This window comes from Thermus scotoductus DSM 8553 (assembly GCF_000381045.1).
In the GTDB taxonomy this organism is placed as follows: Bacteria; Deinococcota; Deinococci; order Deinococcales; family Thermaceae; genus Thermus; species Thermus scotoductus.
The window spans coordinates 1-44555 of record NZ_KB905745.1 but is presented as its reverse complement, the minus strand read 5'-3'; the positions used below and the strand labels follow the sequence as shown (position 1 = coordinate 44555).

The 44555-nt window shown below is 65.6% G+C and carries 39 protein-coding genes and 4 pseudogenes; 15 read left to right on the top strand and 28 right to left on the bottom strand.

From position 1 onward, the window contains the following. Window positions 1-236 (top strand): annotated as a pseudogene (locus F604_RS12015) (IS1634 family transposase); the annotation flags it as partial. A 19-nt stretch (window positions 237-255) separates the two neighbouring features. Beyond that, window positions 256-513, top strand: a pseudogene (locus tag F604_RS13250) (hypothetical protein); the annotation flags it as partial. 10 nt (window positions 514-523) lie between these two features. Here the strand turns inward: F604_RS13250 and F604_RS0107195 are convergent. The 9 genes and pseudogenes from F604_RS0107195 to aroQ all read right to left on the bottom strand — a co-directional run bounded on the left by F604_RS0107195 (window position 524) and on the right by aroQ (window position 7984). Next, window positions 524-1810, bottom strand: coding sequence for a sensor histidine kinase (locus tag F604_RS0107195; protein ID WP_019551059.1), 1287 nt, complete (start codon window positions 1808-1810; stop codon window positions 524-526). A 9-nt stretch (window positions 1811-1819) separates the two neighbouring features. Further along, window positions 1820-2503 (bottom strand): response regulator transcription factor, encoded by a 684-nt coding sequence (locus F604_RS0107190; RefSeq protein ID WP_019551058.1) that lies wholly within the window; start codon window positions 2501-2503, stop codon window positions 1820-1822. Further along, window positions 2500-2862, bottom strand: coding sequence for a hypothetical protein (locus tag F604_RS0107185; RefSeq protein ID WP_019551057.1), 363 nt, complete (start codon window positions 2860-2862; stop codon window positions 2500-2502). Before F604_RS0107185 ends, F604_RS0107190 begins: the two co-directional genes overlap by 4 nt. 11 nt (window positions 2863-2873) lie before the next feature. Next, window positions 2874-3511, bottom strand: a pseudogene (locus tag F604_RS12010) (DUF502 domain-containing protein). A gap of 159 nt (window positions 3512-3670) precedes the next feature. Beyond that, window positions 3671-4279, bottom strand: coding sequence for a helix-turn-helix domain-containing protein (locus F604_RS0107175; protein ID WP_019551056.1), 609 nt, complete (start codon window positions 4277-4279; stop codon window positions 3671-3673). Between the two features lie 75 nt (window positions 4280-4354). Further along, on the bottom strand, window positions 4355-4585 hold the full coding sequence (locus F604_RS0107170; RefSeq protein ID WP_019551055.1) for a hypothetical protein: 231 nt from the start codon (window positions 4583-4585) through the stop codon (window positions 4355-4357). 144 nt (window positions 4586-4729) lie between these two features. After that, on the bottom strand, window positions 4730-5041 hold the full coding sequence (gene cutA / locus F604_RS0107160) for a divalent-cation tolerance protein CutA (RefSeq protein ID WP_015716405.1): 312 nt from the start codon (window positions 5039-5041) through the stop codon (window positions 4730-4732). Next, window positions 5041-7458 (bottom strand): DNA gyrase subunit A, encoded by a 2418-nt coding sequence (gene gyrA, locus F604_RS0107155; protein WP_019551053.1) that lies wholly within the window; start codon window positions 7456-7458, stop codon window positions 5041-5043. Before gyrA ends, cutA begins: the two co-directional genes overlap by 1 nt. An 82-nt stretch (window positions 7459-7540) precedes the next feature. Then, on the bottom strand, window positions 7541-7984 hold the full coding sequence (gene aroQ, locus F604_RS0107150) for a type II 3-dehydroquinate dehydratase (protein ID WP_026329047.1): 444 nt from the start codon (window positions 7982-7984) through the stop codon (window positions 7541-7543). Between the two features lie 29 nt (window positions 7985-8013). Here aroQ and F604_RS0107145 point away from each other — a divergent pair, with 29 nt between their 5' ends. Continuing rightward, window positions 8014-9030, top strand: a complete 1017-nt coding sequence (locus tag F604_RS0107145) for a LysM peptidoglycan-binding domain-containing M23 family metallopeptidase (RefSeq protein ID WP_019551051.1) — start codon at window positions 8014-8016, stop codon at window positions 9028-9030. On the opposite strand, the gene F604_RS0107140 is transcribed toward F604_RS0107145, so the two are convergent. Further along, entirely contained in the window at window positions 9022-10245 is a 1224-nt protein-coding gene (locus tag F604_RS0107140) for a class I SAM-dependent RNA methyltransferase (protein ID WP_019551050.1), read from the bottom strand. The genes F604_RS0107145 and F604_RS0107140 overlap by 9 nt on opposite strands. Before the next feature lie 42 nt (window positions 10246-10287). Here F604_RS0107140 and F604_RS0107135 point away from each other — a divergent pair, with 42 nt between their 5' ends. From F604_RS0107135 to F604_RS0107110, 6 genes are read left to right on the top strand one after another with little or no spacing between them, the layout of a single operon-like run. Further along, window positions 10288-10941 carry a response regulator transcription factor gene (locus tag F604_RS0107135; RefSeq protein ID WP_019551049.1) on the top strand — a complete coding sequence of 218 codons (654 nt, stop codon included), beginning with the start codon at window positions 10288-10290 and terminating at the stop codon, window positions 10939-10941. Continuing rightward, window positions 10941-11933, top strand: a complete 993-nt coding sequence (locus F604_RS0107130; protein ID WP_019551048.1) for a M20/M25/M40 family metallo-hydrolase — start codon at window positions 10941-10943, stop codon at window positions 11931-11933. The genes F604_RS0107135 and F604_RS0107130 overlap by 1 nt, the downstream gene beginning before the upstream one ends. Before the next feature lie 5 nt (window positions 11934-11938). Beyond that, entirely contained in the window at window positions 11939-12772 is an 834-nt protein-coding gene (locus tag F604_RS0107125) for a hypothetical protein (RefSeq protein ID WP_019551047.1), read from the top strand. A gap of 57 nt (window positions 12773-12829) precedes the next feature. Continuing rightward, window positions 12830-14578, top strand: a complete 1749-nt coding sequence (locus F604_RS0107120) for an ABC transporter ATP-binding protein (RefSeq protein WP_026329046.1) — start codon at window positions 12830-12832, stop codon at window positions 14576-14578. After that, window positions 14575-16401, top strand: a complete 1827-nt coding sequence (locus F604_RS0107115; RefSeq protein WP_019551045.1) for an ABC transporter ATP-binding protein — start codon at window positions 14575-14577, stop codon at window positions 16399-16401. Before F604_RS0107120 ends, F604_RS0107115 begins: the two co-directional genes overlap by 4 nt. Window positions 16402-16404: 3 nt before the next feature. Then, window positions 16405-17565: a bifunctional folylpolyglutamate synthase/dihydrofolate synthase gene (locus tag F604_RS0107110; RefSeq protein WP_019551044.1), complete on the top strand. Its 1161-nt coding sequence runs from the start codon at window positions 16405-16407 to the stop codon at window positions 17563-17565. On the opposite strand, the gene F604_RS0107105 is transcribed toward F604_RS0107110, so the two are convergent. The 10 genes from F604_RS0107105 to glnA form a co-directional block, all read right to left on the bottom strand. Beyond that, complete coding sequence (locus tag F604_RS0107105; protein ID WP_019551043.1) at window positions 17545-18597, bottom strand: protease complex subunit PrcB family protein; 1053 nt, start codon at window positions 18595-18597, stop codon at window positions 17545-17547. The genes F604_RS0107110 and F604_RS0107105 overlap by 21 nt on opposite strands. 54 nt (window positions 18598-18651) lie before the next feature. Next, window positions 18652-19500 (bottom strand): ABC transporter permease, encoded by an 849-nt coding sequence (locus tag F604_RS0107100; protein WP_019551042.1) that lies wholly within the window; start codon window positions 19498-19500, stop codon window positions 18652-18654. Window positions 19501-19504: 4 nt separating this feature from the next. Then, window positions 19505-20515 carry an ABC transporter permease gene (locus tag F604_RS0107095; RefSeq protein ID WP_019551041.1) on the bottom strand — a complete coding sequence of 337 codons (1011 nt, stop codon included), beginning with the start codon at window positions 20513-20515 and terminating at the stop codon, window positions 19505-19507. A gap of 53 nt (window positions 20516-20568) precedes the next feature. Beyond that, entirely contained in the window at window positions 20569-22152 is a 1584-nt protein-coding gene (locus F604_RS0107090; protein ID WP_019551040.1) for an ABC transporter substrate-binding protein, read from the bottom strand. Between the two features lie 96 nt (window positions 22153-22248). Further along, entirely contained in the window at window positions 22249-22962 is a 714-nt protein-coding gene (locus F604_RS0107085) for an ABC transporter ATP-binding protein (RefSeq protein WP_019551039.1), read from the bottom strand. After that, entirely contained in the window at window positions 22959-23738 is a 780-nt protein-coding gene (locus F604_RS0107080; RefSeq protein ID WP_019551038.1) for an ABC transporter ATP-binding protein, read from the bottom strand. The genes F604_RS0107085 and F604_RS0107080 overlap by 4 nt, the downstream gene beginning before the upstream one ends. Next, a complete protein-coding gene (locus tag F604_RS0107075) occupies window positions 23735-25090 on the bottom strand; it encodes a branched-chain amino acid ABC transporter permease (RefSeq protein ID WP_019551037.1) in 1356 nt (451 codons plus the stop codon). Before F604_RS0107075 ends, F604_RS0107080 begins: the two co-directional genes overlap by 4 nt. Then, entirely contained in the window at window positions 25087-26055 is a 969-nt protein-coding gene (locus F604_RS0107070) for a branched-chain amino acid ABC transporter permease (RefSeq protein WP_019551036.1), read from the bottom strand. Before F604_RS0107070 ends, F604_RS0107075 begins: the two co-directional genes overlap by 4 nt. Window positions 26056-26120: 65 nt before the next feature. Continuing rightward, a complete protein-coding gene (locus F604_RS0107065; protein ID WP_019551035.1) occupies window positions 26121-27293 on the bottom strand; it encodes a branched-chain amino acid ABC transporter substrate-binding protein in 1173 nt (390 codons plus the stop codon). Window positions 27294-27436: 143 nt separating this feature from the next. After that, on the bottom strand, window positions 27437-28777 hold the full coding sequence (glnA, locus tag F604_RS0107060) for a type I glutamate--ammonia ligase (RefSeq protein ID WP_019551034.1): 1341 nt from the start codon (window positions 28775-28777) through the stop codon (window positions 27437-27439). Window positions 28778-28963: 186 nt separating this feature from the next. Here glnA and F604_RS0107055 point away from each other — a divergent pair, with 186 nt between their 5' ends. Then, window positions 28964-30622 (top strand): bifunctional metallophosphatase/5'-nucleotidase, encoded by a 1659-nt coding sequence (locus tag F604_RS0107055; RefSeq protein WP_019551033.1) that lies wholly within the window; start codon window positions 28964-28966, stop codon window positions 30620-30622. 53 nt (window positions 30623-30675) lie between these two features. Here the strand turns inward: F604_RS0107055 and F604_RS0107050 are convergent, their stop codons facing one another. Continuing rightward, entirely contained in the window at window positions 30676-31068 is a 393-nt protein-coding gene (locus F604_RS0107050; protein WP_051080488.1) for an MOSC domain-containing protein, read from the bottom strand. A 12-nt stretch (window positions 31069-31080) separates the two neighbouring features. Here F604_RS0107050 and mutS point away from each other — a divergent pair, with 12 nt between their 5' ends. Then, a complete protein-coding gene (gene mutS, locus F604_RS0107045; protein ID WP_026329045.1) occupies window positions 31081-33516 on the top strand; it encodes a DNA mismatch repair protein MutS in 2436 nt (811 codons plus the stop codon). Then, window positions 33513-35270, top strand: a complete 1758-nt coding sequence (locus tag F604_RS0107040) for a DNA mismatch repair MutL family protein (protein ID WP_019551031.1) — start codon at window positions 33513-33515, stop codon at window positions 35268-35270. The genes mutS and F604_RS0107040 overlap by 4 nt, the downstream gene beginning before the upstream one ends. Here the strand turns inward: F604_RS0107040 and rraA are convergent. Beyond that, complete coding sequence (gene rraA / locus F604_RS0107035; RefSeq protein ID WP_019551030.1) at window positions 35164-35658, bottom strand: ribonuclease E activity regulator RraA; 495 nt, start codon at window positions 35656-35658, stop codon at window positions 35164-35166. The genes F604_RS0107040 and rraA overlap by 107 nt on opposite strands. Window positions 35659-35676: 18 nt before the next feature. On the opposite strand from rraA, the gene purU reads away from it, so the two are divergent. Together purU and F604_RS0107025 are read left to right on the top strand one after the other, a co-directional pair. Beyond that, window positions 35677-36534: a formyltetrahydrofolate deformylase gene (purU, locus tag F604_RS0107030; protein ID WP_019551029.1), complete on the top strand. Its 858-nt coding sequence runs from the start codon at window positions 35677-35679 to the stop codon at window positions 36532-36534. Between the two features lie 47 nt (window positions 36535-36581). Next, window positions 36582-37796 carry a S1C family serine protease gene (locus tag F604_RS0107025; RefSeq protein ID WP_019551028.1) on the top strand — a complete coding sequence of 405 codons (1215 nt, stop codon included), beginning with the start codon at window positions 36582-36584 and terminating at the stop codon, window positions 37794-37796. A 111-nt stretch (window positions 37797-37907) separates the two neighbouring features. Here F604_RS0107025 and F604_RS12620 read toward each other — a convergent pair. After that, a pseudogene (locus F604_RS12620) lies at window positions 37908-38125 on the bottom strand (integrase core domain-containing protein); the annotation flags it as partial. A 199-nt stretch (window positions 38126-38324) separates the two neighbouring features. Next, window positions 38325-39449 carry a site-2 protease family protein gene (locus F604_RS0107010; RefSeq protein ID WP_019551027.1) on the bottom strand — a complete coding sequence of 375 codons (1125 nt, stop codon included), beginning with the start codon at window positions 39447-39449 and terminating at the stop codon, window positions 38325-38327. Window positions 39450-39517: 68 nt separating this feature from the next. On the opposite strand from F604_RS0107010, the gene F604_RS0107005 reads away from it, so the two are divergent. Continuing rightward, window positions 39518-40714, top strand: coding sequence for an MFS transporter (locus F604_RS0107005; RefSeq protein WP_019551026.1), 1197 nt, complete (start codon window positions 39518-39520; stop codon window positions 40712-40714). Here the strand turns inward: F604_RS0107005 and wecB are convergent. The 4 genes from wecB to F604_RS0106985 are packed head-to-tail and all read right to left on the bottom strand — an operon-like array spanning window position 40689 to window position 44382. After that, a complete protein-coding gene (gene wecB / locus F604_RS0107000; RefSeq protein WP_019551025.1) occupies window positions 40689-41807 on the bottom strand; it encodes a non-hydrolyzing UDP-N-acetylglucosamine 2-epimerase in 1119 nt (372 codons plus the stop codon). The genes F604_RS0107005 and wecB overlap by 26 nt on opposite strands. Window position 41808: 1 nt before the next feature. Beyond that, window positions 41809-42897, bottom strand: coding sequence for an MraY family glycosyltransferase (locus tag F604_RS0106995; RefSeq protein WP_019551024.1), 1089 nt, complete (start codon window positions 42895-42897; stop codon window positions 41809-41811). Next, entirely contained in the window at window positions 42894-43520 is a 627-nt protein-coding gene (upp, locus tag F604_RS0106990; RefSeq protein ID WP_015716444.1) for a uracil phosphoribosyltransferase, read from the bottom strand. The genes F604_RS0106995 and upp overlap by 4 nt, the downstream gene beginning before the upstream one ends. Window positions 43521-43530: 10 nt before the next feature. After that, on the bottom strand, window positions 43531-44382 hold the full coding sequence (locus F604_RS0106985; protein WP_019551023.1) for a phosphotransferase: 852 nt from the start codon (window positions 44380-44382) through the stop codon (window positions 43531-43533). Window positions 44383-44555: the final 173 nt, after the last annotated feature.

Here is a 44555-nt window from a genome sequence, read left to right as displayed (position 1 = left end):
TGGTGTACGCCCTGGGGGAGTGGGAGCTGAGGCGGAGGCTGGAGGGGACGGGGTCCAGCCTGCCGGATCAAAAGGGGAGACCCACAGCCAAGCCCACCTTGCGCTGGGTGTTTCAACTCTTTATGTGGGTCCGCCTGGTGGAGCTGGGGGGCAAGTTGCTCGTCCTCAACCTGGCTCCCCATCACGAGACCGCGGTGCGCCTTCTGGGGGCCGGGCGATATTACCTGCTGGAGTGAAGGGGGTGCGGAATGTGGGCTCAAGGAGTTCCTCAAGCGCACCGCCCACGCCCCCTTTTGGGCCTCCCCCCTGGCCTTCGAGGCCCTGCTATTTCCCGAGGAGCAGGCCCGCCTTACCTACCCGGGGCAGGCAGGGGAGTACTACCTGGGCTGGCTCAGGCTACCCCATCTCCTCAGGGATCCCCTGGCCTTTGAGGAGGCCCTGAGGGAGCAGGAGGCCCGGGCCCAAGCCCTTCCCCTCTTCCTCAACGCCTTCCACCGGGTACCCGGCCCTTGATGCCTTGGCCCTAGGCCTCCTCCTCGAGAAGGGGCAGGCGCACCCGGAAGAGGGTCAGGCCGGGCTGGCTTTCCACGGTGATCTCTCCCCCGTGGGCCCTGGCGATGGCCTGGGCGATGGCCAGGCCAAGGCCTGTGCCTCCTCCGGGCCCCCGGGCGAAGCGCTCAAAGAGGCGGGGAAGGAGGTCTTCAGGGATTCCCGGGCCATGGTCCTCCACCTCCAAGAGGGCGTTTCCCCCTTCCCGCTTGAGGCGCACCCAGACCCCTTCCCTCCCCGCGGCCCGCACCCCGTTGGCGATCAGGTTCCTGAGCATCTGCAAGAGCCGGTCCGGGTCCCCAAGGACCTCCAGGGCCTCCCCCTGAAAGGCCACCCCATACTCCCGGGCGGCCTCCTCCGCTAAGGCCTTCAGGTCCACGATGTGGGGGTTTAAGGTGCGCTCCGCCTCCCCCCGGGCCAGGGAGAGGAGGTCCTCCACCAGGCGGCGCATCCGCTCCGCGGTGGCCCGGGCGCTCCCAAGAGCTTCGGGGTCTTGGGGGTTTCGCCCTAGCCGGTCCAGGTGGCCGAGAAGCACGGTGAGAGGGGTCCTGAGCTCGTGGCTGGCCTCGGCCAGAAAGGCCCGTTCCTTCTCCTTGGCCTCCTTGAGGGCGAAGAGGAGGCTGTTTACCGCCTCCACCATGCGGCCGAACTCGTCCTTGGGGAGGTTGAGGGGAACGGGGTCCAGGCGCTCGGGGTTACGCCGGGCGATCTCCTTGGCGGCTTCCTCCAGGGGCCTGGCGGTGAGGCGGGCGGTGAGGTAGACCAAGGCCGTGCCCAGGGGGAAAAGAAGGAAGAAGGCCTCGAGGAGGGCTTGTCTCAAGGCCTTTTGCGCCAGGTCTATGGGGGCGGTGTCCTGGGTGAGGGCGAGGATAAGGGCCCCGAAGGGGCTAGGTTGGCTAGGGTGGAGGCCCAAGGGGGTGCGCACCAAAGCGGCGGCGAAACCTCCCTGCCAGATGACCCGGGGAACCTTCCCCACTTCCTTCAGGGCCTCAGGGGGAAGGCGGTGGGCCTCCTGGGTCAGGATCAGGGCCTCCCCGTCCTCCGCGTAAAGGTGGAGGTAGACGCCCCCGGTGGTGAGGAGGGTCCCCGTCTGCCCCTTGCGGTAAGCCTCCGCCGCCCGCTTGGCATCCTCCAGGAGGGTGGCCTCGAGGTGGCCTCTAAGGGCTCGCTCCACTCCCTGTCCCGCCAGGTACAGGGCTCCCACCAAAAAGAGGAGCCAGAGGAGGCTGAAGGACAGGGAAAGCCGAAGCCGGAAGGACATGGGTCCGGGCTAGGTTTCCTCCTCGCCTCTTCCCGGGCGCACCGCATACCCTAGGCCCCGCACCGTGCGCAGGTAGCCGTAGGCCCCGGCCTCGCGGAGCTTGGCCCGGAGGTTGGCCACGTGGACGTCCAGGACGTTGGAATCCCGGCCCAAGGATTTGCCCCAGACCTTCTCCTCGATCTCCTGCCGGGGAAACACCCGTCCCGGGCGGCTCATGAGCAGGTGAAGGAGTTCAAACTCCTTGGGGGAAAGCCGCACCTCGGTTTCCCCAAAGAACACCTGCCGCCTCTTGGGGTACAGCTCCAGCTTCCCCACGGAGAGGACCTCGCTTCCCTCCTTGTGGCGGAGTTGCACCTGGATGCGGGCCAAAAGCTCGGCGGGGTGGAAGGGCTTCACCAGGTAGTCGTCGGCCCCGTCGGAAAGAAGGCCCACCTTGCGCTCCACGGCGTCCTGGGCGGTGAGGACTAGGATGGGGGTATCGTCGGTGGCCCGGATTCGCCGGGCCACCTCGGCCCCGTCCAGGTCCGGAAGGCCGAGGTCCAGGATCACCAGGTCCGGTTTCCGTTCGCGGTGCTTCACCAGGCCTTCCATGCCGCTTTTGGCCCATTCCACGGTGAAGCCCGCCTCCTTGAGCTCCAGCTCCACCAAGCGGGCCACCTCCGCGTCGTCCTCGATGAGCAGGATGCGCTTCATGGCCAGAGCCTTTCTGGAGGGGCGAGGCCATAAACCTCCTTGAGGAGCCTAAGGAGGCTCACCCGCTCCTTGTCCTGCAGGAGGACCACATCCCCGCGGTCGGCCACCCCGGGGAAGGTGCGGGGCTTCTCCCCCGGGAGCACCAGAAGAAGCTGTACCTCCTGGCCCAGCTTGGGGGGTATGGGGGCGGAGAGGGGGATCAGCCTTTTGCCCTCCACCCGCCAAGCCCCGTGCAAGATGCGCAGGTCCTGGGAGAAAAGCCTTAGCTCCGTGCCCGGGGGGAGGCCAGGCCCCAGGAGGGGAGGAAGGGCGGCCAAAACCGTCCCCAGGGAAAGGAGAAGTAGGGCCAGGGGACGCATCGCCTTCCATTCTACGCCGAGGGCCCGGCCTTTTGTGGGAGGGAGGTTAAGGAGCCTGAAGGTTTTTCCGGGAGGAGGAAGCCCGCAGAAACCACGTACTTGAGGGCATCCTCCACGCTGATCTCCAAGGGGATGACCTCCTCCGTGGGCACCAGGATGACCATGCCGCTGGCGGGCACCGGGCTGGTGGGCACCAGCACGACGGTGTACCCTTCCGGCAAGGGAGGAAGGCGGCCGTTTACCGGCTGCACCACGAAGCAGAGGGTGTAAAGCCCTCTCCGGGGGTACTCGATGACTGCGGCCCGGCTGAACTTCACCTCCTGGTGGCCGAAGAGGGTGTGGGTGATCTGCTGCACCGCCTTGTAGATGTCCCGCACGATGGGGAAGAGCGCTCCAGGGAGACGATGAGCCTTCGGCCCAGGTAGTTTTCCGCCACGGTGCCCACCAGGTAGATGAGCACCCCCGCCAGGAAGAGCCCCACGAAGGGTAGGAGGGGCTGGTAGGTTCGGGGCACCTCGAGGTTCAAAAGGCGCAGGAAGCTCTGGATGTAGCCCCCGGAATAGGTGTAGACCCAGGCCAGGAAGTAGAGGGTGACCAGAAGGGGAAGAAGGGTAACCAGCCCGGTGAGGAACCTCTGGCGCAGGCGCATGGCTTTCAGTTTACGGGGAAATCCTCCGTGGGGGCGGGCTGGCGGCGAGGCTCAGGCTCAGGGAGGAGGTCTACCCATCTCCCCACACGGGCGAGGACTGCAAGGGGGGTGGTGCTGCCGGGGCCCCCAGCCTGGCTTGGCCAGGCTGGGGTGGAATCCCTAGCGCCCGTCCCCCCGGCTTTGGGCCAGTTCCTTGAGGCCCTGGATATCCTTTAGGATGATCTTGCCGTAGCCGGAGCGGATGTAGCCTTCCCGGGTAAGCTCCCCGATGACCTTGGTCACGGTTTCCCGCACGCTCCCCACCGCTGCGGCCAGCTCGTCGTGGGTGGCTCGGAGGACCAAGCCCTCCGGCTCCTCGTGGGCCAAGGGGGTTTCCGCCAGCTCCAGGATGGCCGCGGCCATGCGGTTTTTCAGGCGCTGGGTGGCCAGGCGCTCAATGCGCCGGTAGGATTCGGAAAGGGCCTGGGCCAGGCTGAGGAGCACCTGGCGGATCTCCTCGGGATGGGGTTCCTTGGGGAGGGGCTCCGCCACCACCTCGGTCACCGCCTCGGCGAAGTACGTGCGCTCCATGCCTGCCAAGGCCTCCTCGCCGAAGTACCCCCCGGGGCGAACCAGGCGCAGGGTGAGGGCGTTCCCCTCTTCATCCACCGCCTCGAGGCGCACGAGCCCCTCGAGGACCCGGTAGACCCGGTCCCGGGGCCCCGGCACCCCCGGGTACAGGATGACCTCGCCGGGCTTGAAGGTTACGGTTTCGCGGGCCTGGGTCATGGTTACCTCCTTGCCCCCAGGCTACCACGCGGGGAGGATTTTGTAAACCTATAGGTTGCAAAAATCCTCCCCGCCCTACGTTTTGTCCAGGGGCCTTTTACGAGCCACGGGCAGGAGGCGGTCCGTGGCGATCTCAGCTTCCCGGCCCTCCCTCTCGGCCCTTTCCCTCTCCAGCTCCGCCCAGAAAAGGGCCATCTCCCAAACGGCCTTGAGCCGCTCCTCCAGAGGGAGGCTCCGCCACTCGCTTTGGTCGTTTAAGGGGGTGTTAAGGGGAAACTTGCGGGCAATGGGCAGGATTGTTCTCATAGCTCCTCGAGGTCGTGCAGATCTATGGGGCGGCCAAAGGCCCTTTTTAAAGCCTTAAAGTCTTCAGGATGGACTACGTACACCGCCACACCCCTCACCTGGTGCACCGTGGCCCGGCTGAAGGCTTCACCAGCATGTCAGGGGTCACCGCACGTTCTCCTTAAGCCAGTCCAGGTAGGGCCCGTGCCCCTCGGCGATGGGCAGGGCGATGATCTCGGGCACGGTGTAGGGGTGGAGGGAGAGAACCCGCTCCCTAAGCCGGGGGAAGGCGAAGGTGGTGGTTTTGACGATGAGGAGGACCTCCCGGTCCTCCACTACCTCCCCCTGCCAGCGGTAGACGGAGGTAAGGCCCGGCACCAGGTTCACGCAGGCGGCCAAGCCCTCCTCCACCAGGGTGCGGGCCAGGGTGCGGCCCACCTCCTCGCTGGGGGCGGTGATCAGGACCACCTCCTCCATCACTGTTCCTCCTCCACGGCGAAGGCGCTCACCACCTCGTCGTCCTCGGGGAGGTTCATCACTTTGACCCCGGCGGTGTCCCGGGAGTACTGGCGGATATCGGCCACGGGGGTGCGGATGGCCAGGCCCTTCTTGGAAAGGACCAGGAGGTCCTCCGTGCCCCGCACCTTGAGGAGAGCGGCCAGGCGGCCTACCTTGGTGGAAACCTTATAGGTGATCACCCCCATTCCCCCCCGGCCCTGCAGGGGGTACTCGGCGAGAGGGGTGCGCTTGCCGTAGCCCCGGGTGCTCACCGCCAGGAGGTCCACCATCTCCCCGGGCTTCACCGTTACCAGGGATACCACCCGGTCGCCCGGCTTCTTGAAGCGGATCCCCGTCACCCCCTGGCTGTCCCGGCCCGTGGCCCTCACCTCCTCCAGGGCGAAGCGGATGGCCTGCCCTTCCTCCGTGGCCAGGATGGCCTCGTCCTCGGGGTCGGAAAGGGCCACCCCGATGAGCCGATCCCCTTCCAGGAGGCGGATGGCGATGAGCCCCGCCGCCCCCAGGTTCTGGTACTCCCTTAAGGCGGTGCGCTTCACCAGGCCCCGTTCCGTGGCGAAGACCAGGTAGCCCTCCCCGTCCAGGCCCCTTACGGAAAGCAGGGCGGCCACCTCCTCCTCCTCGGCCAGGGGAAGAAGGGTCTTCACGTGCACCCCCCGGGCCTGCCGGCCCATCTCCGGTAGCTCGTAGACCTTCAGGCGGTAGACCCGGCCCCGGTTGGTGAAGAGGAGGAGGTCCTCATGGGCCTGGGCCACGAACACCTGGATGGCCTCGTCCTCCTCCTTGGTCTTGCCGGCGATCAGCCCCTTTCCCCCCCGCCCCTGGGCCCGGTAGCTCTCCAGGGGAAGGCGCTTTAGGAAGCCCTGGGCGGTGAGGGTGATGACCATGGGCTCGTCCTCTATGAGGTCCTCAGGGTTGAAGCTTTCCTCGAACTCGGTGATCACCGTGCGCCGGGCATCCCCGTACTTCTCCTTGACCCGGAGGAGGTCCTTCTTGACCTCGGCCCAAAGCCGCCCTTCCTCCTCGAGGATGGCCTTAAGCCTGGCGATCTCCTCCATGAGCTCCCGGTACTCCTCTAAGAGCTTTTCCCGCTCCAGGGCCACCAGGCGTTGCAGGCGCATGTCCAGGATGGCCTGGGCCTGGATTTCGCTTAGCCCGAAGCGCTCCATGAGCCCCTTTCGGGCCTCGCTGGCATCCTGGGAAGCCCGGATCAAGGCGATGACCTCGTCGATGTGGTCCAGGGCGATGAGGAGGCCCTCCAGGACGTGGGCCCGCTCCTCGGCCTTCTTGAGGTCAAAGAGGCTTCGCCGGCGCACCACCTCCTTGCGGTGGTCCAGGTAGTGGCGCATGAGGGAGAGAAGGGGGAGGACCTTGGGCTCCCCGTTCACGATGGCCAGGAGGTTCACCGTGAAGGAGGTCTGCAAGGCGGTGTGCTTGTAGAGCTGGTTCAGGACCACCTGGGGGCTTGCCCCCCGCTTGAGCTCTATGGCGATGCGCAGGCCCTGGCGGTCGGACTCGTCCCTCAGGGCCACGATGTCCTCGATCTTCTTGGCCTTGACCAGGGCGGCGATCTGGGCGATGAGGCCCGCCTTGTTGACCTGGTAGGGGATTTCCGTGACCACCAGCATGGGCCTTTGGCCCTTCTCCTCAATCCGTACCTTGGCCCGCACCTTGAGGCTTCCCCGTCCCGTGGCGTAGGCCTCCTGGATGCCTTTCCGGGAGAGCTTCCCCCCGGTGGGGAAGTCGGGGCCGGGGAAGTAGCGCATGACCTCCTCGAGGGTGATTCCGGGGTTGTCGATCATGGCCACCAGGGCATCCACCACCTCGGAGAGGTTGTGGGGAGGAAGGCTGGTGGCCATGCCCACGGCGATGCCGCTCGCCCCGTTTACCAGGAGGTTGGGGATGGCGGAGGGGAGGACCTCGGGCTCCTTAAGGGAGCCATCGTAGTTGGGGCGGAAGTCCACGGTCTCCTTGTCGATGTCCAGAAGCATCTCCGCCCCCAGGGGGGAGAGCCTGGCCTCGGTGTAGCGCTGGGCCGCCGGAGGGTCCCCGTCTAAGGAGCCAAAGTTCCCCTGGCCATCCACCAGGGGGTAGCGCAGGTTCCAGGGCTGGGCCAGACGGGCCAGGGCGTCGTAGATGGCGGCGTCCCCGTGGGGGTGGTACTTGCCCATGACCTCGCCCACGATCTTGGCGCTTTTCACGTGCTTCCGGCCCGGGAGCACCCCCTCCTGGTAAGCGCCGAAGAGGATCCGCCTCTGGACCGGCTTGAGCCCGTCCCGCACGTCGGGCAGGGCCCGGTCCACGATGACGGACATGGCGTAGTTGATGAAACTCTGTTTAAGTTCCTCGGTGATCTCTACAGGCAGAACCTGGGACATAGCGCTCCTTGGGCGTTTCCGCCTTCTTTAAGTATAGCAACTTCCCCGCCGGGGTCTTCCCCGGCCAGGAGGGGATGGGGCCCTAGGGGGCCCCCACCTCCAGGACCTCCGCCAGGTAGACCAGGGCCAGCTTGTAGGAAAGCACCCCGAACCCGGAGACAATGCCCCGGCAGGCTCCTGCGGTGACCGAGTGCTGGCGGAAGGGCTCGCGGGCGTGGAGGTTGGAGAGGTGCACCTCCACCACGGGAAGGGGCTGGGCCCGTATGGCGTCCAGAAGAGCGTAGGAGTAGTGGGTGAGGGCCCCGGGGTTAAGGACGATGGCTAAAAACCCCTCCCGATGGGCTTGCTGTACCCATTCGATCAGCTGCCCCTCGTAGTTGCTCTGGCGGAAGGCCACCCCTAGGCCCAGCTCCGCTCCCCAGGCCTCGCAGAGGGCTTCCAGCTCCTCGAGGGTGGTGCGCCCGTACACCTCGGGCTCCCGCTGGCCCAGAAGGTTCAGGTTGGGTCCGTTTAGGATCAGCACCATATAGGCTCCTTTGCCCATAGGATAAGCCCATGCCCGCCTTTCTGGCCCTGGTGGTCCTCTGGCTTCTGGCCCTGGCCCAGGTGGGTCCCAATCCGCCCCAAAGGAACCACCTGGAGGGGGCTACCCTTTGGCACACCGTGGCCCCCGGGGAAACCCTTTTTTCCCTTGCCCGCCGTTACGGCACCACAGTGGAGGAGCTGGCCCGCCTGAACGGCCTTAAGGATCCCAGCCGCATCCGGGCCGGGCAGGTGCTCCGGGTGCGCCCCGGGGTGGAGGTGGCCCTGCCCAGGGGAAGCCTGGTTTATTTCCCCCCGATCCAGGGCCGGGCCTTTGCCCTCTGGGTAGAGGGATACACCTGGGGGTATGCGGAGTTCTTGGGGGTGCGCTACTCCCTGGTGCCCGGGGAGAAGGGCCTCTGGGCTCTTCTAGCCGTGGGAGCCCTGGTGGAGCCCAAAGGGTATCCCTTACGCCTGGTCCTCGAGGGGGAGGAAAGCCCTCTTACCCTCGAGGTGGCCCCGGGAGGCTACCGCAGGGAAACCCTGGCCCTGACCCCATCCCTGGAGGAGCTTCTTAAGGATCCCGGTCTGAGGGCGGAGCGGGAGAAGGTGGTGGGGGCCTGCCCGAGGGAAGGGCCCTTGACCTTTTCCCGCTTCCTAAAGCCCCTGGAGGGTGGGCGCATCACCAGCGCCTTCGGTACCCGTCGGCGCTACGGCACCCTTCTCACCTCCTATCACGAGGGCCTGGACTTCGCTGCCCCCTTAGGCACCCCCGTGCGGGCGGTGGCCGGAGGGGTGGTGGTGCTTTCGGAAAGGCTAAGGGTGCGGGGGGAGGCAGTGGTCCTGAGCCACGGGATGGGCCTTTGCACAGGGTACTGGCACCTTTCGGAAAGGAGGATGAGGGTGGGGGAGAGGGTGAAAGGGGGCCAGGTCATCGGCCTTTTGGGGAGCACGGGGCTTTCCACCGGGCCCCACCTGCACCTGGAGGTGCGCCTTTTCGGCATCCCCGTGGACCCCGCGCCCTTCTTCCAGAGCCTTCCCTTACCCTAGCCGCAGGAGGGAGAGGACCTCCACGTGGTGGGTGAAGGGGAAGAAGTCGTAGGGCCGGGCGAAGGCCAGTTGGTAGCCACCTCCCACCAGCTCCCCCACGTCCCTGGCCCAGGTGGCGGGGTCGCAGGCGATGTAGAGGACCTCCTGGGGCCGGGTCTTTAGGAGGTAGGCCCGCACCTCGGGGGAGAGGCCGCCTCGAGGGGGGTCCACCACCACCAGGTCAAACCGCCCCAGGCCTTGGGCCTCCCGGGCGTCGGCACGGAGGAAGCGGACGTTCTCGGCGCCGAGCCGTTTCCGGTCGCTTTCCCCCCGGCGCACCGCCTCCTTGCTGATCTCCACCGCCACCACCTCCTGGAAACGGGGGGCCAGGAGAAGGGAGAAAAGGCCGCTTCCCGCATAGAGCTCCAGGGCCCGTTTCCCGCCGGAAACCAGGTTCAGGGCCTCCTCCAGGAGTTCCCCCATGGCCAAGGGGTTCACCTGGCTGAAGCTCTCCACGCTGACGGTGGCGGTGAGGGGGCCGAACCGCTCCAGCAGGGTCCTTTCCCCGTAAAGGGGCTGGACCCTTCCCCGGAAGCGGCCCTTGGGGGAGGGTTCGGCCCAGACCACCCCGGCGAACCCCTCCCGCACCAGGGCCCTGGCGGGGCGCTTGAGGTTTTCCGGGTTTCCCCCGATGAGGCCGAGGAGCACCCGGCCCTCGAGGAGGCTTCCCCTTAAGGCCACCTCCTCCACCGGCAAAGGCCAGGTCTTGAGAAGGGAGAAGGCCCAGGCTAGGGGCTCGGCCAGAAGGGGGTCTTCCTCCAGCCGGAAAAGCTCCTGGGTTTCCGGGAAGCGGTAGGCCAGGCCCCCTAGGGGATGGCGGGCGTACTGGGCGGCGGTACGGTAGCCCAGGGGCCTGGGGGAGGGGTGGATGGGGGCCAGGGAAAAGGAAAGCCTGGCGATGCGCATAAGGGCGTCCTGCACCAGGCCTTCCTTCAGGGGAAGCTGGCTTTCGTAGGCCAGGGGCAGGTCGGCGGAGGGGGGGAGGGGGTGGGGGTAGCGGTCGGGGCGGGGGGTGAGCACCTCCACCTCCTCCAGGAAAAGGGTTCCCTTGCGGCGCACGGGTTTTCCCCGCACCACCTCCCCCGGCAGGGCCCCCTTGATGAGGACGGCTCCTTCCTCGGTGCGGGCGAGGCCATAACCTCCCGGCACCAGCTTCTCCACGGTGAGAACCTTCACCCTTTCACCCTACACCAAGCCCACCAGCGCTAAGATGGAGGGGTGATTCGGGTACTGTTAGCGGACGACCATGCCCTCTTCCGCCAGGGGCTCAAAAGCCTTTTGGAGGCGGAAGGGGATTTCCGGGTGGTGGGCGAGGCCAAGGACGGTTGGGAGGCGTTAAGGCATGCCCTCGAGGCCAAGCCCGACGTGATCCTCATGGACATCCAGATGCCGAACCTGGATGGGGTGCAGGCCACCCAGGCCATCCTCAAGGAGTGGCCCCAGGCCAAGGTCATCATCCTCACCATGTACCGCCAGGACGCCTATGTCTTTGAAGCGGTGAAGGCCGGGGCCAGGGGCTACCTCCTCAAGGACACGGATGCCAGCGAACTCATCGGGGCCATCCGCCGGGTGCACGCCGGGGAGGTGCTCCTGGATGCTGAGTTGGCCGGGCGGATTATCCAGGACTTTCGGGCCAAGAAGGAGTCCAGCCTTCCCCTCCATGCGGAGCTTTCCGAGAGAGAGATCCAGATCCTCAAGCTGGTGGCCCAGGGGTACACCAACCTGGAGATCGCCGCCGAGCTTCAGCTTTCCGAGAAGACCGTGCGCAACCGCCTTTCCGAGATCTTCCAGAAACTCCACCTGAACAACCGGACCCAGGCGGCCCTTTACGCCATACGGGAGGGGCTGGCCGGACCCGAGCCTCAGGAGTAGTGGACCCGGTACGGCTTCTTCTGGAACTCTCCCCCCTGACGGGGGAGGGGGTGCGGGGGGAGTTCGTGGCCGCCCATCTGCCCAGGGCCCGAAGGGATGGCCTGGGCAACGTGTGGGCGGGGGAGGGGTCGGTGCTCCTCCTCGCCCATCTGGACACGGTGTTGCCGCCAAAGCCCCCGAGGCGGGTGGGGGAGAGGCTCTATGGCCCCGGGGTGGGGGACAACTCCAGCGGGGTGGCCGTTCTCCTCTCCCTTCCCGAGATGCCCGGGGTGGTGCGGGGCTTCACCGTGGGGGAGGAGGGCCTGGGGAACCTAAGGGGGGCCCGGGCCCTGGTGGAGACCCTGGCTCCCGAGGTGGTGGTGGCGGTGGATGGGTACCTTCCGGGGGTGGTGGACCGGGCTTTGGGCTCGGTCCGTTTCCGGGTTACCCTTCTGGGCCGGGGGGGCCACGCCTGGGGGGACAGGGGGACCCCCAATCCCGTGTTTGCCCTGGCGGAGGGGCTTTCCCGACTGCACACCCTGTTCAAGGAGGTGGGGGGTGAGGCCAGCCTGAACGCCAGCGGCCTCCGGGGGGGCGAGGCGGTAAACGCCATCCCCAAGGAGGCCTCGGCCTTGCTGGAGATCCGCGCTTTGGAGGAGGAAGCGCTTCGCACCCTCTACCACAAGGCCCAGGAGGTTCTGGAGGAGGCGGCCCAACTCCATGGAGTGGAGGTTTCCCTGGAGGTCCTGGGGACGAGGCCTGCGGGAAGCACCGCCACGCCCAGGCTCCTCCAGGCGGCGGAGGTGGCGCTGGCCAAGATCGGGGAAAGGCCCCAGTTCCAGCCGGGTTCCACCGATGCCAGCGCCGCCATCGAACGGGGTATCCCCGCCTTGGCCCTGGGGGTGTACCGGGGGGGTGGGGCCCACACTCCGGAGGAATGGGTGCTTCCCCAAAGCCTTTGGGAGGGGCGGGAGGTGCTTCTGGCTTTTTTAAAGGCCCTTGGCGTAGGATAGGGCGTATGCGCGTGGGTGTCCTGAGGGGCTTCCTGTCCCGGCGATACCTGGGCTTTTGGGAAGCGTATTTAAAGGCCTTGGGGGTGGAGGTGGTGCGGGTGGAGGTGCCGCCTGCCCGTCACCAGCCCTACTGCCTGCCGGTGCAGGAGCTTTTGGCCCAGGTGGAGGCCCTGAAGGTCCAAGGGGTGGATTACCTGCTCCTTCCCGACCTCCAAGGGGGGGTGGAGTCGGAAAAGGGCGGGGGGCAGTGCCCGTGGCTTTTGGACCTCGAGGCCACCCTCCTCCGCTACTTTCCGGGGCTTCCCCCGGTGCTCAAGGTGCCTGCAGAGCTCTCCGAGCGGGTCCTAGGCCGGGCGGGGGAGGTGGGCCACCTCCTCACCCAGAACCCCATGCTGGTGGGGCGGGCCCTGGACCGGGTGCGGGGGCTTTTGAAACCTCCTCCTCCCCTCAAGACCCCCCTGGGGAGCGTGGGGGTTGTGGCCCAGCCCTACCTCCTCGAGGAGGAATCCTTCCGGAGGACGGTGGAGGAGGCCCTGGCCCGGGAGGGGCTCATCCCCTACTTCCCCGACCTGCCCCCAGAGAAGCTCAGGGAGGAGGGGGATAGGCTTTTCCCCATGGACCTTCCCACCGACCGGGAACTGGTGGGCATGGTCCACTACCTCCACCGCCTGGGCCGGGTGAGGGGTCTTTTGCTGGTGGTTTCCTACGCCTGTCCCCCCATTCCCGGGATCTTGCGCAAGGCGGTGCGGCGGCTTGCCAAGCCCCACCGTCTGGTCACCCTGGGGGAGGACTGGCAGGAGGCCCTGCGCTCCTTGAAGGAGGAGATGCAGGGGGGCTAATTACGGTGTGGCCGGGTCTTTTTTCTGCCCGCCCGGATTTGGGATAAACTCATGGCTATGACCGGTTGGTCAGTCGCTCCCCTCCGCCGCCTGGGGGCCTACCTCTACCCTTACCGGGGGAGGTACGCCCTGGGAGTCCTGCTGGGCCTTCTTTCCATCTTCTTTTTCGTGCTGAGCCCCTACTTCCTGCGCCTGGCCGTGGATGCCTTGGGTCATGGCGGGCCCTACGGGCGCTATGCCTCCCTTTTGCTTCTTTCCGCCGGGATCAGCGCCCTGCTCTCCTACTTCATGCGCCGCTTGGCGGTGGTGGCGAGCCGCCTGGTGGAGTACGACCTCAGGAAGGATCTCTTCCACCACCTTCTCCGCCTGGACCGCTCCTTCTACCACGCCACCCGGGTGGGGGACCTGATGAACCGCTTGAACAGCGATCTCTCCGCGGTGCGGGAGATGGTGGGGCCCGGGATCATGATGGGTAGCCGCCTTTCCTTCCTGGTCCTCCTGGCCTTCTTCTCCATGTATGGGGTGAACGTCAGGCTGGCCTTTTACCTCAGCCTGATCCTTCCCTTCATCGCCCTGGCCATGTTCTACCTCCTGCGCCTTATTGACCGCCGCTACCGGGAGGCCCAGGAGGCCTTTGACCAGATCAGCACCCTGGCCCAGGAGGCCTTTAGCGGCATCCGGGTGGTGAAGGGGTATGCCCTGGAAGGGCGCATGCTATCCCGCTTCCAGGAGCTCAACCGGGCCTATATGGGGAAAAGCCTGGCCCTGGCCAAGGTGGAGGGGCCCATGCAGGCCCTTCTGGGCTTTCTCATGGGGTTTGCCTTCCTCACCGTCCTCTGGGTGGGCGGGGGGATGGTGGTCCGGGGGGAGATGAGCGTGGGCCAGCTGGTGCAGTTCAACGCCTATTTGGCCCAGCTCACCTGGCCCATTCTGGGCCTCGGCTGGGTGATGGCCATGTACCAGCGGGGTTTTACCAGCTTGAAAAGGCTTTTGGAGCTTCTGGACCGGGAGCCCGCCGTTCGCGACGAGGATCCCCTGCCCCTTTCCGTGGCCGATCTTTCCGGGGAGGTGCGCCTCGAGGGGGTGGGCCTTTGGCGGGATGGGCGCTGGCTTCTTAAGGACCTCACCCTCACCGTCCCCGAGGGCATGACCCTGGGGATCACCGGGCGCACGGGCTCGGGGAAAAGCCTCCTTGCCGCCCTCGTACCCCGTCTTATGGACCCCACGGAGGGACGGGTTTACGTGGGGGGGTATGAGGCGCGGAGGATCCCCCTGGCCACCCTGCGCCAGGCGGTGGGGGTTGCCCCCCAGGAACCCTTCCTATTTAGCGAAACCATTCTGGAAAATATCGCCTACGGTCTGGAAACCCTGGATCGGGAACGGGTGGAGTGGGCGGCGAGGCTTGCCGGCATCCACGAGGAGATCCTCGCCTTCCCCAGGGGGTACGAAACCGTGCTGGGGGAGCGGGGGGTGACGTTGTCGGGTGGCCAGCGGCAGCGGGTGGCCCTGGCCCGGGCCTTGGCCAAGGGGCCCAAGATCCTCATCCTGGACGATGCCCTAAGCGCCGTGGACACGGAAACCGAGGCCAGGATCCTTCAGGGCTTGAAAGGGGTCCTGGGCCGCCAGACCACCTTCCTCATCTCCCACCGCACCGCCACCCTGCGCCATGCAGACTGGATCATCGTTTTGGACGGGGGGAGGATCGTGGAGGAGGGCACCCATGAAAGCCTCCTCGAGGCCGGGGGCCTCTATGCCGAGCTGGACCGCATCCAGCGCATGGAGGTGGAAGGGGAGGTGGAGGGATGAGCCAGGATGCCTCCCATAGGGAGCAGGAGGACGCCTACACCAAGGCCTTTGACCGGGTCCTCTTCGCCCGCATCCTCCAGTACGTGAGGCCCTACCGGGCCCAGGTGGCCTTGGCCCTTCTCTTCCTCCTCCTCACCACCCTCACCGCCGCCCTCACCCCCCTCTTCTTCAAGTGGGCCATCGACGGGGCCCTGGTTCCCAAGGAGGCCAAGCCCCTGGCGGAGCGCTTTGCCCTTCTCCTTTGGGTGAGCCTGGGCTTCCTTCTGGTGCGGGGGGTTAACTTCGCCGCCACCTACGGCCAGACCTACCTGATCCAGTGGGTGGGGCAAAGGGTGCTCTTCGACTTAAGGAGCGCCCTCTTCGGCAAGCTCATGCGCCTCCACCTGGGCTTTTACGACAAAAACCCCGTGGGCCGCCTCATGACCCGCATCACCTCCGACGTGGACGCCATCAACCAGTTCATCACCGGGGGGCTCGTGGGGGTCATCGCCGACTTCTTTACCATCCTGGGCCTCTTGGCCTTCATGATGGTCTTAAGCCCCAAGCTCACCCTGGTGGTCCTCCTGGTGGTGCCCGTGCTCCTCTGGGTCACCGCCTGGGTGCGGAACGGCATGCGCGCCGCTTACCGGGAGATGCGCCTGCGCCTGGCCCGCTTGAACGCTGCCCTGCAGGAAAACCTTTCTGGGGTGGAGACCATCCAGCTTTTCGTGAAGGAAAGGGAACGGGAGGAGAAGTTTGACCGCCTGAGCCGGGACCTCCTTAGGGCCTGGGTGGAGATCGTGCGCTGGTTTGCCCTCTTCTTTCCCGTGGTGGGGTTCCTGGGGGATCTGGCGGTGGCGGGCCTCCTCTTCTACGGCGGGGGTGAGGTGGTGCGGGGGGTGGCCACCCTAGGGCTTCTGGTGGCCTTTGTGGACTACACCCGCCAGCTTTTCCAGCCCCTGCAGGACCTTTCGGATAAGTTCAACCTCTTCCAGGGAGCCATGGCCAGCGCCGAGCGCATCTTCGGGGTTTTGGACACGGAGGAGGAGCTCGAGGACCCGGAAAATCCCAAGCCCATCGCCCGCTTCCGGGGGGAGGTGGAGTTTCAGGAGGTCTGGCTGGCCTATACCCCCAAGGGCGTGGAGCCCACGGACAAGGACTGGGTGCTCAAGGGGGTTTCCTTCCGCATCCGCCCGGGGGAGAAGGTGGCCCTGGTGGGGGCCACGGGGGCGGGGAAGACCAGCGTGGTGAGCCTCATCGCCCGCTTCTACGACCCCCAAAGGGGCCGGGTGCTCATCGATGGGGAGGATGTGCGGAACTACCGCCAGGAGGACCTAAGGCGGCACGTGGGGATCGTGCTCCAGGATCCCTTCCTCTTCTCGGGCACCATTCTGGACAACCTGCGCCTTTTTGACGAGACCATCCCCGAGGAGAAGGTGGTGGAGGTGGCCCGGTTTTTGGGGGTGCACGAGGCCATTTTGCGCCTGCCCCAGGGCTACCACACCCGGGTGGGGGAAAGGGGGGCCGGGCTTTCCACGGGGGAAAAGCAGCTTCTGGCCTTGGTCCGGGCCCTTCTGGCCAACCCGGATATCCTCCTCATCCTGGATGAGGCCACGGCCAACGTGGATTCGGAAACGGAAAGGCGCTTACAGGAGGCCCTCTACAGGGCCATGGAGGGAAGGACCTCCATTATCATCGCCCACCGCCTCTCCACCATCCGCCGGGTGGATCGCATCCTGGTCTTCAAAAGAGGGCGCCTGGTGGAGGAGGGTACCCACGAGGAGCTCCTCCAGAAAGGGGGCTACTATGCCACCCTGTACCGGCTCCAGTATGCGGAGGGCTAGGCCATGACCTACCAGGAGGCCACGGGGTGGCTCTTCGCCCAGCGCCGCCAGGGAGAGCGGGGTCTAAGCCGGATTAGGACTCTCCTGGAACGCCTCGGGCACCCGGAGGAGGCTTTTCAGGCGGTGCACGTCCTGGGCACCAACGGCAAGGGAAGCGTGGTGGCCTACCTGGAGGCGGCCTTCCGCGCTGCAGGGCTTCCCTATGGAGCCTATACCAGCCCCCACCTCCTGGACTTCCGGGAGAGGATCCGCACCCACCGAGGGTGGATCCTCGAGGAGGAGGTGGTGGGCTTTGTGGCCTGGGCCAAGGAGGAAGCCTGGCCCGAACCCCCCGGCTTTTTTGACCTGGCCACCGCCATGGCCTTTCACCACTTCCACAAAAAAGGGGTGGCCTGGGCCGCGGTGGAGGCAGGGGTGGGCGGGGAGAAGGACGCCACCAATGTTCTTCCCCGGGTGGCCCTTACTGTGCTCACCAACGTGGGGGAGGACCACCTGGAGGCCTTGGGGGGAAGCCTCGAGGCGGTGGCCCGGGAAAAGGCGGGGGCCTTCCGCAAAGGGGTGCCGGTGGTCACCGGGGCCAGGGGGATCGGCCTGGAGGTGGTGCGGGAAGTGGCCCGCACCCGGGGAAGCCCCCTTTACCTTCTGGACCCCCTGGACCCTCTTTTTGCCCTGCCTGCGCCACCGGCCCTGAAGGGGGCCTTCCAGGAGGCGAACGCCCGGCTTTCGGCGGCGGCGCTAAGGCTTTTGGGTTTTCCTGAGGAGGCCATTGCCCAAGGCCTTAGGGAGGCCAGACACCCTGGCCGGCTGGAGCGGTTCCTTGTGCAGGGGGTGGAGGTGTATCTGGATGGGGCCCATAACCCTCCGGCGGCGGAGGCGCTAAGCCGGGAGTTTTCCAACTACCACCTGGTCTTTGGGGCCTTTCCCCGGAAGGACGTGAAGGGGGTTCTGGCCCACCTCCTTCCCAAGGCCAGAAGCGTCCGCTACACCCGGGCGGGGGAGGGGGCCTTGGGAAGGGAGCTTGGGGAACCCTTTTTTGAGGATCCCTGGGAGGCCTTGGGGGAGGCCGTTAAGGCGGCGCAAGGGGATGGCGTCCCCGTTTTGGCCACGGGCTCCTTGTACCTGGTGGGCGCCTTAAGGGGTAGGCTACTCCCGCGCTTCGGCTAGGACTCGCCCTGAAGGTTCGGTGAAGACCACGCGGCTCACCCGTTCCAGCTCCAGGATCACGTACGGGCTGGTGAGGGCCTGGGTGACGATGGCCCCGGGCCGTGGGCTTTGCAGGTTCAGGATGACCCGGGCGGTTCCGCCTGCATAGGTAATCCCCACCACCTCGAGGCCATACCCCCCGGTGGGCTTTAGGCCCCAGAAGAAGGCGGCCACGCTCCTCGTGCGGAAGTCCACGCTAGGGGCGGGTGGGCGGGGGATGCGGTTCGCCACCACCAGGTTCCAGACCTCGGCGAAGCGGGTCGGGTTGTTGGCCAGAAAGGCCTTGGGCTCGGTTTCCTGGTAGGCGGCATTGGCCCCGCGTTCCAGGATGCGGTAGGCGGGACGGGGTGGGGTCACCACCTCCACTTTAAGCCCATACTGCACCTGCAGGGCCCCCACCCGGTAACCATCGGGGATGGGGTCAAGGGCCAGAGGCCTTAAGACGGGTTCGGAAAGCTCAAAGACCACCACCTGCCTTCCCCCCCGCCGGGCCAGGATCTCCCTGAGGAGGACCTGGGTTTCCGTCCCGGTGAAGGCGTAGAGGTCCGGGGTCTGGTACTGGGCGGGCTGGACCAGGCTCCGGCTTTCCCCTTCCCTCAGGCTCCCCGTGAGCCGGACCCAGCCCACCCCGTCATAGAACCAGGTGGCGCGCAGGTTGGCCTGGGCGCGGACCTCGAGGAGGCTTCCCTGGATTCCCCGCACCGCCTCGGCCAAGGGGCGGAGGGCAGGTCCCACCTCCCTGAGCACGGGATTTCCCCCCACCCAAAGGGCTCCCGGCACCGCCCAGAGGCTTTCCCTCGAGGCCTTTTCCAGGCGGAGGACCTGGGTGCCGAGCCGGACCTCCCGGGGCTCCCCGTAGAAGTAGGTCCAGCGCTCCGTGGCCTCGGGGAAGAGGAGCTGGGCCTCGGCCACCCGGTAGCCCGTGCCTTCCAGAAGCTCGCAGGCGCTGAGGAGAGGCAAAAAGAGCAGGAGAAAGAGGAAGCCTTTTCTCATGGTTCCATGATACCCCTTTGGGGCTTGCTTCCTTCTTAAGGCCGCCTTTAGCCTTTAGCGGCTTCTCGGGTCCAGGGCGTCCCTGAGGCCATCCCCCAGGAGGTTGAAGGCCAAAACGGTGAGCATGATGAAAAGCCCCGGGAAGATCATGGTCCAGGGGGCGTTCATGGCGTAGCCTCCCTTGAAGCTGTCGGCGATCATGGCTCCCCACTCGGGGGCAGGGGGCTGGGCCCCAAGGCCCAGAAAGCCCAAGGCGGCCGCCTCGAGGGTGGCGGTGCCGATGGACAAGGTAGCCTGCACCACCAGGGGGGCCAGGGTACCCGGGAGGATGTGGCGAAAGAGGATCCGCCCGTTCCCCGCCCCCAGGGCAAAGGCGGCCTGGACGAAGTCCTGCTCCCTTAAGGAAAGGACCATGGAGCGGGCCAGGCGGATGTAGACGGGCACCTGCACGATGCCGATCGCCAGCATGGCGTTTTGCAGGCTGGGGCCGGAAACGGCCACGATGGCGATGGCCAAAAGGGTTCCGGGAAAGGCCAGGAGCAGGTCGGCAAGCCAGCCGATGAGAAGCTCGGTCCTTCCCCGGTAGAACCCGGCCAGGAGGCCCAGGAGGGTACCCAGGAAAAGGCCGATGCTTACCGAGATCACGCCCACCTGGAGGGAGATGCGGCTACCGTGGAGGACCCGGGTGAAGACATCCCGCCCCAGGTGGTCGGTGCCGAAGGGGTGTTCCAGGGTGGGGGGCTTGAGCCGGTTCAGGTAGTCCCGGTCCGTGGTGGGGTCATAGGGCTTCAGCAAGGGGATGAACAGGGCCAGAAGGACCAGGAAGAGGGTCAAAACCAGGCCCACCTTGCCGGAAGGCGATTTTAGGAAACGCCGAAGAGCCTGACGAGTGGGGGTTTCCATGGGCTCACCTGTACTGGATGCGAGGGTCCAAAAGGGCGTAGGAGAGGTCCACCAGGAGGTTGACCAGGACGAAGACCGTGGCCACCACCAGCACCCCAGCCTGGACCACGGGGTAGTCGCGGTTGAGGATGCCCTCGTAGATGTAGGAGCCGATGCCCGGCCAGGAGAAGATGGTTTCCGTGAGGATGGCCCCGCCCAAAAGGGTACCGAACTGCAGGCCGACGAGGGTGACCACGGGTAGGAGGGCGTTCTTTAGGGCGTGCTTCAGGATCACCTGGCGCTCCGCCAAGCCCTTGGCCCTGGCGGTGCGCACGTAATCCTGGGAGAGCACCTCCAGCATGGCGCTACGGGTGATGCGGGTGAGAATGGCCAAGGGGATGGTACCCAGGGTGAGGGCGGGGAGGATCAGGTGCCTGAGGGCATCCATCAGGACCTCGGGTTTCAGGGCCAGCATCCCGTCCAGGACCAGGAAACCGGTGATGGGCCGGAAATCTATGGCCAAGTCGGTGGAAAGCCTTCCCCCCGTGGGCAACCAGTGCAGGTTCACGGCGAAGAAATAGACCAGGAGGAGGCCCAGCCAGAAGACCGGCATGGAAACCCCCACCAGGGAGAGGCTCATGGAAAGCGTGTCCAAAAGGCTGTTTTTCCGTACCGCCGCCAGAATGCCCACGGGAATTCCAAAGACCACCGCCACCAAGGTGGCGGCCAGGGCCAGCTCAAAGGTGGCGGGCCAGCGCCTTTTTAATTCCTCGGCCACGGGGATGGTGGAAACGGCGCTGGTGCCCAGGTCCCCGGTGAGGATGTTCTTGACAAAGGTGAGGTACTGGACGTATAGGGGCTTGTTGAGCCCGAGCTTTTCCCGAAGGGCGGCAAGCTGCTCCGGGGTGCCCCGTTCCCCGAGGATGGCCTGGGCGGGGTCGCCGGGGATGAGCTGCAGGAACAGAAAGACCAAAAGGGTGATCCCGAAGAGGACGGGGACCAAGCCCAGCAGGCGTCGCAAAACGTAGCTCCACATTTGTCCGCCTCAAAAAGCCCGGACCCCCCGCAGGGGGTCCGGGGCCGGACAGCTTAGCGCTTCTCTATGCTCTCAAAGGACTCGGAGCCCAAGGGGCTCGGCACCCAGCCGGAGATGTTCTTGCGCTTGGCCAGGAGGGGCTGGGAGTGGACGATGGGGATGCGCAGGGCCAGGTTGAAGGTGATCTCGTCCGCCTGCTGGTAGAGGCGCTTGCGCTCCACGAGGTTCGGCGTGGTGGCGGCCTTGGTGAGGATGTCGCCGAGCTCCTTCACGCAAAGGGGCTTACCCGTGCTGTCAAAGAGGTCGGCGATGGGGCAGGCGAAGTGGGGATCGTAGAAGTTCTGCGGGTCGCCGTAGTCCCCGGTCCAGCCCAGCATGTAGGCCTGGAAGCCCGGGGCCTTCTTGCGGTCCGCCAGGTAGCTGGCCCAGTCCTTGGTCTGGAGCTTAACCCGAATGCCGATGGCGGAGAGGTCGGCGGCCATGGCCTCGGCGATCTCCTTGGGGGTGGGGAAGTAGGGCCTTGAAACCGGCATGTACCAAAGTTCCAGGTCAAACCCTCCAGGGTATCCCGCCTCCGCCAGGAGGGCCTTGGCCTTCTGGGGGTTGTACTCGTAGTCCGTGACCTTGGGCGACTGGAAAACCTTCATGGAAGGGGGGGTGAAGTGCCCGTCGGTTAGGCCTAGCTTCCCCCAAAAGGCTTGGACGATGGCCTTCTTGTTGATGGCCATGGCGATGGCCTGGCGCACCCTGGGGTCGGAGAAGGGCTTGTAGGCGGGGTTCAGGGCCAGGTACCCCACGTTGAAGGAGGGGCGGAAGACGGCGTCCAGGTTGCGGTCCGCCTCGAGGTCCTTCAGGTTGGCCGGGGGGATGTCGGTGGTGAAGTCAATGGTACCGGCCTTCAAGGCCGCCAAGCGGGCGGCGGGGTCCTTGATGACCCGGAAGACCACCCGGTCCACCTTGGGGAAGCCCTGCTTCCAGTAAGTGGGGTTCTTTTCCAGGACCACTTGCTCCCCGGGGCGCCACTCCACCAGACGGAAGGGCCCGGTGCCCACGGCGCTTCCCGTGGGGGAGCCGTACTTGGCCCCATCCTTCTTGATGGCGGCGGGGCTTGCGATGCCGAAGTAGCCCGAGCCGATGGCGGCAGGGAAGGCGGGGAAGGGCTGGCTAAGGACAAAGCGGACGGTGTACCTGTCCACCACCTGGATTTCCTTCAGGATGGAACCGGGATCTCCCTTAAAGCCGCCGAAGAGCTCCGGCCAGATCTCGTACCGGGCGGCGGCGTCAATGCGGGTGGGGTTCTTGGGGTTCCACCAGCGCTCGATGTTGAACTTCACCGCTTCCGCATCCAGCTCGGTGCCGTCCTGGAACTTGACCCCTTGGCGCAGGCGGAAGGTCCAGACCTTGCCGTCTTGGGAGCTATACCAGCTGGTGGCCAGCCCAGCGGTCACCTCGGTGGAGCCCGGCTTGAAGTCCACCAGGGTGTCGTAGATCTGCCGCTGCACGTAGATGGAGATGCCGTCGGTGATGTTGCCGGGCTCGAGGCTCACCGGCTCCCCATTGGACCCGAAAACCAGGGTCTTCTGGGCGAACCCCAAGCCCAAAGCGACCAGCAAGCCAAGCAAGATTTTCCTCTTCATATGGCTCCTTTCCGGGGTGTTCCCCTTTGGTCCGGACCAAGTATAAAGCGCTCCCATAAGGGAGCGCAAGCCTGGGTATCAGGCAAAGGATGCGGCCTAACCTTCCCCCAGGTAGGCCTTCTGCACCTCGGGGTTTTGCGCCAGGTCCCGGGCCGGGCCTTCCAGGGTAATCTCCCCCGTGGCCAAGACGTACCCTCGGTGGGCGATCTGCAAGGCCAGGCGGGCGTTTTGCTCCACCAAGAGAATGGTGCGCCCTTCCCGGTTTAGCCTTTGGATGATCTCAAAGATAAAGTCCACCAGCACCGGGGCCAGGCCCATGGAGGGCTCGTCCATGAGGAGGATCCTGGGGTTTTGCATCAGGGCCCGGCCGATGGCCAGCATCTGTTGCTCCCCGCCCGAAAGGGTGCCCCCCTTCTGTGCCCGGCGCTCGTAGAGGCGGGGGAAGAGGGCAAACACCTCCTCCTTGCGCTTCTGCACCACCTTGCGGTCGTTTTCCAGATAGGCCCCGATCTCCAGGTTCTCCTCCACGGTGAGGCGGGGGAAGATCTTCCGCCCCTCGGGCACGTGGCCTACCCCCAGGGCCACGATCTGGTGGGCGGGGAGGCGGTGGATGGGCTTCCCCTGGAAGCGTACTTCTCCCTGCCTGGGCTTCACCAGACCGCTGATGGTGCGCAGGGTGGTGCTCTTGCCCGCCCCGTTGGAGCCGATGAGGGTCACGATCTCCCCCTCCTCCACCCTCAGGGAGATGCCCTTGAGGGCGTGGATGTGGCCGTAGTAGGTGTGGACGTCCCTAAGCTCCAGAAGGCTCATGCCGCACCTCCCGCAGCCCCCTTGCCCAGGTAGGCCTCGATGACCCTGGGGTTTTGCCGCACCTCTTCCGGGGTCCCCTCGGCGATCTTGGAGCCGTACTCCAGCACGGCGATGCGGTCGGAGATCCGCATCACCAGGCGCATGTCGTGCTCGATGAGGACGATGGTGATCCCAAGCTCCTCCCTCAGGCGCTGGATGAAGGCCTGGAGTTCCTCGGTTTCCCGGGGGTTCATGCCCGCCGCAGGCTCGTCCAGGAGGAGGAGCCTGGGCTTTAGGGCCAGGGCCCGGGCGATCTCCAGCTTCCGTTGCTCCCCATAGGGCAGGTTCTTGGCCAGCTCATCCTTGCGGTGGAGGAGGCCCACGTACTCCAATAGCCTCTTGGCCTCTTCCTCGGCCCGCTTTTCCTCCTTGCGGGCCAGGGGGGTACGGAATACCGCATGGAAGTAGGGGACGTGGATGTGGATGTGCATGCCCACCAGGAGGTTCTCCAGCACGGTCATGGCCCCGAAGAGGCGGATGTTTTGGAAGGTGCGCCCTACCCCTTCCTTGGCGATTCGGTCCGGGGGTAGGCCGGTCACGTCCTTCCCGAAGAGGAGGATCCTTCCCTCATCGGGAGGGTAGATGCCGGTTAGGAGGTTGAAGAAGGTGGTCTTGCCTGCTCCGTTAGGGCCGATGACGGAGAAGATCTCCCCCTGGTTCACGCTAAGGCTCACGTCGTTCACCGCCACCAGACCGCCGAAGCGCTTGGTGGCCTGGGTGACCTCGAGGGCCTTCATGCCTCCCCCCCTTGTTTTCCTTCCGGAAAAGCAGCCATCTCCGCCTTGTGGCGTTTCTCAGGGATGAGGCCTTCCGGGCGGAAGATCATCATCAGCACCAGGATAAGGCCGAAGACCAGCCTTTCGTACTTGGCGGGATCCACCTGGTTGGGGATTTGGGGCAGGCTGGTGCGCACGAACTCGCTGAAGGTCTTGAGCACGTCCAGGTTGAGGATGGTGAGGGCCGCAGCGCCCAGGATGGCCCCGGGGATGGATCCCATCCCTCCCAGGATCACCATGCCCAGGATGGTGATGGAGGCCAAAAGGGTGAAGGACTCGGGGGATACAAAGGTGCGCTGGGCGGCGAAGATCACCCCCATCACCCCGGAGAAGGCGGCCCCGGTCATGAAGGCCAGGAGCTTGGTGGGCAGGAGGGGGATGCCCATGGAGCGGGCCGCCACCTCGTCCTCGCGGATGGCCACCCAGGCCCGGCCGAAGCGGGAGTTGGCTAGGTTCACGTTCACCAGCACCACCAGCCCGATCATGAGGAGGACCAGGAAGTAGAAGAAGAGCTGGTAATCGGTGGTCCGGTCCAGGTGCACCCCCAGGGTGGCCATCAACTGCCGGAACCAGTCGATGGGAGGGCGTTGCACGGGGGTGATCCCCTGGGGGCCGTTGGTGAAGTTGATGGGGTGGTCCAGGTTGTTGGCCAGGATTCGCACCACCTCCCCCAGGCCCAGGGTGACGATGGCCAGGTAGTCCCCGCGAAGCCTAAGGGCGGGAAGGCCGATGACCAGACCGGTTAGGGCGGTGGTGACGATGGCGATCCCCATGAAGAGGTACATGTACTCCCCGGGGAGGGGGAAGTTCCCCTGCATGAAGTTCTTGGCCTGCTCGCTGCCGAAGATGGCCCAGGTGTAGGCCCCCACGGCGAAGAAGGCGGCGTAGCCCAGGTCCAGAAGTCCCGCCATTCCCACCACCACGTTGAGCCCCAGGGCCATGGCGGCGTAGATGCCGATCTGGATGCCCAGTTCAAAGATGAAGGTGTTGGCGAAGCCCGCCATGGGCACGGAAAGGAGGAGGATGGCCAGGGCCAGGAGCACGCGGATTCCCGTGGGGATACGGGGCAGGGTGGTGAGGGCCACCAGGATCCCCACCAGGCCGATGAGGCCCAGGGTGTTCCCCGAACGCATGAGGCCCACGGTGAAGGCCAGGGTGAGGAGGGCCAGGTTCAGGGTTCGCCAGGTGGGGGAAAGCCGTAGGAAGGCGGTAACCCCTAAGGCCGCCAGGCCGAAGAGGTGGCTTACCGGGCTTGGAGCCAGGAAGGCGAGGCCTAGGTAGGCCAGGCTGAGAAGGAAGGAGAGGGCGTTCATACTTTCTCCTTGACCACCTGTCCCAGAAGGCCTTGGGGCCTTAGGAGGAGGATGAGGATCAGGATCAAGAAGGCCACCACGTCCTTATACTCGGTGCCGAAGTTGCCGTTTGTGAGGATGGGCAGGTAGGTGCCGAAGAAGTTTTCCAGCTGCCCCAGCACGAGCCCGCCCAGCATGGCTCCCGGGATGTTGCCGATACCCCCTAAGACCGCTGCGGTGAAGGCCTTGATGCCGGGCAGGAACCCCACGTAGGGGGTGATGGTGGTGTACTGCAGGGCGAAGAGCACCCCGGCCACACCCCCCAAGGAACCCCCGATGAGAAAGGTGCGGGAGATGATGCGGTCCGGGTCTATGCCCATGAGGCTGGCGGTGTGGAGGTCCTGGGCCACGGCGCGGATGGCCACCCCCAGCTTGGTGCGGTTCACCAGGTAGGTGAGGCCCAAGAGCATGAGGATGGATACCCCCATGAGGATGAAGGACTTGGTCTGGGCGAAGATGGCCCCCCCAAAGAGCTCCACGGAGCCCTCGAGGTCCTCCACGGTGCGCATGCGCAGGAAGAACTCGTTGTGCCAGAGGCCCTCAATGAGGCGCACCAAGTCCTGGAGGATGAAGGACACCCCGATGGCGGTGATGAGGGGCACCAGGCGGTTGGTGGTGCCCCGCTTCCTCAAGGGGCGGTAGGCGAAGCGTTCCACCAGGATGGCGGTGATCCCCGCCACCGCCCCGCCCAGGATTAGGGCGAGGAGGAGGAGCAGGAAGCCGCTTTCCACCTGGGGGGCCAGGTAGCGGAAGACCTCCACCCCCACCACGGCCCCGATCATGAAGATCTCGGAGTGGGCGAAGTTGATGAGCTCCAAGACGCCGTAGACCATGGTGTATCCCAGGGCCACCATGGCGTATACGAAGCCCAGGATGAGCCCGTCGAAGATCACCTGGGGCAGTAGGGCTAGGATTTGCTCCAGCAAGGTGCCTCCTTTCTCCGGGCCAAGGGGGTGGCCTTCAGGCCACCCCCTTGGGTTGGAATCCCAGTTTACTTGGCCCCTGGAGCGGCCATCTCGATGACGCGGATCAGCTTGTTGTCGGCCCAGTTGCCGGTGGAGGCCACCTGCATGACGAAGTACTTGGCCTTCTTGTTGTCGCCCTTGTCGTCAAACTCAATGGTGCCGGTGAGCCCTTCCATCTTCACCTGGCGCACCGCCTGAGCCACCTGCTCCCGGGTGGGCTTCTTGCCGCCCGCGGCCTTGATGGCGGCCTCGAGGCCAGCCAGGATCACGTTGGCGGAGTCGTAGGCGTAGATGCCGAAGCCCTCCATGTCCTTGCCGTACTTCTTCTTGAAGCGCTCAGCCACCGCCTTGGCCTTAGGGAAGGCGGAAACCGGGCCGGCCACCGTGGTGTAGAAGGTGCCGGCGGCGTTCTCCTTACCCGCCAGGCGGACGAACTCGCTGGAGTCCAGCCCGTCCCCGCCCATGAGCCGGGTCTTGACCCCTCGCTCGCGAAGCTGCTTCACGAAGGGGCCGATCTGGCTGTAGATGCCCCCGAAGTAGATGAGCTCGGGCACGGGCCGGGCCGCCCGGATCTGGTTGATGATGGGCACGAAGTTGGAGGTCTCCTCGGTGCCCACGAAGGCCACGGCCTTGCCGCCCAGGGCCTCGAGGCGCTTCCTGAACTCCTCCGCCAGGCCCTGGCCGTAGGCGGTCTTGTCGTGGATGATGAAGACGTTCTTCACCTTCAGGTTGTTGAAGGCGTACTGCGCACCCACAGGCCCCTGGACGTCGTCACGCCCGCAGATGCGGTTCACGTTGGGGAGCTTGCGGTCGGTGACCCGGGGGTTGGTGTTGGCGGGGGAGACCATGACCAGGTTCACCCGGGCGTAAACCTCGCTGGAGGGGATGGCCACGCCGGAGTTCAAGTGGCCCACCACGCCCAGGATGTCGGGGTCGTTGATGATGCGGTTGGCGTTGGCCACGCCCACGTCGGGGTTGGCCTGGTCGTCGTAGGGCACCAGGACCAGGTCAAAGCCCAGGGCCTTGAACCGGGCCTTGGCCTCTTCCACCGCCAGTTCTGCCCCCAGCTTGATCTGCTCCCCCAGGGCAGCCTGGGGACCGGAGAGGGGAGACTGGGTGGCGATCTTGATGACGTTGGCCTGGCCTAGGGCCATGCCCAGGGCGGCCACACCTGCTACCAGCAAGCCGATTTTCCTCATACGCACCTCCGCTAGAGCACGCCTTCGCGTTGCGGCCTCATTCTAGGGGGGGTACCGGTTCTTGTCAATGCCCCCTCGTAAGTTTATGCCTGACCAATGGGTCAGGCCCCCCTCCTTTAGGAGGGGGGACCCGATACCCACCCTCAGTACGTGGCCAGGTACTGGTCCAGCTCCCACTGGTGGACCGTGACCCGGTAGTCGTCCCACTCCATCTGCTTGGCCTGGAGGAAATGGGTGTAGATGTGCTCGCCCAGGGCCTCCCGGATGACGGGGTCCTTCTTTAGGGCCTCGAGGGCCTCCCTAAGGGTTCCGGGAAGCTCGCGGATCTTGTGCTTGCGCCTTTCCCGCACGCTCATGTGGTAGATGTTGCGCTGGATGGGGGGCGGGGGCAGAAGCTTGCGCTCTATCCCGTCTATGGCGGCAGCGGCCATGACCGCCAGGGCCAGGTAGGGGTTGGCGGAGGGGTCGGGCATCCTGAGTTCGGCCCGGGTGCCCACGCCCCGGCGGGCGGGCACGCGGATCATGGCCGAGCGGTTGGCCGCCGACCAGGCGATGTTGGTGGGGGCCTCGTACCCGGGGGTGAGGCGCTTGTAGGAGTTCACCAAGGGGTTGGTGATGGCCACCATGCCCTCGGCGTGCTCCAGGAGCCCGGCGATGAAGTGGAGGGCGGTTTTGGAAAGCTGGTACTCGGCCTTGGGGTCAAAAAAGGCGTTTTCCCCGTTCTTGAAAAGGGAGAGGTGGGTGTGCATGCCGCTGCCGTTGATGCCCCGGATGGGCTTGGGCAGGAAGGTGGCGTGGAGGCCGTGGTTCAGGGCCACCCGCTTCACCACCCACTTGAAGGTGGCGATGTTGTCGGCGGTGGTGAGGGCGTCGGCGTACTTGAAGTCGATCTCGTGCTGGCCGGGGGCCACCTCGTGGTGGGAGGCCTCGATTTCAAAGCCCATGGCCACCAGCACGTTCACCATGTCCCGCCGGGCTTCCTCGCCCTTGTCGATGGGGGCCAGGTCAAAGTAGCCCGCTTTGTCGTGGGTTTCCACCGTGGGCAGGCCGTCGGGCGTGCGCAGGAAGAGGAAAAACTCCGGTTCGGGGCCCGCGTACATGTTGTCAAAACCCAGTTTTTGCAGCCGCTCCACCTGGCGCTTCAACACGTAGCGGGGGTCCCCCTCAAAGGGGCGGTCGTCGGGGTAGGCCACGTCGCAGATGAGCCGGGCCACCCGGCCGCGGGCGGGGTCTTCCAGGGCATCGGGCAGGATGACGAAGGTGTTGTAGTCGGGCTTGAGGAGCATGTCCGACTCTTCAATGCGGGTGAAGCCCTCAATGGAGGAGCCGTCAAACATGATCTCCCCGTCCAGGGCCTTCTCAAACTGGGACTCGGGGACCTCCACGTTCTTCGCCACCCCCAGGATGTCGGTGATCTGGAGCCTGAGGAACTTGACCTTCTCCGCTTTAAGCGCCTTGAGGATTTCCGCCTTGGTGTACGCCATTTTTTGCCTCCTTGGTCTGCTGAGGCCGGATGTACCCTACTTCTCCCCAGCAGATTGCGCAAAGTGTACAGCCATCTTGTGCATCTTGTCAAGAGTTATTGGGTCACCCCGAAAGCTGATGGGGGCCTTGGGTTCTTGACCGTTTCCTGACCGGGCTTTGGGTAGACTGAAGCCTGGAGGTCGGGTATGTATAAACGGCGCGAGATATTGAAGGCAGGGGCGGCTTTCGGTTTGGCGGGCCTAGGCTTGGGACGGGCCCAGGGGGGGTTCACCCTCACCCTGGTGCACACCAACGACACCCACACCCACCTGGAGCCCATGGAGCTCACCCTTTCCGGCAAGAAGGTGAGGGTGGGGGGTGTGGCCCAGCGCATCGCCTTCTTTGACCGGCTTAGGGCCAGCCGGAAAAACCTCCTCTTCCTGGACGCCGGGGATGTTTTCCAGGGCACCCTTTACTTCAACCAGTACCGGGGCCTGGCGGACCGGTTTTTCATGCACCGGGCCCTATACCGGGTGATGGCCCTGGGCAACCACGAGTTTGACCTGGGCCCTGGCCCCTTGGCGGACTTCCTGAAGGGGGCGAGGTTTAAGGTGGTCTCCGCCAACGTGGGGGTGGAGCGGGAACCCAGGCTTAAGGGGCTTTTTGCCCCGTATACCGTGGTCTTGGTGGGGGGTGAGAAGGTGGGGGTGATCGGCCTCACCACCCCGGACACCCGGGAGATCGCCAACCCCGGACCCACCGTGGACTTCCTGGACCCCTATGAAACCGCCCAGAAGGCGGTGTACGAGCTGCTGAAAAAGGGGGTGAACAAGATCGTGGTCCTCTCCCACCTGGGCTACGGGGAGGACCTGAAGCTGGCCAGGAGGCTCGTGGGCGTGCAGGTGATCGTGGGTGGCCACTCCCACACCCTTTTGGGGAGCTTTCCCCACAAGGAGCTCGCCCCGGCGGGGCCCTACCCCACGGTGGTGAAGAACCCAGAGGGCAAGGACGTGTTGGTGGTGCAGGCCTGGGAGTGGGGGAAGGTGGTGGGCCTCTTGGAGGTCACCTTTGACCCCAAGGGGGAGCTCCTTGCCTACAAAGGCGAGCCCATCCTCATGACCCCCGAGGTTTCCCCCGAGGACTTCTTCGCCAAGGAGGCCCTTCTGGCCTACGCCCAGCCCGTGATGGCCCTCATGGGGCAGGTGATCGCCCAGGCTAAGGTGGACCTCATCGGCGAAAGGGCCATCGTGCGCAAGCGGGAGAGCAACTTGGGCAACCTCATCGCCGACGGTATGGTCTGGAAGACACGGAATGCCGGGGTGCAGATCGCCCTGCAAAACGGCGGGGGGATCCGCACCAGCATCCCCAAAGGCCCCATCACCGTGGGGAAGGTCTACGAGGTTTTACCCTTTGGCAACACCCTGGTGGTGATGGACCTAAAGGGCAAGGAGATCAAGGCCGCCTTGGAGAACGGGGTTTCCCAGTGGGAGCAGGGAGCAGGCCGCTTCCTCCAGGTTTCCGGCCTCCGCTATGCCTTTGACCTCTCCAGGGCCCCAGGCGACCGGGTGGTGCGGGTGGAGGTGAAGACGGAGAAGGGCTATGTGCCCCTGGACCTCGAGGCCACCTACCGGGTGGTGGTGAATAGCTTCATTGCCGCTGGCGGCGATGGTTTCACCGTGTTGAAGGAGGCCCAGGGTTACCGGGTGGACACCGGTTTCAGCGATGCGGAAAGCTTCATGGACTACCTCAAGGAGCTCAAGGAGGTGGAGGCGGGCCTCGAGGGGCGGATAGAAATCCTCAACGAACCCAAAGGGGAAAAACCCACCTACTGGGCCTACCGGGTTCCCGAGCGGGTGGGGGTTTAAGCCAGAGGCAAAGGCCCCGGGGACCGGTCCCCGGGGCCCTTCTTGCGGAAGGCCTATTCGGCGGTGACCAGGATGCGCACGGGGTCCCCCACCCGCACCAGGCCGCCTTCCAGCACCCGGGCGTAAAGACCGCGGCCCCCATAGAGGAGCTTGGGAAGCCTAAGGTCAAACTGGGAGAGGCTGGAGCAGACTGTGCACACGTAGGAGAACTCCAAAAGGGCCTCCCCCACCCTTAACCGGGTACCTGGGGGAAACCCATGGGGATCCAGGTCCAAAAGGAGGTTCTCCCCCAAGGTCCCGAGGGGAAGCTCAATGCCCGCCCCTTTGGCCTTCTCGTAGGCGGGAAGCCCCGCCACCAGGACGGCCCGGTCGGGGTCCTTGCCCGCATGCCGGTCCCCTTTGGCCCCGAAGTCCGCCAGCAGTTCCAAGACCTCCACCCGGGGTATACCGGGGTTATGATGAGTCCCATGCTCAAGGGTGAAGGCCCGGGTCCCCTTCCCCCTCTCCTGCAGCAGTACGTGGAGCTCAGGGACCGCTACCCCGACTACCTTCTCCTCTTCCAGGTGGGGGACTTCTACGAGTGCTTCGGGGAGGATGCGGAGAGGTTGGCCCGGGCCTTGGGCCTGGTCCTCACCCACAAGTCCAGCAAGGACTTCACCACCCCTATGGCGGGGATTCCCCTAAGGGCCTTTGACGCCTATGCGGAAAGGCTTTTGAAAATGGGTTTCCGGTTGGCGGTGGCGGACCAGGTGGAGCCCGCAGAAGAGGCCGAGGGCCTGGTGCGGCGGGAGGTAACCCAGCTCCTCACCCCCGGCACCCTGGTGCAGGAAACCCTTCTTTCCAAGGAAGCCAACTACCTGGCGGCCATCGCCACCGGGGATGGTTTCGGGGTGGCCTTTCTGGACGTGTCCACCGGGGAGTTCAAGGGCACCTTGCTTAAGAGCAAAAGCGCCCTCTACGACGAGCTCTTCCGCCACCGGCCCGCCGAGGTGCTTCTGGCCCCGGAGCTCAGGGAAAACCCGGAGTTTGTAGAAGAATTCCAGAAGCGCTTCCCCGTTATGCTTTCGGAAGCTCCCTTTGAACCGGTAGGGGAGGGGCCCTTGGCCTTGCGCCGGGTCCAGGGGGCGCTCCTTTGGTATGCCCGCTGGACCCAAGGAGAGGGGTTCAGCCCCAGGCCCTTCCGCCCCTACGACCCCGGGGCCTTCATGCACCTGCCCGAGGCCACCTTGAGGGCCCTCGAGGTCTTCGAGCCCATCCGGGGCCAGGACACCCTCTTCGGCGTTCTGGACGAAACCCGCACCGCTTTTGGCCGCAGGTTGTTGCAAAGCTGGCTCCGCCATCCCTTGCTGGAGGCGGGTCCCCTGGAGGCCAGGCTGGACCGGGTAGAGCGCTTTGTAAGGGAAGGGGCCCTGCGGGAAGGGGTAAGGCGGCTCCTCTTCCGCCTGGCGGACCTGGAAAGGCTGGCCACCCGGCTGGAGATGGGGCGGGCATCCCCGCGGGACCTGGGCTCCTTGCGCCGGAGCCTGGAGATCCTGCCCGAGCTCCGGGCCCTCTTGGGGGAAGAGGTGGTCCTTCCCGACCTGGGTTCCCTTCTGGAGGAGTTGAGGGCGGCCTTGGAGGAGGAACTGCCCCTCAAGCTCTCCGAGGGAGGGCTGATCCGCCAGGGCTATGATCCTCATCTGGATGCCCTGCGGCAGGCCCACCGGGAGGGGGTGGCCTATTTCCTGGAGCTGGAGGAGCGGGAGAAGGCCAGAACCGGCATCCCTACCTTGAAGGTGGGCTATAACGCCGTCTTTGGCTACTACCTGGAGGTTACCCGACCCTACTACGAAAGGGTTCCCCCGGAGTACAAGGCCATCCAGACCCTGAAGGATCGGCAGCGCTACACCCTGCCGGAGATCAAGGAGAGGGAAAGGGAGCTCTACCGCCTCGAGGCCCAGATCCGCCGCCGGGAGGAGGAGGTCTTCCTGGAGCTCAGGGAGAAGGCCAGGAAGGAGGCGGAGGCCCTCAGGGAGGCGGCCAGGGTCCTGGCGGAGCTGGACGTCTATGCCGCTTTGGCGGAGGTGGCGGTGCGCTACGGCTACGTGAGGCCCCGTTTTGGCGATCGGCTTCAGATCCGCGGGGGGCGCCACCCGGTGGTGGAGCGGCGCACCAGCTTTGTCCCCAACGACCTGGAGATGGCCCACGAGCTCGTCTTGGTCACCGGGCCCAACATGGCGGGGAAGAGCACCTACCTGCGTCAGACGGCCCTCATCGCCCTTCTGGCCCAGATTGGAAGCTTTGTGCCCGCAGAGGAGGCCATCCTCCCCCTCTTTGATCGCATCCTAACCCGCATCGGGGCTTCCGACGATTTGGCAGGGGGGCGGAGCACCTTCATGGTGGAAATGGAGGAGGTGGCCCTGATCCTCAAGGAAGCCACGGAGGGGAGCCTGGTCCTACTGGACGAGGTGGGAAGGGGGACGAGCAGCCTGGACGGGGTGGCCATCGCCACCGCCGTGGCCGAGGCCCTTCACGAAAGGCGGTGCTACACCCTTTTCGCTACCCATTACTTTGAGCTCACCGCCCTGCCCCTCTCCCGGCTCAAAAACCTGCACGTGGCCGCCAAGGAGGAGGAAGGAGGCCTGACCTTCTACCACCAGGTGCTGCCCGGCCCGGCCTCCAAGAGCTACGGGGTGGAGGTGGCCAGGATGGCGGGGCTTCCCAAGGAGGTGGTGGAACGGGCCAAATCCCTCCTCCAGGTCCTCACCGCCCGCAGGGAGGGGGTGGCGGAGGCGGTGCTGGAAAGGCTCCTCGCCCTGGACCCCGACCGCCTGACCCCCCTCGAGGCCCTCTGCCTCCTGCATGAGCTCAAGGCCTTGGCCCTGGGGGCTCCCCTGGATACCATAAAGGGGTGATCCGCCCGCTTCCTGAGGAGCTCCGGGGGCTCCTGGCCCGGGGCGAGGTGCTCTTTTCCCTCAGAGACGTGGTGCGGGAGCTTTTGGAAAACGCCCTGGACGCAGGGGCCAAGAGGGTGCGGGTGGAGCTTTACGGCGGGGGACGGGAGCGTGCTTTCCCGGAGGGAAACACCTGGCGTGCTTTCCCGGAGGGAAACACCTGGCGTGCTTTCCCGGAGGGAAACACCTGGCGTGCTTTCCCGGAGGGAAACACCTGGCGTGCTTTCCCGGAGGGAAACACCTGGAGGATCGTGGTGGAGGACGATGGCCAGGGAATCCCCTTGGCCGAGCTTCCCTTGGCGGTGGAACCCTTCGCCACCAGCAAGCTTCTGGACCCCGGGAGGATCACCGCCTTGGGCTTTCGCGGCCAGGCCCTTTACGCTCTAAGGCAGGCCGCCCTTCTCAGGATCCGCTCCCGGCCCCGCTTTCAGGTGGGTGGGGGGCTTCTTCTGGCCCAGGGGGAGCGGGTGGAGGTTAGGGAGGTGGCGGCCCCCCCGGGGACCCGGGTGGAGGTGGTGGGGTGGGAAGGGGAAGGCTCGGAGCGGGAGGTGGCGGAACTGTTAAGGCGCTATCTCCTCCATTATCCCTGGCTTTCCCTGGCCTTTTTCGCAGAGGGGGAGGCCCGGCTCCTCTTCCCGGGTGCGGGGCTTAAGGAGGCGGCCCGGCTGGCCTTCGGCCGGGTCCTGGCGGAAAGGCTCTTGCCCGTGGAGCGGGAAGCCGGGGGCATGCGGCTTCAGGGCTTGCTTTCCGGACCCCAGGCCTCCCGCACGCGGCCCGACCTTCTCTTCCTGGCCATCAACGGCCGCCCCGTGGCCTGGCCGGAGGGTTTGCTGAAGACCGTGCGCCGGGCTTACCGGGAGCTTCTTCCCGAGGGGCATTTCCCCGTGGGCGTCCTGAACCTCACCCTGCCCCTCGAGGCCTTCCGGTTGCGGCTGGATGCCAGGAAGGAGGAGGTGGCGGTCTTGGAGGAGGCGGAGGCCTTTGTGGAGGAAGGTCTGAGGGAGGCCTTCCAAAGGCATAACCTGGCCCGTAGCCTCCCCGAACCCAGGCCCCTCATGCCCTTAAGCCCGCCCACGCCCTCGGGGCTTCCCCGCTTGCGCTACCTGGGGCAGTTTAGGGAGAGTTACCTTCTGGCGGAGGCAGGGGACACCCTTTACCTGGTGGACCAGCATGCCGCCCACGAACGGGTGATCTACGAGGAATTTCTGAGGCGCCTTAAGGAGGAGGGCCTGAAGGCCCTGCCCTATCCGGTTTTGGTGGAGCTTTCCCCCCTCGAGGAAAGCCTTTTGCCGGAGAGGAAGGAGGTTTTGGCTTCCCTCTTTGCCCTCGAGGCCTTTGGTCCAGGCAGGGTCAGGCTCCTGGCGGCCCCTTCCTTCCTCCATCCCTATCCCCTCCTCCTTCCGGAGATCTTCCGCGAGGCCCTGAGGGGAGAGGGGAAAAGCCTCACGGAGCTTCTGGCCCGCCTGGCCTGCCTGCCGGCGGTGAAGGCAGGGCACCCCCTGTCCCGGACCGAGGGCCAGGCCCTCCTGGACGCCCTCCTCCAGTGCCAAACCCCCTGGGTCTGCCCTCACGGCCGGCCCACCCTGCTGGCCCTTAAGGAGGAGGACCTCATCCGGCGCTTTGGCCGCCGCTCTGGGGCGAGGGCAGGAGAAGAATCCCGTCCTCGTCGGCCAGAAGAAGGTCTCCCGGAAGAACCCTGGCCCAGGGGAGGTTAAGGGGTACGTCCACCTCTCCCAGGCCCTCCTTGGCGCTTTTCCTGGGAGTGGCCGCCAGGGCCAGGATGCCGATGGGCACTTCCTTGAGCTCCCCGGTATCCCGCACGGCCCCGTGGATCACCACCCCAGCCCAGCCCCGCTCCCAGGCCAGCCGGGCCAGGTTGTCCCCCAAAAGGGCGGTCTTCAGGGAGCCTCCCCCGTCCACCACCAGCACCTGGCCTCCGCCTTCCTCCTCCAGCACCCTTCGCACTAGGGCGTTGTCCTGGAAGACCTTCAGGGTGCGCACCCGCCCTTGGAAGCGGGTCTTGCCGCCGAAGCTCCTGAAGACCATGGGCAGGGTTTCCGCCTCCGGGTGGGCGTCCGAAAGGTCGGTGGTCCGCCAGTCCATGGGGATATAGTAGCGCCTATGGAAGAGGCGCGGCTCCTCATCACCTGCCCGGACCGGCCCGGGATCGTGGCCGCGGTTTCCGGGTTCCTGTACGCCCATGGGGCCAACATCACCGATTTGCAGCAGTATTCCACCGATCCCGAAGGGGGAACCTTTTTCATGCGCCTGGCCTTCACCACCCCCCACCTGGACCTTTCCCGCCCTGCCCTGGAAAGGGCCTTCCAGGACGTGGTGGCAAGCCGCTTTTCCATGGAGTGGCGCTTGAGCTACGCCTCGGAAAGGAAGCGAGTGGCCATCCTGGTCTCGAAACCGGCCCACGCCCTTTTGGAACTCCTTTGGCGCTACAGGGTGGGGGAGCTTTCCATGGACCTCCGGATGGTGATCTCCAACCACCCCCACCACCAGGAGGAGGTGGAGCGCTTCGGTATCCCCTACCACCATGTGCCCGTGGAGAAGGACCGCAAGGAGGAGGCGGAGGAGCGGATCCTCGCCCTTTTGGAGGCGGAGGGGGTGGAGCTCGTGGTCCTGGCCCGCTACATGCAGGTCCTCTCGCCCTCCTTCGTGGCCCGCTTTCCCATGCGCATCATCAACATCCACCATTCCTTCCTGCCGGCCTTTGCCGGGGCCGACCCCTACCGCCAGGCTTACGAGCGGGGGGTGAAGCTCATCGGGGCCACCGCCCACTACGTCACCGAGGAGTTGGACCAAGGGCCCATTATCGAGCAGGACGTGGTGCGGGTCTCCCACCGCCACACGGTTGCGGAGATGAAAAGGCTCGGCCAGGAGCTTGAGCGCACCGTCTTGGCGCGGGCCGTGCGCTGGCACCTCGAGGACCGCATCCTCGTCCACGGCAACAAGACCGTGGTCTTCGTCTAATCCCCCCCTAACCGGCAAGGGGTAGGTTGGGGCTTGGGAGGTGTGCCATGAACCTTGGCCGTTCCTTTGCCGGCTTCCTTGCCCTCTCCGCCCTGGCGGGGGCGGTGCTTTGGTGGGGGCTTTCCGACGGGCAGGGCCGGGCCCCCGCCCCGGCGCCCGCAGGGGACCAGGGGCTTTTGGACTACGAGCGGAACACCGTGGAGATCGTGGAACGCTACGGGGACGGGGTGGTATACGTCTCCGTGGTCACCCGGCCGCAAAGCGTCCAGCTCCCTCCGGGTTTTGAGTTCTTCGCTCCCTTCCTCCAGATGCCTCCCCAGCAGGGAACGGGCTCCGGGTTCGTCATTGACAAGGAGGGGTACATCCTCACCAACTACCACGTGGTGGAGGGGGCGAGCCGCATCACCATCAAGTTTCACAACGACCCCAACGAGTACCAAGCCCGCCTGGTGGGTGCGGCCCCGCCCCTGGACGTGGCCCTCCTCAAGGTGAACGCCCCTAAGGAGAAGCTTGTCCCCCTGGTTTTGGGGGACTCGGACCGGATCCGCGTGGGCCAGAAGGCCATCGCCATGGGAAACCCCTTTGGGCTAGAGTTCACCGTAACCCAGGGGATCGTTTCCGCTATCCGGGAAAACCCCGGGGCCATCGGGGATGAGTCGGGCCTGGTGCCCCAGGTGATCCAGACGGATGCCGCCATCAACCCCGGCAACTCCGGGGGGCCTCTCCTTAACTCCCGGGGGGAGGTGATCGGCATCAACACCGCCATCTTCACCCCCACGGGCCAGTTCGGGGCCGCCCAGTTCGCCGGGGTGGGGTTTGCCCTGCCCATCAACCTGGTGAAGCAGTACCTTCCCGAGCTGAAGGCGGGGAAGACCCTGACCGCGGAGGAGATCGTCAGGAGCCGTCCCCGGCTTGGCGTGTCCCTCATCCCCCTTTCCATCTACCCGGAGAGGCTACGCCAGCAGTACGGGCTTCCCGCCTCTGGGCTCATGGTCCAGGAGGTGGAGCGGAATAGCCCCGCTGCCCGGGCGGGCTTAAGGGCTCCAAGCCGCTTTGCCTACATCCAACTTCCCACGGGCGAGGCCTTGCAGGTGGGGGTGGACGGGGATGTGCTCCTGAAGGCCGACGGGGTGCCTCTTTCCTCCATCGCCCAGCTTCGCCAAGTGCTCTACGGCAAGAAGCCGGGAGAGGCAGTGGTCCTCGAGGTCTGGCGCCAGGGCCGCACCCTTACCCTGAAGGTAGTCCCCCAGATCCTCCGTTAAGGGGGCCAGAGGAGGCGGAGGCGAAGGCACCCCTTTTCCACGCGGAACCAGGTGCTTCCCAGCTTTAAGGCCAGGCCCACCTCCGAGCAGTAGGCCAGGGCCTTCCGCCTCTCTGTAGTCGGTCAACACATTTGAGACTCTGTGGGGACCGCCTCCCCCCGTATTCTAGCCAGGTACTCTAAAGGGGCCAGGCCCCCCAAGGCCTGGTGGGGTCGCCGGCGGTTGTAGTGGTCCAGGTAGGCGTCAAGCTCCCTTTGGAGCTCGGGGATCTGTGAAGGCAACGGTCGTGTGTAGAACTCATCCCTAAAGGTCCGCTGCATCCGCTCCACCTGTTTGAGCTTCCGTAAGCGGTCCTGAACCGTGGGATCGCCGGCCCCGGCCCCAAGGTACGCTTCGCGTGACCTTGGAGTTCCCGGGCCTTCAAGGTAGCCCTTCGGGCTGACCCGCGCTCCCCGCAAAACCTCTTTGCCAACCGTGGTAAGCTGCATCCGTGGGGACCCCCTCTCTTCTGGAGTGGTCCCCACATTTTTACTCGTCCAGTCTCACATGTGTCTGGCCGGGTTCAGGTGAGGAATGCCCTAGCATCCGCACCTGGAAGGCCCTTAGGAGGTCGGTTTTGCTGAGGATGCCCACCAGGCGGCCCCCTTCCATCACCAGGGCCCGGGCATAGCCGTGCTCCGCCATGCGCTCCAAGGCGGTAAGGGCGTCCTCCTCGGGGGAGAGGATCAGGGGTTCTTTTAGGTAGTGGACCACCGGGGCCAGGGGGTTGGCGCCCTCCAGCCCCTCGAGGCCCACCACCCCCAGGACCCGCCCTTCCTCCACCACGGGAAAGCCGGAAACCTTGTGGGCCAGGGCCAGTTCCAGGACTTCCTGGACCGTAAGCTCTGGGGGGATGACCAGGGGGTTTGGGGTCATGAGGTCCTTGGCCTTCAACCCGCTTAAGGCCTGGGCCAGTAGGCTGGCTTCCACCTCGGCCCTCGAGGCCATGTACACGAAAAAGGCAATCAGGACCAGGAAAGGGTTGAAGACCACAAGGCCGAAAAGCCCCAAGGCCCAGGCCACCACCTGGCTCAGGGCCAAGGCCTGCCGGGTGGCCTGGAGGTAGGGTTTGCGCATGGCCAAAAGCGCCCGGTAGACCCGGCCTCCGTCCAAGGGCAGGGCAGGGAGGAGGTTGAATAGCCCCAGCATCAGGTTGACCAAGGCCAAATAGTGGGTGAGAAACCCCAGGGCCCCGGATTCCGCCTGCACCAGACGGAAGAAGAGGGCCAGGGCAAAGCTCACCGTCGGGCCCGCCAGGGCAATCCAGAGCTCCTTTTTGGGTTCCCTGGGAATCCTCTCCATCTGTGCTACCCCGCCCAGGAGCCACAGGGTGATGCGTTTGGTTTCTATACTGAAGCGCCGGGCTACCAGGGCGTGCCCGAGCTCGTGTAAAAGCACGGAGGCGAAAAGGCCAAGGGCCGCGGAAAGTCCCAGAAGGAAGGGCAGGGTGCCCTGGAGCAGGGAGGGGTCCTGAGGAAGGCCAAATAGCTCCAGATAAACGGGCAGGTTGCTGCCGATGAGGAAGGCCAGGAGGGGCAGCATCAGGAGAAAGGAGAAATCCAGGTAAAGGGGGATCCCCAGAATGCGGAACAGGGGAAAGCCGCGCTGAAGCATGCCTCAGTATAAGCACAGGCTGGCGGTGGAGTTGGTAATGACCGGTCAGTCAGCCGTAGGATAAGGGGGTGCTGGCCTTGGCCCTTCTGAAAGACCCTCTTTATCGTTCCTACTGGCTTGCCCTTTTCACCTCCCAGATGGGCACCTGGATGCAGTCGGCGGCCCAGGGATGGCTGGTCCTCCTCCTTACGGGAAGCGCGGAGAGGCTTGGGCTGGTGGTGGCCTTGCAGTTCCTCCCCTCCTTGCTGTTCTCCCTTCCCGCCGGGGTTTTGGCGGACCGTTACCCCAAGCGGAACCTTCTTATTTTTACCCAGGGGGGCATGATGGTTCTGGCCCTCTTCATGGCCTTCCTCATCCTCACTGGGCAGGTGCGCTACGGCCACGTGCTCCTCTTTGCGTTTCTCTACGGGGCCCTCAACGCCATGGACCTCCCGGTGCGCCAAAGCTTCACCGTGGAGCTGGCGGGCAGGGACCGGTACCCGGGGGCCATCGCCCTTAACTCCTTTGGCTTCAACACCAGCAGGTTGTTGGGGCCGGCCCTGGCTGGGGTGTTAATCGCCCTCTTTGGCGTGGGGGTGGCTTATCTGGCCAATGCCCTTTCCTTTTTGCCCCTTCTCTTCGTCCTGCGCCGGGTCCCTTTGGGTCCTAGGGGGGAGGAAGGGGATGGCCGCTGGTGGCGGGAGGCCCAGGAGGGGGTGCGGTTTGTCCTCGAGCATCCCGTGGTGCGCCGGGTGGTGGGACTGGTGCTCTTCGCCAGCCTCTTGGGCATGAACTTCCAGACCCTGGTGCCCTCCTATGCCCGGCTGGTGCTGGGCCTTTCCGCCACGGGTTATGGTGGCCTCCTTTCCAGCGTGGGGTTGGGGGCCTTGGGGGCTGCCTTGGTCATGGCCTTCACGGGTAGGCCCAAGCCGGGGAGGCTTCTTCTTGGGGTCTTTTCCCTTTCCCTGGCCCACCTGGGCCTCTTCCTGCCCTACGCCTTCCTGGTCCCCTTCTTTTTGGCCCTGGGAGGGTTCGGGATGATCTCCGTGCTCATCAACGCCAACACCCTGGTGCAGCTATCCGTGCCCGACCGGATTCGGGGCCGGGTGATGGCGGTGTACAGCCTGGTGATGCTGGGCACCGGGCCCCTTGGGGCCTACCTCACCGGCCTCCTCTTTGAACGCTTCGGGGGACGGCTTGCCGCCCTCCTCCTGGGGGGCTGCCTCCTCCTGGTGGGCCTCTACCAGCTCAGGCCCTGGCCTAGGGAACCCAATCCTCCGGCCTAGGCCCCAGGCCCAGCCGCCAGGCCACTCCCTGGGCCACCCGAATCCCCGCCTTCCCATCCCCGTAGGGGTTTTTGGCCTGGCGCATGCGCTCAAGTTCCTCGGGGTTTTCCAGTAGCGCCTTCACCGTGCGGTAAACCCTTTCGGGCTCGGTGCCCGCCAGCCTCAGGATGCCCGCCTCGAGGCCTTCTGGCCTTTCCGTAACGTTCCTGAGCACCACCACGGGAACCCCCAGGGCCGCTCCTTCCTCCTGGAGCCCCCCGGAATCGGTGACGAGGAGGAGGCTTTCCCGCATCAAGGCGGCCATGGGCCCGTAGTCCAAGGGGTCCAGGAGGAGAAAGTTCTTCATCCCTTTGAGCACGGGGAAGACCGCCTCCCGCACCACGGGGTTCAGGTGCACGGGGTAGACGAAGGTGAGGTGGGGGAAGGCCTCGGCCACCCGTTTGAGGGCCCGGGCCAGCTCCGGCAGGATGGGCCAGTTTTCCCGCCGGTGCATGGTAACGGTCACGTAGGGGCCAGGGGGAAGCCCCTCAGGAAGCCGGCCTAGCCGGGCGGCCAGGAGCACGGCATCCACCCCCGTCTGGCCGGTGACCAGGATGGTTTCCTCCTTCTTGCCCTCCCTTAGCAGGTTCTCCTTGGCCAGGGGGGTGGGGGCAAAGTCCAGGTCGGTGAGCGCATCGGTGAGACGGCGGTTGGCCTCCTCGGGGAAGGGTTCTTTGAGGTTACCGCTTCTTAGGCCTGCCTCCACGTGCCCCACAGGAAGCCCCACCAGAAAGGCGGCCCAGGCCACGGCGAAGGTGGTGAGGGTGTCCCCGTGGACCAGCACGTAGTCCGCCCGCATCTCCTCGAGGGCCCTGGCCGCCTGGGGCAGGATGCGGGCCGCCAGGTCCGGCAGGGCCTGGCGCTCTTGCATCACGTCCAGGTTCCGGTCCTCTTGGATGCCGAAAAGCCCCAGGGCCTGCCTTAGTTGTTCCCGATGCTGGCCAGTGAGGAGGATGAGGGGCTTGATATGGGGATGCTCCTTCAAAGCCAGGTAGACCGGGGCCATCTTGGTGGCCTCGGGCCGGGTTCCGAAGGCTAAGACTACCCGCTTCATGCTATTCCACCCCCCTCCAAAGGGCCCTGAGGCGGCGGTAGGTCACCCACCCCAGGCCGGAAACCGTGGCGAAAAGGCTTGCCAGGATGGCTTCCTTCGGCATGCCCAGGTAGGCCATGGCCAGAAGGTTGAAGAGGAGGGCGAGCCCCCACAGGAGGAAGGCCACCCGCCTTTGGGAAAGTCCCCGGGCGAGAAGGCGGTGGTGGATGTGGTCCTTGCCGGGGGTGGAAAGGGGGTTTTGCCCCCGCAATAGCCTTCGCACCACCACCTGGGTGGTGTCCAGGATGGGGAGAAGAAGAAAAAGGGCCGGGGGCAGGAGGCCCAAAAAGGTGGTGAGCTTCAGATTGCCAAGAAGGGAGGTGGCCGCCAGGGTGAAGCCCAGGAAGTAAGCCCCCGCATCCCCCAGGATGATGCGGCTTGGGTGAAGGTTGTGCCGCAGGAAGCCCAGGGCTGCCCCGGCCAGGGCCGCCAGGACCAGGGTGCCTGCCGCCCAGTAGGGAAACTGGGCGCTCACGAAGAGGAGGCTCATGGCGCTGATGTAGGCAATCCCGCCCGCCAGCCCATCCAGGCCGTCCATGAGGTTCAGGGCGTTGGTGATTCCCACCACCCAGAGCCAGGTGAGGAAAAACCCCAAGACGGGATCCAGGGGGGTGCCGAAGGCGGCTTCGAACCGCACCCCCACCGCCATGAGGAGGAGGGCGGCCAGGGTTTGCACGAAGAGGCGGAAGAGGGGGGGGAGGCCGAACTGATCGTCGATGAAGCCCACCAGCACCAGCCAAGCTCCTCCCAAGAGGATGGCGAGGATTTGGATAAGCACGTGTTCCACCAGGATGGGCCTTAGGAAGGCGGCCACCACCAGGGCCAGCACCACCCCGGCGTACACCGCCAGGCCCCCGGCGTTGGGCAGGGGCTCCCGGTTGAGGCGCCTTTCGTTGGGCATGTCCGCCCAGCCCACCTTGAGGGCGAAGCGGCGCACATGGGGCAGGAAGCGCCAGGTGAAGAAAAGGGCCACCAGGAAGGCGAAGGCCACGGTAAGCCAGCCTGTGCCCGTGGGTTCAGCGATGCCTATCTTCTTCAGAAGTTCAGTCATTTGGTCCCGTAGATCCGGTCCCCGGCGTCCCCCAGGCCGGGAACGATGTAACCGTGGTCGTTCAGGCGCTCGTCGATGGCCGCCACCACCACCTCGGTGTCGGGATGGTCCTGGGCAATGCGCTCCAGGCCCTCGGGGGCGGCGATGAGGCACATGAGCTTGATCCCCGTGGCCCCCTTCTCCTTAAGAAGGGTAAGGGCGTGGCTGGCGCTCCCGCCCGTGGCCAGCATGGGGTCCAGGAGGAAGACCCGGCGCTCGTGGATATCCGGGGGTAGCTTGGCGTAGTACTGAACGGGCTTTAGGGACTCGGGGTCCCGGTAGAGGCCGATGTGCCCCACGCGGGCATGGGGCACCAGCTTAAGGATGCCCTCCACCATGACCAATCCAGCCCGCAAGATAGCCACCAGGGCCAGCTTCTTGCCGGAAAGCACCTTGACCCGGGCGGGGGCCACGGGGGTTTCCACGGTGGTTTCCGTAAGTTCCAGGTCCCTCATGGCTTCGTAAGCCATGAGGAGGGATACCTCCTCCGCCAGCTCGCGAAAGTCCTTGGCGCCCGTGCGTTTATCCCGGAGGTGGGCCAGCTTGTGCTGGACCAAGGGATGGTCCACCAGGGTGATCCTCATCCCCCAAAGCCTAACACGCCCGGTTTCTCAGGGGAAAGCAGTCTTGGAAGAAGCTCAGAGCTCGGGGGAGCTTGTCCGCCAGGGCCTCGAGGAAGCCCTCGGGCTTCTTCGTGCGGAACCAGTGGAGGTCGTGGAGATAGGTGAGGGGCACGTAAAAGGCCAGGCGCTCCCGCACCTCTTTGGGGTAGAACTGCACCAGGCGGAAAAGGGCCTCCCGGGCCCTTTTTTCCCCCAAGAGGTCCAGGCTTCCCGTCTTGAGGAGGGCAAGGTCCCGGGCGGGATCGTCGCCTCCGGAACGGACCCAGTCCACCAGGAGCACCTCGGGGTCGTCGTGGGAGGGGTTTTCCTGGGTTTTAAGCAGGAGGTTCCCCGCCCAGGCGTCCCGATGGCAGAAGCGCTTCTCCACCCCCGCCACCCAGGCGACCTCCCGCATAAGGGCCTTGATGAGGCTTAAGGCCTCGGGCACGGAGCCCAGGCTTTCAGCGAAGCGCTCTAGCCTCTCCGAAAGCTCTTCCCGCTCCACATACCCCGGCTCGGGGAGGCGGTGGAGGGAGAGGAAGAGGTGGGAGAGGGCGGCGAGGGCCTTGGAGGTGAAGGCTTCGGGGCTGAAGGGTTTTCCGGGAAAATGGCGGATGACCAGGACCCCTTGTCCCTCCACCTGGGCCACCCCCAGGACGAAGCTTCCCAAGCCGGCGCGGGCCATCCTCTCGGCCTCGAGGGCCGCCAGGTGGGCCTCGCCAGGCCGGTATACCTTGTAGACCCTTTCCCCATCCGTGTACACTCGGGCTTCAAAGCCGCCCAGGGGGGTAAGGCGAGAGAGGGTATCGGGGGAGAGGAGGCCCTTCAGGGCCGAGAGCACCACGGGGCTTATTGTGACGACTCCCCGGACTAAAGTCCAGGGCTTCCCAGGGTGTTTCCCTGCGGGAAAGCACGCGGGGTCTCCCCCGAAGGCCCCGTCCGGGCCCAGAAAGACCTTGACTCCGTATCGGCAGGCGAGCGCAATGCTTCCGGCTCTGCCACGGGTGTTCGTTTGGA

Coding starts and splice junctions, on each gene's coding strand:
- F604_RS0107195 (WP_019551059.1), bottom strand. CDS start 1,810: ATGTCCTTCCGGCTTCGGCTTTCCCTGTCCTTCAGCCTCCTCTGGCTC.
- F604_RS0107190 (WP_019551058.1), bottom strand. CDS start 2,503: ATGAAGCGCATCCTGCTCATCGAGGACGACGCGGAGGTGGCCCGCTTG.
- F604_RS0107185 (WP_019551057.1), bottom strand. CDS start 2,862: ATGCGTCCCCTGGCCCTACTTCTCCTTTCCCTGGGGACGGTTTTGGCC.
- F604_RS0107175 (WP_019551056.1), bottom strand. CDS start 4,279: ATGACCCAGGCCCGCGAAACCGTAACCTTCAAGCCCGGCGAGGTCATC.
- F604_RS0107170 (WP_019551055.1), bottom strand. CDS start 4,585: ATGAGAACAATCCTGCCCATTGCCCGCAAGTTTCCCCTTAACACCCCC.
- cutA (WP_015716405.1), bottom strand. CDS start 5,041: ATGGAGGAGGTGGTCCTGATCACCGCCCCCAGCGAGGAGGTGGGCCGC.
- gyrA (WP_019551053.1), bottom strand. CDS start 7,458: ATGTCCCAGGTTCTGCCTGTAGAGATCACCGAGGAACTTAAACAGAGT.
- aroQ (WP_026329047.1), bottom strand. CDS start 7,984: ATGGTGCTGATCCTAAACGGACCCAACCTGAACCTTCTGGGCCAGCGG.
- F604_RS0107145 (WP_019551051.1), top strand. CDS start 8,014: ATGCCCGCCTTTCTGGCCCTGGTGGTCCTCTGGCTTCTGGCCCTGGCC.
- F604_RS0107125 (WP_019551047.1), top strand. CDS start 11,939: ATGCGCGTGGGTGTCCTGAGGGGCTTCCTGTCCCGGCGATACCTGGGC.
- F604_RS0107120 (WP_026329046.1), top strand. CDS start 12,830: ATGACCGGTTGGTCAGTCGCTCCCCTCCGCCGCCTGGGGGCCTACCTC.
- F604_RS0107115 (WP_019551045.1), top strand. CDS start 14,575: ATGAGCCAGGATGCCTCCCATAGGGAGCAGGAGGACGCCTACACCAAG.
- F604_RS0107110 (WP_019551044.1), top strand. CDS start 16,405: ATGACCTACCAGGAGGCCACGGGGTGGCTCTTCGCCCAGCGCCGCCAG.
- F604_RS0107105 (WP_019551043.1), bottom strand. CDS start 18,597: ATGAGAAAAGGCTTCCTCTTTCTCCTGCTCTTTTTGCCTCTCCTCAGC.
- F604_RS0107100 (WP_019551042.1), bottom strand. CDS start 19,500: ATGGAAACCCCCACTCGTCAGGCTCTTCGGCGTTTCCTAAAATCGCCT.
- F604_RS0107095 (WP_019551041.1), bottom strand. CDS start 20,515: ATGTGGAGCTACGTTTTGCGACGCCTGCTGGGCTTGGTCCCCGTCCTC.
- F604_RS0107090 (WP_019551040.1), bottom strand. CDS start 22,152: ATGAAGAGGAAAATCTTGCTTGGCTTGCTGGTCGCTTTGGGCTTGGGG.
- F604_RS0107085 (WP_019551039.1), bottom strand. CDS start 22,962: ATGAGCCTTCTGGAGCTTAGGGACGTCCACACCTACTACGGCCACATC.
- F604_RS0107080 (WP_019551038.1), bottom strand. CDS start 23,738: ATGAAGGCCCTCGAGGTCACCCAGGCCACCAAGCGCTTCGGCGGTCTG.
- F604_RS0107075 (WP_019551037.1), bottom strand. CDS start 25,090: ATGAACGCCCTCTCCTTCCTTCTCAGCCTGGCCTACCTAGGCCTCGCC.
- F604_RS0107065 (WP_019551035.1), bottom strand. CDS start 27,293: ATGAGGAAAATCGGCTTGCTGGTAGCAGGTGTGGCCGCCCTGGGCATG.
- glnA (WP_019551034.1), bottom strand. CDS start 28,777: ATGGCGTACACCAAGGCGGAAATCCTCAAGGCGCTTAAAGCGGAGAAG.
- F604_RS0107055 (WP_019551033.1), top strand. CDS start 28,964: ATGTATAAACGGCGCGAGATATTGAAGGCAGGGGCGGCTTTCGGTTTG.
- mutS (WP_026329045.1), top strand. CDS start 31,081: ATGAGTCCCATGCTCAAGGGTGAAGGCCCGGGTCCCCTTCCCCCTCTC.
- rraA (WP_019551030.1), bottom strand. CDS start 35,658: ATGGACTGGCGGACCACCGACCTTTCGGACGCCCACCCGGAGGCGGAA.
- purU (WP_019551029.1), top strand. CDS start 35,677: ATGGAAGAGGCGCGGCTCCTCATCACCTGCCCGGACCGGCCCGGGATC.
- F604_RS0107025 (WP_019551028.1), top strand. CDS start 36,582: ATGAACCTTGGCCGTTCCTTTGCCGGCTTCCTTGCCCTCTCCGCCCTG.
- F604_RS0107010 (WP_019551027.1), bottom strand. CDS start 39,449: ATGCTTCAGCGCGGCTTTCCCCTGTTCCGCATTCTGGGGATCCCCCTT.
- wecB (WP_019551025.1), bottom strand. CDS start 41,807: ATGAAGCGGGTAGTCTTAGCCTTCGGAACCCGGCCCGAGGCCACCAAG.
- F604_RS0106995 (WP_019551024.1), bottom strand. CDS start 42,897: ATGACTGAACTTCTGAAGAAGATAGGCATCGCTGAACCCACGGGCACA.
- upp (WP_015716444.1), bottom strand. CDS start 43,520: ATGAGGATCACCCTGGTGGACCATCCCTTGGTCCAGCACAAGCTGGCC.